The organism is Halomonas sp. TA22, assembly GCF_013009075.1.
In the GTDB taxonomy this organism is placed as follows: Bacteria; Pseudomonadota; Gammaproteobacteria; order Pseudomonadales; family Halomonadaceae; genus TA22.
On record NZ_CP053108.1, the window covers coordinates 2,109,744 to 2,166,414 of the forward strand.

Annotated in this window: 55 protein-coding genes and 1 pseudogene (2 of these 56 only partly in view); 35 read left to right on the forward strand and 21 right to left on the reverse strand. The window is 61.4% G+C overall.

All coding sequences use genetic code 11. The features are described from left to right. On the reverse strand, positions 1-361 hold the start of the coding sequence (locus HJD22_RS09830) for an oxaloacetate decarboxylase (protein WP_208655411.1). 506 nt of this gene lie to the left of the window's left edge; the window shows 361 of its 867 coding nt (coding positions 1-361); its start codon is at positions 359-361; its stop codon lies off the left edge, out of view. A 23-nt stretch (positions 362-384) separates the two neighbouring features. Next, positions 385-1,170 (reverse strand): GntR family transcriptional regulator, encoded by a 786-nt coding sequence (locus tag HJD22_RS09835; RefSeq protein WP_208655410.1) that lies wholly within the window; start codon positions 1,168-1,170, stop codon positions 385-387. A 187-nt stretch (positions 1,171-1,357) separates the two neighbouring features. Between HJD22_RS09835 and HJD22_RS09840 the strand changes: the two genes are divergently transcribed. The 6 genes from HJD22_RS09840 (at position 1,358) to HJD22_RS18100 (ending at position 7,900) form a co-directional block, all read left to right on the forward strand. Continuing rightward, positions 1,358-2,383, forward strand: a complete 1,026-nt coding sequence (locus HJD22_RS09840) for a tripartite tricarboxylate transporter substrate binding protein (protein WP_208655409.1) — start codon at positions 1,358-1,360, stop codon at positions 2,381-2,383. Positions 2,384-2,447: 64 nt separating this feature from the next. Continuing rightward, positions 2,448-2,918: a tripartite tricarboxylate transporter TctB family protein gene (locus tag HJD22_RS09845; protein WP_208655408.1), complete on the forward strand. Its 471-nt coding sequence runs from the start codon at positions 2,448-2,450 to the stop codon at positions 2,916-2,918. A gap of 37 nt (positions 2,919-2,955) precedes the next feature. Continuing rightward, positions 2,956-4,458 carry a tripartite tricarboxylate transporter permease gene (locus tag HJD22_RS09850; protein WP_208655407.1) on the forward strand — a complete coding sequence of 501 codons (1,503 nt, stop codon included), beginning with the start codon at positions 2,956-2,958 and terminating at the stop codon, positions 4,456-4,458. Between the two features lie 25 nt (positions 4,459-4,483). After that, entirely contained in the window at positions 4,484-5,872 is a 1,389-nt protein-coding gene (gene leuC, locus HJD22_RS09855) for a 3-isopropylmalate dehydratase large subunit (RefSeq protein ID WP_208655406.1), read from the forward strand. Beyond that, complete coding sequence (gene leuD, locus HJD22_RS09860) at positions 5,869-6,507, forward strand: 3-isopropylmalate dehydratase small subunit (protein WP_208655405.1); 639 nt, start codon at positions 5,869-5,871, stop codon at positions 6,505-6,507. Before leuC ends, leuD begins: the two co-directional genes overlap by 4 nt. Before the next feature lie 1,126 nt (positions 6,508-7,633). Further along, positions 7,634-7,900 (forward strand): hypothetical protein, encoded by a 267-nt coding sequence (locus HJD22_RS18100; protein WP_340163041.1) that lies wholly within the window; start codon positions 7,634-7,636, stop codon positions 7,898-7,900. Between the two features lie 166 nt (positions 7,901-8,066). Here the strand turns inward: HJD22_RS18100 and HJD22_RS09870 are convergent, their stop codons facing one another. Genes HJD22_RS09870 through HJD22_RS09895 form a run of 6 tightly spaced genes read right to left on the reverse strand, consistent with a single transcriptional unit; the run spans position 8,067 to position 14,417 of the window. Then, positions 8,067-8,408: a hypothetical protein gene (locus HJD22_RS09870; RefSeq protein WP_208655404.1), complete on the reverse strand. Its 342-nt coding sequence runs from the start codon at positions 8,406-8,408 to the stop codon at positions 8,067-8,069. Continuing rightward, positions 8,405-9,781, reverse strand: coding sequence for an acyclic terpene utilization AtuA family protein (locus HJD22_RS09875; protein WP_208655403.1), 1,377 nt, complete (start codon positions 9,779-9,781; stop codon positions 8,405-8,407). The genes HJD22_RS09870 and HJD22_RS09875 overlap by 4 nt, the downstream gene beginning before the upstream one ends. After that, a complete protein-coding gene (locus HJD22_RS09880) occupies positions 9,778-10,623 on the reverse strand; it encodes a 3-keto-5-aminohexanoate cleavage protein (protein WP_208655402.1) in 846 nt (281 codons plus the stop codon). The genes HJD22_RS09875 and HJD22_RS09880 overlap by 4 nt, the downstream gene beginning before the upstream one ends. Next, positions 10,620-11,552, reverse strand: a complete 933-nt coding sequence (locus HJD22_RS09885; RefSeq protein ID WP_217267747.1) for a 3-hydroxyacyl-CoA dehydrogenase NAD-binding domain-containing protein — start codon at positions 11,550-11,552, stop codon at positions 10,620-10,622. Before HJD22_RS09885 ends, HJD22_RS09880 begins: the two co-directional genes overlap by 4 nt. Beyond that, positions 11,549-13,426, reverse strand: a complete 1,878-nt coding sequence (locus tag HJD22_RS09890) for a TRAP transporter fused permease subunit (RefSeq protein WP_208655401.1) — start codon at positions 13,424-13,426, stop codon at positions 11,549-11,551. The genes HJD22_RS09885 and HJD22_RS09890 overlap by 4 nt, the downstream gene beginning before the upstream one ends. Before the next feature lie 19 nt (positions 13,427-13,445). Continuing rightward, positions 13,446-14,417 carry a TAXI family TRAP transporter solute-binding subunit gene (locus HJD22_RS09895; protein ID WP_208655400.1) on the reverse strand — a complete coding sequence of 324 codons (972 nt, stop codon included), beginning with the start codon at positions 14,415-14,417 and terminating at the stop codon, positions 13,446-13,448. A gap of 126 nt (positions 14,418-14,543) precedes the next feature. Here HJD22_RS09895 and HJD22_RS09900 point away from each other — a divergent pair, with 126 nt between their 5' ends. Beyond that, positions 14,544-15,446 (forward strand): LysR family transcriptional regulator, encoded by a 903-nt coding sequence (locus HJD22_RS09900; RefSeq protein ID WP_208655399.1) that lies wholly within the window; start codon positions 14,544-14,546, stop codon positions 15,444-15,446. A gap of 423 nt (positions 15,447-15,869) precedes the next feature. Here HJD22_RS09900 and HJD22_RS09905 read toward each other — a convergent pair whose 3' ends face one another. After that, positions 15,870-16,769, reverse strand: a complete 900-nt coding sequence (locus tag HJD22_RS09905; protein ID WP_302051030.1) for an alcohol dehydrogenase catalytic domain-containing protein — start codon at positions 16,767-16,769, stop codon at positions 15,870-15,872. A 133-nt stretch (positions 16,770-16,902) separates the two neighbouring features. Between HJD22_RS09905 and HJD22_RS09910 the strand changes: the two genes are divergently transcribed. The 11 genes and pseudogenes from HJD22_RS09910 (at position 16,903) to HJD22_RS09960 (ending at position 26,439) form a co-directional block, all read left to right on the forward strand. Further along, positions 16,903-17,733, forward strand: a complete 831-nt coding sequence (locus HJD22_RS09910; protein WP_208655398.1) for an inositol monophosphatase — start codon at positions 16,903-16,905, stop codon at positions 17,731-17,733. A 271-nt stretch (positions 17,734-18,004) separates the two neighbouring features. After that, positions 18,005-18,997: an ABC transporter substrate-binding protein gene (locus HJD22_RS09915; RefSeq protein ID WP_208655397.1), complete on the forward strand. Its 993-nt coding sequence runs from the start codon at positions 18,005-18,007 to the stop codon at positions 18,995-18,997. Positions 18,998-19,020: 23 nt separating this feature from the next. Beyond that, on the forward strand, positions 19,021-19,770 hold the full coding sequence (locus tag HJD22_RS09920) for an ABC transporter permease (RefSeq protein WP_208655396.1): 750 nt from the start codon (positions 19,021-19,023) through the stop codon (positions 19,768-19,770). A gap of 27 nt (positions 19,771-19,797) precedes the next feature. Then, entirely contained in the window at positions 19,798-20,589 is a 792-nt protein-coding gene (locus tag HJD22_RS09925) for an ABC transporter ATP-binding protein (RefSeq protein ID WP_208655395.1), read from the forward strand. Continuing rightward, positions 20,589-21,311 (forward strand): ABC transporter permease, encoded by a 723-nt coding sequence (locus tag HJD22_RS09930; RefSeq protein ID WP_208655394.1) that lies wholly within the window; start codon positions 20,589-20,591, stop codon positions 21,309-21,311. The genes HJD22_RS09925 and HJD22_RS09930 overlap by 1 nt, the downstream gene beginning before the upstream one ends. 87 nt (positions 21,312-21,398) lie before the next feature. Then, on the forward strand, positions 21,399-22,592 hold the full coding sequence (locus tag HJD22_RS09935) for an FAD-dependent monooxygenase (protein WP_217267749.1): 1,194 nt from the start codon (positions 21,399-21,401) through the stop codon (positions 22,590-22,592). Between the two features lie 9 nt (positions 22,593-22,601). Further along, positions 22,602-22,760, forward strand: a pseudogene (locus tag HJD22_RS17835) (Asp/Glu racemase); the annotation flags it as partial. A 27-nt stretch (positions 22,761-22,787) separates the two neighbouring features. Beyond that, the gene (locus HJD22_RS09945) at positions 22,788-23,597 is read left to right on the forward strand and encodes an alpha/beta fold hydrolase (protein WP_208655393.1); all 810 of its coding nucleotides are present in this window, start codon (positions 22,788-22,790) and stop codon (positions 23,595-23,597) included. Positions 23,598-23,655: 58 nt separating this feature from the next. Then, a complete protein-coding gene (locus HJD22_RS09950) occupies positions 23,656-24,687 on the forward strand; it encodes a leucyl aminopeptidase (protein WP_208655392.1) in 1,032 nt (343 codons plus the stop codon). Between the two features lie 61 nt (positions 24,688-24,748). Beyond that, positions 24,749-25,414, forward strand: a complete 666-nt coding sequence (locus tag HJD22_RS09955) for an isochorismatase family protein (RefSeq protein WP_208655391.1) — start codon at positions 24,749-24,751, stop codon at positions 25,412-25,414. Positions 25,415-25,755: 341 nt separating this feature from the next. After that, positions 25,756-26,439 carry a TetR/AcrR family transcriptional regulator gene (locus HJD22_RS09960; RefSeq protein ID WP_217267750.1) on the forward strand — a complete coding sequence of 228 codons (684 nt, stop codon included), beginning with the start codon at positions 25,756-25,758 and terminating at the stop codon, positions 26,437-26,439. A gap of 125 nt (positions 26,440-26,564) precedes the next feature. Here the strand turns inward: HJD22_RS09960 and HJD22_RS17985 are convergent, their stop codons facing one another. Together HJD22_RS17985 and HJD22_RS09965 are read right to left on the reverse strand one after the other, a co-directional pair. After that, positions 26,565-26,690, reverse strand: a complete 126-nt coding sequence (locus HJD22_RS17985; protein WP_283101627.1) for a hypothetical protein — start codon at positions 26,688-26,690, stop codon at positions 26,565-26,567. Continuing rightward, positions 26,687-27,895: an MFS transporter gene (locus tag HJD22_RS09965; RefSeq protein WP_208655390.1), complete on the reverse strand. Its 1,209-nt coding sequence runs from the start codon at positions 27,893-27,895 to the stop codon at positions 26,687-26,689. Before HJD22_RS09965 ends, HJD22_RS17985 begins: the two co-directional genes overlap by 4 nt. 181 nt (positions 27,896-28,076) lie before the next feature. On the opposite strand from HJD22_RS09965, the gene HJD22_RS09970 reads away from it, so the two are divergent. From HJD22_RS09970 to HJD22_RS09995, 6 genes are all read left to right on the forward strand, one after another. Continuing rightward, positions 28,077-29,300, forward strand: coding sequence for an MFS transporter (locus HJD22_RS09970; protein ID WP_208655389.1), 1,224 nt, complete (start codon positions 28,077-28,079; stop codon positions 29,298-29,300). A 129-nt stretch (positions 29,301-29,429) separates the two neighbouring features. Then, positions 29,430-30,062, forward strand: a complete 633-nt coding sequence (gene gmk, locus HJD22_RS09975; protein ID WP_208655388.1) for a guanylate kinase — start codon at positions 29,430-29,432, stop codon at positions 30,060-30,062. A gap of 85 nt (positions 30,063-30,147) precedes the next feature. After that, complete coding sequence (gene rpoZ / locus HJD22_RS09980; protein ID WP_208655387.1) at positions 30,148-30,399, forward strand: DNA-directed RNA polymerase subunit omega; 252 nt, start codon at positions 30,148-30,150, stop codon at positions 30,397-30,399. Between the two features lie 68 nt (positions 30,400-30,467). Then, on the forward strand, positions 30,468-32,597 hold the full coding sequence (locus tag HJD22_RS09985) for a bifunctional (p)ppGpp synthetase/guanosine-3',5'-bis(diphosphate) 3'-pyrophosphohydrolase (RefSeq protein ID WP_208655386.1): 2,130 nt from the start codon (positions 30,468-30,470) through the stop codon (positions 32,595-32,597). A 73-nt stretch (positions 32,598-32,670) separates the two neighbouring features. Then, positions 32,671-33,060: a RidA family protein gene (locus HJD22_RS09990; RefSeq protein WP_208655385.1), complete on the forward strand. Its 390-nt coding sequence runs from the start codon at positions 32,671-32,673 to the stop codon at positions 33,058-33,060. Positions 33,061-33,159: 99 nt separating this feature from the next. Then, complete coding sequence (locus tag HJD22_RS09995) at positions 33,160-33,675, forward strand: acyloxyacyl hydrolase (RefSeq protein ID WP_208655384.1); 516 nt, start codon at positions 33,160-33,162, stop codon at positions 33,673-33,675. On the opposite strand, the gene HJD22_RS10000 is transcribed toward HJD22_RS09995, so the two are convergent. Then, complete coding sequence (locus tag HJD22_RS10000) at positions 33,676-34,551, reverse strand: NAD-dependent epimerase/dehydratase family protein (RefSeq protein ID WP_208655383.1); 876 nt, start codon at positions 34,549-34,551, stop codon at positions 33,676-33,678. An 80-nt stretch (positions 34,552-34,631) separates the two neighbouring features. Between HJD22_RS10000 and HJD22_RS10005 the strand changes: the two genes are divergently transcribed. Together HJD22_RS10005 and recG are read left to right on the forward strand one after the other, a co-directional pair. Then, the gene (locus HJD22_RS10005) at positions 34,632-35,552 is read left to right on the forward strand and encodes a hydrogen peroxide-inducible genes activator (protein ID WP_208655382.1); all 921 of its coding nucleotides are present in this window, start codon (positions 34,632-34,634) and stop codon (positions 35,550-35,552) included. Then, the gene (gene recG / locus HJD22_RS10010; protein ID WP_248730225.1) at positions 35,522-37,630 is read left to right on the forward strand and encodes an ATP-dependent DNA helicase RecG; all 2,109 of its coding nucleotides are present in this window, start codon (positions 35,522-35,524) and stop codon (positions 37,628-37,630) included. Before HJD22_RS10005 ends, recG begins: the two co-directional genes overlap by 31 nt. Here the strand turns inward: recG and yccS are convergent. Continuing rightward, positions 37,627-39,861: a YccS family putative transporter gene (gene yccS, locus HJD22_RS10015; protein ID WP_208655380.1), complete on the reverse strand. Its 2,235-nt coding sequence runs from the start codon at positions 39,859-39,861 to the stop codon at positions 37,627-37,629. The two genes, recG and yccS, sit on opposite strands and share 4 nt — an antisense overlap. 253 nt (positions 39,862-40,114) lie before the next feature. On the opposite strand from yccS, the gene HJD22_RS10020 reads away from it, so the two are divergent. The 5 genes from HJD22_RS10020 to HJD22_RS10040 all read left to right on the forward strand — a co-directional run bounded on the left by HJD22_RS10020 (position 40,115) and on the right by HJD22_RS10040 (position 45,119). Next, the gene (locus HJD22_RS10020; protein WP_208655379.1) at positions 40,115-40,936 is read left to right on the forward strand and encodes a DUF3100 domain-containing protein; all 822 of its coding nucleotides are present in this window, start codon (positions 40,115-40,117) and stop codon (positions 40,934-40,936) included. Beyond that, positions 40,923-41,420, forward strand: a complete 498-nt coding sequence (locus HJD22_RS10025; RefSeq protein WP_208655378.1) for a hypothetical protein — start codon at positions 40,923-40,925, stop codon at positions 41,418-41,420. Before HJD22_RS10020 ends, HJD22_RS10025 begins: the two co-directional genes overlap by 14 nt. 9 nt (positions 41,421-41,429) lie before the next feature. Continuing rightward, positions 41,430-42,587, forward strand: a complete 1,158-nt coding sequence (locus HJD22_RS10030; protein ID WP_208655377.1) for a M20 aminoacylase family protein — start codon at positions 41,430-41,432, stop codon at positions 42,585-42,587. A 106-nt stretch (positions 42,588-42,693) separates the two neighbouring features. Continuing rightward, positions 42,694-43,572 carry an NAD(P)-dependent oxidoreductase gene (locus HJD22_RS10035; protein ID WP_208655376.1) on the forward strand — a complete coding sequence of 293 codons (879 nt, stop codon included), beginning with the start codon at positions 42,694-42,696 and terminating at the stop codon, positions 43,570-43,572. Beyond that, positions 43,569-45,119 (forward strand): aldehyde dehydrogenase, encoded by a 1,551-nt coding sequence (locus tag HJD22_RS10040; protein WP_208655375.1) that lies wholly within the window; start codon positions 43,569-43,571, stop codon positions 45,117-45,119. Before HJD22_RS10035 ends, HJD22_RS10040 begins: the two co-directional genes overlap by 4 nt. Here HJD22_RS10040 and HJD22_RS10045 read toward each other — a convergent pair. The 4 genes from HJD22_RS10045 to HJD22_RS10060 all read right to left on the reverse strand — a co-directional run bounded on the left by HJD22_RS10045 (position 45,098) and on the right by HJD22_RS10060 (position 48,131). Further along, positions 45,098-46,063, reverse strand: a complete 966-nt coding sequence (locus HJD22_RS10045) for a LysR family transcriptional regulator (RefSeq protein WP_208655374.1) — start codon at positions 46,061-46,063, stop codon at positions 45,098-45,100. The two genes, HJD22_RS10040 and HJD22_RS10045, sit on opposite strands and share 22 nt — an antisense overlap. A gap of 48 nt (positions 46,064-46,111) precedes the next feature. Next, positions 46,112-46,468 carry a hypothetical protein gene (locus tag HJD22_RS10050; protein WP_208655373.1) on the reverse strand — a complete coding sequence of 119 codons (357 nt, stop codon included), beginning with the start codon at positions 46,466-46,468 and terminating at the stop codon, positions 46,112-46,114. Between the two features lie 97 nt (positions 46,469-46,565). Continuing rightward, the gene (locus tag HJD22_RS10055; RefSeq protein ID WP_208655372.1) at positions 46,566-46,862 is read right to left on the reverse strand and encodes an HU family DNA-binding protein; all 297 of its coding nucleotides are present in this window, start codon (positions 46,860-46,862) and stop codon (positions 46,566-46,568) included. Between the two features lie 96 nt (positions 46,863-46,958). After that, positions 46,959-48,131 carry an FAD-dependent oxidoreductase gene (locus HJD22_RS10060; protein ID WP_208655371.1) on the reverse strand — a complete coding sequence of 391 codons (1,173 nt, stop codon included), beginning with the start codon at positions 48,129-48,131 and terminating at the stop codon, positions 46,959-46,961. A gap of 390 nt (positions 48,132-48,521) precedes the next feature. On the opposite strand from HJD22_RS10060, the gene ubiA reads away from it, so the two are divergent. The 3 genes from ubiA to phoR all read left to right on the forward strand — a co-directional run bounded on the left by ubiA (position 48,522) and on the right by phoR (position 51,528). Beyond that, positions 48,522-49,421 (forward strand): 4-hydroxybenzoate octaprenyltransferase, encoded by a 900-nt coding sequence (gene ubiA, locus HJD22_RS10065; protein WP_208655370.1) that lies wholly within the window; start codon positions 48,522-48,524, stop codon positions 49,419-49,421. 99 nt (positions 49,422-49,520) lie between these two features. Beyond that, the gene (gene phoB / locus HJD22_RS10070) at positions 49,521-50,210 is read left to right on the forward strand and encodes a phosphate regulon transcriptional regulator PhoB (RefSeq protein ID WP_208655369.1); all 690 of its coding nucleotides are present in this window, start codon (positions 49,521-49,523) and stop codon (positions 50,208-50,210) included. A gap of 1 nt (position 50,211) precedes the next feature. Next, complete coding sequence (phoR, locus tag HJD22_RS10075; RefSeq protein ID WP_208655368.1) at positions 50,212-51,528, forward strand: phosphate regulon sensor histidine kinase PhoR; 1,317 nt, start codon at positions 50,212-50,214, stop codon at positions 51,526-51,528. Positions 51,529-51,569: 41 nt separating this feature from the next. Here the strand turns inward: phoR and HJD22_RS10080 are convergent, their stop codons facing one another. The 4 genes from HJD22_RS10080 to HJD22_RS10095 all read right to left on the reverse strand — a co-directional run bounded on the left by HJD22_RS10080 (position 51,570) and on the right by HJD22_RS10095 (position 55,289). Beyond that, on the reverse strand, positions 51,570-52,589 hold the full coding sequence (locus HJD22_RS10080; protein ID WP_208655367.1) for an isopenicillin N synthase family oxygenase: 1,020 nt from the start codon (positions 52,587-52,589) through the stop codon (positions 51,570-51,572). A 104-nt stretch (positions 52,590-52,693) separates the two neighbouring features. Beyond that, positions 52,694-53,482, reverse strand: coding sequence for an ABC transporter permease (locus HJD22_RS10085; protein WP_208655366.1), 789 nt, complete (start codon positions 53,480-53,482; stop codon positions 52,694-52,696). Between the two features lie 11 nt (positions 53,483-53,493). After that, a complete protein-coding gene (locus HJD22_RS10090) occupies positions 53,494-54,342 on the reverse strand; it encodes an ABC transporter ATP-binding protein (protein WP_208655365.1) in 849 nt (282 codons plus the stop codon). Continuing rightward, positions 54,339-55,289 (reverse strand): ABC transporter substrate-binding protein, encoded by a 951-nt coding sequence (locus HJD22_RS10095; protein WP_254280820.1) that lies wholly within the window; start codon positions 55,287-55,289, stop codon positions 54,339-54,341. The genes HJD22_RS10090 and HJD22_RS10095 overlap by 4 nt, the downstream gene beginning before the upstream one ends. Before the next feature lie 668 nt (positions 55,290-55,957). Between HJD22_RS10095 and HJD22_RS10100 the strand changes: the two genes are divergently transcribed. Then, positions 55,958-56,671 carry the 5' portion of an amidohydrolase family protein gene (locus HJD22_RS10100; protein ID WP_208655363.1) on the forward strand. It continues 642 nt past the right edge of the window, so the window shows 714 of its 1,356 coding nt (coding positions 1-714); the start codon lies at positions 55,958-55,960; its stop codon lies off the right edge, out of view.

A 56,671-nucleotide genomic window follows, 5' to 3' on the forward strand; every position in this document is an offset into this window, starting at 1 on the left:
TAAGGTGACCGCAACGCTTGGGAAATGTCTGATCCTCAAGCTGGATCCCAGAAGCACCGCTGCGCTCGAATATACGTACAGTACGCTGCACGTTAAGTGCATTGCCATAGCCAGTATCGGCGTCAACAATCAAGGCAATATCGACGCGGTCGCGAATCGCCGCGATGCTGTCGGCAACCTCGGTCATGGTCACTAGACCCAAGTCAGGACGGCCCAGTTGGGTGTAGGCCAGACTGGCCCCAGATAGATATAGGCACTCGAAGCCAGCCTGCGCCGCTAGGTTGGCCGTAAAGGGGTCATAGACACCTGGAGCGACCACTGCACCTTGAGTTTGTTGGATCAAGTCGATTAGCGGAATCATGGCATTACCCTCAAAGATAGAGATTACGCGTCCCAGACGCGTTTGTTGTTAGAGGTCTTGCGCCCGAGCGACATCTGATGCTCATAGGTGTCGGGACAATAAAACCCTTCAATGTATTCCACGGGCCGGCCGTCTTCATCAAATACCGTGCGGCGGATGCATAGCAGTGCATCACCCGGTTCCATATTGAGTAAGTTGGCTTGGTTGGGTGTTGCTAACTTGGCAGTAATTGCTTGCTCAGCGTGAGTCACCTTGGCCCCGGCACGCTCAAGCAATAACAATAGTGGCTGGGTAGCCATGTCATCCCCAGTGAAGGCGCGGCCTATCGTTTCTGGCACATAGGTGGTCAGCAGCGAGAACGGCGCACCGCGGTGGCTACGAACACGGATAGCTTTCTGCACCAGCGCTCCCGGCGCCACTTCAAGCGCAAGTGCAACCTCAGCAGAGGCAGCGACATAGCCGAAATCGTGCACCTTGACCTCAGTTTTAAGGCCCATGGCTATCAGGTTCTCTATGACACCTGAAATACTTGCCTGCACAGGCGAATGCTCGTTAGAGGCTATGGGGAAGGTGCCCCTGCCACGATAGCGCACCACCAAACCTTCTCGATCCAAGCGTTCCATCGCCTTGCGAATAGTAATTCGCGAGACCTGAAACTGCTCAGTCAGCAGAATTTCGTTAGGGAGGGGTTGTTCGGGGGTATAGCGCCCTTCAAGAATTTCCTGGCGCAAGACCAAATAGACACGATGATGCTTCGGCCATGGGTCACTTGAGTCCCCGTTGGGCTGACGTTTTAAGAGGTCTGTCACTGCGCCTCCTACCTTACTCGGTAGCTTGTTAGGCGAACGGTGAGCTCGCGATTACTGGACTTTATGTCCTATTGACATAACAAAGATACCATGTATCAATGAATGTTGCCAAGGATCAAATTCGTCATTAAGTGCCAGCTGCTTCGTCGAGTTTGATTTCTATAACAACGACAGTCGGAGACGCCATATGAAATACCAACAACAAGTCAGTTTCCTTGCCTCCTCGATCAAGCCCGGCTTGCCCAGGCTTGTCACCGGCATATCGTGCCTGGTGCTTAGCATCGGCCTGGTCGGAGCCGCTCAGGCAGACTGGCCAGAGGACCCCATTGAAATCGTCGTGCCCTTCGATGCCGGCGGAAGCGCAGACCGCATGGCGCGCGGCCTCGCTGAGCACATGTCGCCTCGACTTGGCGTGCCGATAAGCATCATTAACCGCCCTGGTGGTGCCGGGGCACTTGGTGCTACCTATTTTCAACAGCAGGCCGCTAATGGCCAGACACTGCTTGTGATACAGGCTTCCCCCTACCTGGCTAGTGCTATTGAGATCGGGGGCGCACCGGTGAAATGGGATGACTTCGAACTGCTCAGTGCCCAGTGGAACGACTACGGAATCGTTGCGGTACATAACGAAAGCCCTTATCAAGACCTCGAATCACTGGTCGAGGCGATGCGCGATCCTGGTGAGGTCAGTTCCGGCATTATTGTTGGAAATGGCGGTCATCTGCAGACATTAGTAATGATGGATGCCCTCGACATTGAGCACGATAACGTGCGCTTCGTTACTTACAGCGGTGGCGCCCCGCTACGAGCGGCGCTGGCAGGTAATCAAGTCGACTTTGAGATCCTCGCTGCCGAGGCAGCGCTGAGCATCAGCGATGAAATACGGGCCCTAGCGGTGGTCAATGACCAACCCAGCGACAACTGGGACGCTCCACTATTCAACGACGTAATGACGAGCCTAGGCGTTGATCCTTTGCCGCTGATCGGCGGCAACGTCACCGGGCTAATCGCCCACGCCTCGCTGCAGGAAGAGTATCCGGAGCGCTACCAGCGGCTAATACAAGCCTATCAGGACACCCTCGAAAGTGACGAATTCCAAGTCTGGTCCACCAAAGCAGGTATCGGGGCCGACTGGGTCTCACCGGAAGAGAGCCAGGCACTGGTCGACGAGGCCTACCGCGCCATCCAGCAGTATGCCCCACTCTTGCAGTAAACGCGGCGAACGGATCCCACCCTTAGACCATCGTTCATCGAATTGACATCGCGGGAGGCACGGCATGGAAACCTCAACACGGCGGCACAGCTTTCCCTTGGGAAACGTGCTGTTCTCACTGAGCCTGGCGGTCGTGTTCGGCTACTACGCTCATGGCGTCCATGCCGCAGCCCGAGGTGTCACCGACTGGCTCCTGATACTGCCAGCAGCAGGAATCGGTATCACTGCACTATTGGTGATTACCGGTGCCAAAGTAATCGACTGGTACCGCCAGGTGGGCGCAGCCAGCTCTAGCGCCTCCGACGACTCGACAAGACCCGCATTGCTGTTCATGGGGTTGCTGGCCCTCTATGTGTCCGCGATATCGATTATAGGATTCGATCTGGGCAGCTTTTTGTTCTTATGCCTAGCCCTTTACCTGCAGGGTGAGAGACGCTGGTGGGTAATTCTCGGTTTTGGACTAGTGGTCTCCGTTCCCATTGTGGTGCTGTTTATCGAGCTGCTGGGCATCCGCCTGCCCACTCTGCTGCTCTAATTTCTACCGTCACTCTAGCTAGGAGGCACCATACGTCATGATCAATGTCGAGGCCTTCCACGCCGCTCTGAGTCTGCTGGGCAATACTCCAGCCGCCTGGTTGGTAGTTCCCCCAGGACTGGTCATTGGGCTTTTCTTTGGCTCGATTCCGGGACTCTCCATCTCCATTGCCATGGCGGTATTCCTGCCTGCGACTATGTACATGGACTTTCTGCCGGCCATTCTATTTCTTACCGCCATTTTTACCGGTGGAGGCTTCGGTGGAGCGATCCCTGCCATCATGATGAATATCCCAGGCACGTCCTCCTCCGTAGCTACTGCGTTTGACGGCTACCCCATGGCGCGACGCGGCGAGCACGCCCAGGCGCTGGGGATCGGCCTGGTAGCCTCGGTGCTAGGTACGTTGATTGGTTATCTACTGCTGCTGTTCACCGTGCAGTCAATCTCCCAATGGGTCCTACGCCTGGGCCCCACCGAGATGTTGGTTGTGGCCATATGGGGTGTCACTTTGATCGCGGTGCTCAATGATGCCAGCATCTCTAAAGGCATCGCCGCCGGTATATTAGGTATTCTTATCAGCACTATCGGCTACAGCGACGCGGGGCAGATGCGCGGCACCTTCGGCAGTATGTATTTGCTAGATGGTATACCGGTGATCCCCGCACTGATCGGTTTCTTCGCCGCCTCGGAGCTTTTTAATTTAGTTGGCAAGCGCTATATCGTTGATAATAGCGCTCTGCGCGTGGTCCACTTCCGCAATATTCTTATGGGGATGAGGGAAGCACTCAGCAAGCCTTTTCAGCTATTACGAGGCGGCAGCATGGGGGCTGTTATTGGCGCCATTCCAGGTGTTGGCGCCAGCATTGCCAACCTCGCAGCCTACGCCACCGCCAAGCAGCGATCGAAGGACCCGGACTCATTTGGTAAAGGCAATCCATCAGGCCTCATCGCTGCCGAGTCGGCCAATAGTAGCTCCGAAGGCGGCTCAATGATCACTTTGCTCGCGCTCGGGCTGCCTGGCGGTGCCGGAACCGCAGTGCTGCTCGGTGCCTTTGCCATGCATAACGTTACTGGCGGGCCACGATTCATTAGAGAAAATCCCGATATCGTTTATGCCCTGATCATTGGCAACATGGCCCAGGCGGTACTGCTTCTGCTAGTGGGGCTCGGCTTCATCTTCCTCGCTGGCTATATCGTCAAATTATCTCTCAAGTTAATGATTCCTATTGTGATGGTTCTCTCAGTGGTCGGCTCATACGCTATTACCGGCAACATGGTTGGGCCCATTACAGTAGTGGCTACTGGCATTATTGGTTGGCTAATGCGCCGCTATGGCTATCCGGTTGCAGCTACCGTAGTTGGCCTGCTGGTTGGTGGCATGGCCGAGGGCGAACTGGTACGCAGCATGCAGATCAGCGGTGGAAATCTCGGGTTTATCGCCGACCGTCCCATTACCTTGGTGCTGCTTGCCCTACTACTGCTCTCGGTACTACCACGCGTGATTGGTAGCGTGATCAAGCGTCGCCACGCAATTTCTTGACACTGAAAATCACTGGGAAGCCCTCATGACTCAGCCTTCTCTCACCCTATTTGAGAAAATATGGCATCAGCACGTAGTCGCCAGCGAAGGGGAATTCGACCTGCTTTGGGTCGACCGCCATTTCGTTCATGAGGGCTCATTTCATGCCTTCGATAAGCTCGACAGCAGTGGTCGGCCACTGGCTTACCCCGAGCTAACTTTCGGCATTGCCGACCACTACGTGCCGTCAGATCTAACACGCCTCGAGGATGATCCTGAAGTGGCCGGCATGATTCGCCTGCTGGAAGATAATACAACCAAACATCAGCTTACCTATATGGGACTCGGTCATGGCGACCGCGGCATTGTCCACGTCGCAGCACCTGAACTGGGCCTAACCCTACCTGGGCTAATCATCGTCTGTGGTGACTCCCATACCACCACGCATGGCGCCTTCGGCGCGCTGGCCATGGGCATAGGCGCGACTGAAGTCGCCCATGTGCTCGCTACACAAACATTGTGGCAACGCCGCCCCAGAACCATGCGTATTCATGTCAAGGGTGAGCTCGCGCAAGGCGTCACTGCCAAGGACCTCGCGCTGCATATCATTCACCAGATCGGTACAGGCGGCGCCACCGGCCACGCCGTTGAGTACACAGGCTCGGCAGTCAGTGCACTTTCCATGGATGCTCGCATGACACTATGCAATATGACCATCGAGGCTGGCGCTCGAGTAGGTATGGTCGCACCGGATGAAACCACCTTTACCTGGCTACGCCATGCGCCCCAGGCACCGCAAGGCAGCATCTTCGAACAGGCCGAGTGCCAATGGCGTGAACTCTACAGCGACCCCGATGCCACTTATGATAAGGACATACTAATAGAGGCCGGTGAAGTGGCTCCGCGCGTCACATGGGGCACCAGCCCAGAGCAGTCCATAGCAGTGGATGAGCCTTTCTCTCCAGCCGACAGCGAGGCCAACCGTACGTCGTTAGCGTACATGGGGCTGAGAAGGGGTGAACCAGTTCTTGGTCTGCCTATCGACCAGGTATTTATCGGCTCGTGCACCAACTCACGGCTGAGCGATCTGCGCGCCGCCGCCGCTGTGATGGTCAACGGCATGGTCAAGGTACCAACACTGATCGTCGCCGGCTCCAACCGCGTCAAGGTTCAAGCCGAGGCTGAAGGACTCGCAGATATCTTCCGCAAGGCGGGCGCTAGCTGGGGTGAAAGCGGTTGTTCAATGTGCGTGGCCATGAACGGTGATAGCGTCGGTCCAGGTCAACGCTGCGCCTCCACCAGCAACCGCAATTTTCCCGGTAGGCAAGGCCCCGGCGCACGCACCCATTTGATGAGTCCAGCCATGGCCGCCGCCGCCGCGCTCAACGGCAAGATCGTCGATGTCCGTCAATCCCCTACAGGAGCCAGCGCATGAAGCCCGTCACTCAGGTGGAAAGCCCAGCCCTGCTCCTACTTGACAATAATATCGACACCGACCAGATCATTCCTGCTCGCTTCCTGCGCAAGCCACGGAGCAGCGGTTATCATCACTATCTTCTATATGATGCCCGCTACGATATGCACGGCCAACCGCTGCCAGAATCACCGATTCCTGAGCCTACAACAGAGGGAGAGCCTGGCTCTGCGAAAATCGTTCTTGCCGGTCATAACATCGGTTGTGGCTCATCACGGGAAGGCGCCGTCTACGCCTTCGTCGACTACGGCATTCAGGTCATCATCTCGACTAAAATCGCCGACATTTTCCGTAACAATGCCATCCGTAACGGCTTGCTGCCGATCATGCTCGACCAGGCACCTTTCGATGAGCTCGTCGCCCACTGCCAGACCAACCCGCAAGCTTCCTTAGTAGTGGATCTGGACATCTGCACAATACGCTGGGGAAATGATCGAGGCCTGTCCTTCGAGATCGATGCAGGAAGTCGCGAACGCCTACTTAAAGGGATTGATGATATTCAGGCCACTCTGTCCCGAGAACAGCAAATCAGATACTTCGCCACGCGTTTACTGAAAGAGAGGCCTTGGACGATCCCTGCTAAGCCAATGCAATAACGAAGCCGATACGGCAGGTTTAAAAGAGGCTCCAACATCTTTTATCGGTCTCACGGTGGCTGCCGAGGACTGCGCATGCTAAATGAGCTGTGTGATTTGCACAGAATTTTTTCGTCTGCTGCCTGCTCTATCTAAAAGCAAGCACGCCCTCACATGGCAAAATACAATATTATCGCCGCTATCAACGGCCGCTGCGCGATTACCTAATCGGCGGACTTGAATTCATGATCCCGGCCTTGGTGAGGATGGCCCCTCTACAATGGCCTGCTGTGCAGCTGTCTGAGCGGTCGCTTAATGGAAAGGGGTTGGGCATGGCCGATGGCCCACTAATCTCACGTGCGAATCTTAGAAAAACAGCCTCGCGCTTGGGACCTGGCAGAGGTCACTCCGGTCTCGTTGGGACGGCTAACCGAACGTCAGAAGGCCAAGAGCGTTATCATTGTGCAGGACGCCTTCACAAGTTACTTCAACTCGGAAAAAAGTATAAGGATTTTCATGGCAGCAGTAATCCAATGGCGTCAGCTGGTGCCCTTTCTAACTCTGATGATCCTAGTGGCGCTCAACCTTCGACCCGCCCTGTCCTCCGTGGCCCCCATGCTTGTCCGTATTCAACAGGACATCGGCCTATCAGCCATGGCCACAGGCGCGCTCACAACACTGCCGGTTTTATGTTTGGGGCTATTTGCCCCCTTGCCCCGTGGCTGACCAAGCGGCTCGGTGCCGAGCGCACTCTTGGTTTGTCACTCCTAATACTGGGGAGTGCTTTAGTACTACGCGCCCCATTATGCTCTACATTGGCACGTTATTGGTCGGCGCTTCAATTGGTATCGCCGGTACACTGCTGCCCGCCCTGGTCAAGCGATAACTCCCGCAAGGGGCCGATATAGTCACCGGCGTCTATACGATGGCCTTATGCTTGGGTGGTTCGCTAGGTGCTGGTCTTAGCGTTCCCTTGGCAGCTCTCGGCGCGCCCTGGCTGGCACGATTAGGACAAGATCAACGCCCCACTATCCTTTTGCTTCTCAGCTGTACCGCCGTTGGTATTCTGGTATTGCTACAGGGGCCGCTTTCGTGGCGCTGGCCTGGCGTAATCCTGCTTGGGCTTGGCCAAGGTGGTTGTTTCAGCATGGCACTTCCACTGATTGTGCTGCGTAGTGCCAACTCGCAACTGGCAGGTCAACTCTCCAGCATGGCTCAAGGTATCGGATACAGCCTCGCTGCAACAGGGCCACTCTTGGTAGGTATCCTGCTTGAGTACACGAGCGGCTTAACAGTCCTGACCAGTGTACTGCTTGCTTTCGTTGCCGTCGCGATGGCCTGCGCCTTGCTGGCGGGTCGTCGATGTCAGTTAGATATTGATGGGCAGGGCCAACTGATCACAACAGAGTTCTGAGGCTCCCCGTCCTAAGCACTTGCGCGTAAGGTCAGAGGTACTCCGGCAGCACGGGCCATGGACATCTAGACCGTTAATTAGAAAGCCGGCACGGTTTAGACTGCTTTTCGCCGTGCTTTGAAGCTTCTATATGCTTAGCGTATGGTCCTCGCCTTGTAAGTATTGCTCACCACACTTTTGCGTTTGGTGGCTGGACCGGTAAGTTGAGGAGCAAGGACGAAAGTGTTTTCCCATGACCATCGAGGTTCAACGCGCCATTCACCCCGCCCTGCAGTGCATCGTCAATGACTAAGTTCACACCACCAAGCAGTGGCAAAGGGTAACGCTTTACTCGCAGGTCGCCACGGTGTGCGAATAGCTCGGCCACCTTGGCTTCGGTAACTTGGTCCAGCAACCAGTTATAATGGTGTGGTTCGTAGGCAAAAACACATAGACTCAGTCTGTCTCCCTTATCACCAGCTCTGGCATGAGCGTAACCATGAAGTCTTTGGTGGTTGGTGGCGCTCATATTCTACCCTCCTGGTACAACGTGATCGATGGTATGACTTGATGTCGCGGCACCAGGAAAGAAGCCGTCTTTAGACGGCGAGTATGATGCCGGCGTACCCCGCCACCGCCCGCAGGACCGCAGCAGTACAAGGCCAACAGCTCTTGGGTCGCGAGCTCCACCACCTCAGCCCGGACATGCTCGACGGCTAGACGCAGCCGGACATCCTCACATAAGGCATTTAACGGTGGCTTATAATTCTGGCAGTCTCCACTAAACACGCTTGACACGCCGATCAGATCGAAACGTGAGCGAAGCCCATCAGGGCAACGCAAGGCCAGTCGTTCTCGCAGAGTATCCCGTGCCAAAGTGGCACGCGCTACGGCATTGGGCCCTGCATAGGAGATTTCAGCTTCTCCCTGATAGCCATCGAGAAAGCTAATGGTGGTTTTCAGATGCTCAGGTGCTGGTTTGCCACGAACGCCACTCACCGCTACCCGATCATGCCCTACCTGGCGCACCTCGACATGAGTCAGATCAAGCACGACATCCGGGGTCACATACGCGCTGGGGTCGTGGATTTCGTACAGCAACTGCTCTTTGACCGTTTGCTCTGTCACTAGTCCGCCCGTACCTGGGGGTTTAGTTACCACCAGGCCCCCATCTCGCTCTACCTCGACGATGGGATAGCCTAGCTGTGCCATGCCGGCTACATCCTTGACACCGGGATCGGCGAAGTAGCCGCCAGTGACCTGCGCCCCACACTCTATCAGGTGGCCTGCTAGGGTTCCTGCGGCCAGCCTATCCCAGTCATCTTCAGCCCAACCGTGATGATATCGAAGCGGTGCCAATGCTAGGGCTGGATCAGCCACTCGCCCGGTAATCACTACTTGAGCACGCTGGGCGAGGGCCTCCACGAGAGCATCAGAGCCCAGATAGACATTCGCGGCGACTACTTCATCTCGATTCGGTAACTCTCGTCTCTCTCCCTCCCAAGGCTGCCAGTCAAGAACGTGTATCTGTTCTCGAACATCATCTCCAAGAATTACCGCGATACGCGCATCGGAAATTCCTCCCCCTCCCCGGTTGACCAACTGAGATATGCGGCGTCGAGCAGCATCAGGATTTGCCGCGCCAAAATTACCCAGCACAGTTACGCCATGACGCAAGCATTCGCCAAGAATAGGTGAAAGGAATGCATCCAGCAGCGGCTCATCGCCGCTCTCTGGATCTCGCAAACGGGCCAGCTGGGCCGCGGCTAGCGTGCGCTCTCCAAGGGTCTCGAACATAAGCGCACGAGGCGCATCATAGCCTAGCAGCGCCTCCACCAAAGGCACGGCGGCATCGGTACGGTCACCGGAAAATCCAGCGCCACAGCCTACTACAACTGTCATGACGCATGCTCCCCGGTTGGAGGTGTCAGTCCCAAAAACGCCCTTGCCTGTGCGGCATCCATGAGAGGACGGCGACTTTCGACCTCAATCCTAGAGCGTGCCAGTTGCACCAGTTCCGCATTGTTCTCCACCCGCGTGCCATCCGGTCGCCACAAGTTATTCTCGAAGCCCACCCGAGCATGCCCGCCAAGACGAGCCGTCAATCCCATGCACTCCGTCTCCGTCGGGCCGAAGGCACATACCGCCCAGCGATCACTTGGGCTCAGTTGCTGCATAAATTCTGGTAAACGTTCAGGATTCGCCACCGGGGGAGTCTCGTAACGTCCCAGCACGAACAACAGGAAGGCACTCTCCAACGGCAGCACACCGTTATCACGGAGTCGATTAAAATCCACTAGATCCTCGGGAGAATATAAGATGTATTGAATGCTACAGCCGCTCGCCTGGAGGTGCCTGCAGAGCTCACCACTAGCCGCGATCTCTTTCGTTTCACCAAACAACTCGCGCAATGCAAGAGAGACGGCTTCCGGTTGAAGCTCTGCCATCATTTGCCGCTGGGCTTCGGGGCCATAACGCCCCGCGGCCTCGCTAGTCACCTGAAGCACCAACTCCTCACCTACAGACTCTTGGATCGCGGACAGCGCCTCCCGATACACTCCTACATCAAGCAGATGGCGCCCATCGGGCTCTCGGACGTGCAAATGCATCATTGCCGCACCGGCATCTCGACAGGCCACCGCATCCTTAGCCAAAGCCTCTGGCGTTAAAGGGATGGCAGGATGATCAGCATGGATTCGGCGTGCCCCGTTTGGAGCCACCGCAAGCAAGCAAGGGGTTGTCATGCTTTCACCTCTCGGGTGCCAGTGGCGACGCCCATCGACTGCTGCAGTATTACCAGCTGTGAATCCCGATTCGCAAAGAGCTCTGCTAATGACTGACCTTGGGTCGCCTGATCCACCCCATCCACTATTCTGGTTTTAAGCGCTTCATCCATGACAGGAACACCTAGGCTCGACCACCGATATTGTTGGCTGGGCCCGAGATGCTCCAAGTAGTGCTTTATGCCGCCTTGACCTCCGCCTAGATGATAAGTCAAGAAGGGCCCTTGGATTGCCCAGCGCATGCCTGGCCCCGCTGTCACTGCCTTGTCGATGTCTTCCACACTTGCCACCCCCTCCTGAAGCAAATACAGGGCTTCTCGCCAGAGCGCAGAGGACAGTCTATTGGCAATATGTCCCACCATTTCCTTGCGCATCACCACGGGTTGCTTGCCTATCCCGCGATAAAAGGCAATCAGATTTTCCACTACATCGGGGTCAGTGCCATATAGCTCCACCAGTGGTACTAGGTGGGGCGGGTTGAAAGGATGAGCGATGGCGATTCTCGAGGAAGCTGGCGCCCCAAGTGCGATATCGGAATGCTTAAGTGAGGAGGTGCTACTCACCACTAAGGCCGAGTCAGGTGCAAGGCGCTGTATCTCAGCAAGCAGCTCTCGCTTGAGTTCAGCAGACTCCGGGGCATTCTCCACCACTAGCTCAGCCTGTTCGACTGTATCAGCCAGAGTTTCACACACCTGAGGTTGACGCGGGTCTACGCCCAATGTGGCCATATCGGCCGCGACTAGATCCGAGAACGACGCCCGGACAGTTTCGTCCGGATCGAATGCACTGACCTTAAGTCCATGAGATAGAAAATAGGCGGCCCAGCTAATGCCAATAGTTCCGCAACCAATAACTGCGATATGCGTCATCGATACTTCCTGATATGTCATGTTGAAGCTCCCTGCAGCAGAGTTCGACGAGAGGCCTGCCAAGCCCAGGCATAGAGAGCGAATAACCCGATGACACCCGCCAGGCCCGGTACGGCCCCCGGCATTACTGCCAAAATACCGACGACAGACAGCATCGATGCATCTAACCAACGACGGCCAAACAGCCTGGCTCCCCCCAACACGCCGGCAAATGCCAGGACAAAGGCGAGCGCACGCAGTGCCGCCACCGTGATGTCCCAGATACCACCCATACCAATCAGCGCCGGGTAGGCAAGAATGAGGAAAGGAATGATGTAGGTCGTCGCCCCAAGCCGGACTGCATGACCTGCAACTTGCAGCCAGCCCGCTTGGGCAATGCCGGCAGCAACGAAAACGGCGATGCAAACCGGTGGAGTAATCACGGAGATCGTGGCGAAATAGAAAACAAACAGGTGTGCCACCAACGGCTCTACCCCCATGCGGGTCAGTGCCGGCGCCAAGACAGCAGCGACCAACACATAAGCCGCTGTGGTAGGGATCCCCATCCCCATGATCAAGCAGATCGCAGCGACGATAAGAGCCACCAGGAATAACTGCTCGCCAGCAACACTTACCACCAGCGTTGAAAGCGTCACCCCGATGCCCGTCAGGTTAAGCATGGCCACTAGAATCTGAGCACCTGCGAGAAGCACGCCAATGATCACCATTCCCTTTCCGGCATCCTCAAGGCCGGTCATCAGCATACGAAGCATTCGCTTGGGCGACATTCGGTCTAGGATGCCGAATGCCACGTAGCAGAGGAGCAGCAGTGAGATGCCTAGAAACGCGGCGTACTGAATCGAATATCCGTTGAGCACCCCACCAAACAAACCACCGAGGGCAGCGACAATAGGCACAATTCGCTTAAATTGAAGCACATCAGACCAACTCGGCAGTTCAGCTTCAGGCACCAGCGGTAGAGATCTGCGAAGGGCTACCAAATGTATGGTAAAGAACACCGCGATGTAGAACAGCACAGCGGGCAGCAGCGCGGCGAGAGCGATGGTCACATAGCTGATACCAAGTATCTCAGCCATGATAAAGGCGGCAGCCCCAAGTATCGGAGGGGCGATCTGGCCGCCTGTTGACGCCACCGACTCAACCCCGCCGGCGAAGGCCGGGGGATACTTCAGCCGCTTCATCATGGGAATAGTGAAGTTGCCCGTCGTGGCGACGTTGGCTACGGCACTGCCACTGACCATAGCGAACAGACTGGAGGCCACCGTAGCGATCTTGGCGGCGCCGCCCTGGCTGCGTCCTCCAATGCGCATGGAAAGATCAATGAAAGTCTGGCCACCCCCCGTGTGTAAAAGCAAGGAACCGAATAGGACGAAAGCCGCAATCGTTGTTGCCGCCACACCGAGCAGCATTCCCCAGATTCCTAAGTCGCCTAGGAATAAAGTCTCCGTGACGAACGCTGTATCAAACCCTCGGTGGCTCAGCGGCCCCGTTAGTCGATCACCAAACAGGGCATAGGCGATCCCCAGAGCTACCATCACCGGAAAAACCCAGCCAATCGCACGACGTGCAATTTCAAGAATGGTCACTACGAGAAAGCCGGCAAGCAGCATGTCCTGGGTCGTGGCCCAAGGCAGTGTGGTGAGGATGGCTTCAGCGTTGAAGGTGATATACAGACAGGCACCAATGGCGCCAGCTGCCAGCACCATATCAATGAAGATTCCGACAGGGCGCCAACGCTTGCCGGAACCGAGCGGGAAGCTGAAAAGGCCCAGCCCGATCACCAGCGCAAGAAACACGCTTCGATGAACCAAGCTATCGAACGGCCCTATTGCCGAAGTATAGAAGATGAAGCCTCCTAAGATCAGGGCGACCAGCATCAGGCATGTTTTGCGCATGGGACCGGGCTCCTTGCCGTTATTCCACCGGTTTCAGATGGTCGGGAATCTCGTAGCCCTGCTCTTCGAAGTAGCGAGCAGCTCCCGGGTGGAACGGCACGGTACCGCTTTGCAATGTCAGCTCGGCCAAGTCCACGTCAGCCATGTTGGCCAGTGCACTAATCTGCGGCTCGGGGTTCTCCATTACCGCCTTGACTATCGAATAGGCAGTTTCCTCGTCTAGATTGGGCGAAGAGTGCATGGCAAGTCCGAAACTCCAGGTTGTGTAGGCCGGGATGCCCTCGGCTGCCCCCGCAGGAATCTCCACTACTGAGATGTCCGGCATCTGCTCGCGAAGCTGGTCTGCCTGCTCATCGGTCAGTGACAGCACTTCGATCGGAGTAAATGTAGAGATATCAAGCGAAGAGCCATCGAGCTTATTGCCAACGCCGGACTTCACGTAGCCCCCCATGCGATTGTCTTTGACTCCGGCGATCACGTCCGTGGTAGAGCCACGTACATAGTTCGGGGTGATACCCAGAGTTTCCATCACAGAAATAGTGGTCGCCTCAGTGGCCGAGCCAGTAATACCGGGGTTGAGCCGCACTCCTTCTAGTTCAGCCATGGACGACACATTAGCATCCTGGCGCATCACCACATTCTGTGGTGCGGCCGAGTAGACCCACAGCAGACGGTTATCGACTGGCCGACCATCAAATTCATCATCACCTGCATAGGCGTGGTACCCCACGTTTGTAGTGACAAGGCCCATATCGACTTGGCCACGCAGGATGCGGCGCAGGTTATCAACGGTTGCGCCCGTCTCGACTATGGACGCGCGGACTCCATCGACCTTTTGATTGATAATTTGGCCGACTGCGACGAAATAGCCGTATTGGCTGGAAGAAGTGGAAGTAGAACCGATCAGTAGTTGCTCTTCAGCCTGGGCAGAACCGACCATCAGGCTGGCACTGAGCATAGCGGCCAGCAGCGGCGTCTTGAATGAAGGCATGGCGTTGCTCTCTCTGGTTTTATAATTGGCGTTCTTAATACGAGTATCGAATGACACTACCCAGCATGGGAAAGCCTGCTAGTATTTGTCTAATATAATTATACGAACGAGACTTTTGCTTTTCTTATGCAACCTACCATCCGCCAGCTGAAGGCTTTCGTGGCTATTATTGAATACGGAAGTTTCGTCGAGGCATCTGAGCGCCTTCACCTTTCCCAGCCTGCCCTGAGCATTGCCATTCGCAAACTCGAGGAGTCGGTCGGTGGCGTGCTGTTAAACCGCTCACCTAGGGGAGTGCAGCTGACATCGGAGGGACGCTTCTTTCTACCCATGGCGAGGCGATTGATTGGTGACTGGGAGGAAGCGCTTGGAGACTTGGGAGAGCTGTTCAATAAGCAGCGCGGTAAGGTTACTCTGGCCGCCTTGCCGACTCTGGCAGCTGGCTTCCTACCTGCCGTACTGGCTGATTACCGATACCGGTACCCGAACATAGCAATCAGCGTGCATGACGTATTGGCCAGTCAAGTGGATGAGCTGGTCAGCGACCGGCGAGCAGACATTGGCTTTTCGGTCCGCCCATCGAGAACGGAAGCTACTACTTTCGAGCCCCTAGTCGACGATCTTTTTGTCGCCGTGTGTCCTCATGACCACCCTCTGCTGGCGGCAGAGACAGTCCGGTGGGAAGATCTACTTACATATCCAATCATTGCCGTAAGCCGACTATCGAGTACGCGGCAGGCAATTGAAGAAGTCCTTCAAAATCTGAATAAAGAGATGAATCTGATGTGTGAGGTCAGCCAGATCGGCACGGCTGGGAGAATGGTCGCAGCCGGGCTTGGCGTTGCCGCCCTGCCCTCGCTGAGCTTCAGACAAATTTCATCAGAAGGAATAGATTGGCGGCCTCTGTCAGACCCGCACGTACCACGCACTCTTGGTATCATCACACCGGCACGAACGCCCCTATCCGCAGCAGCTACGGCTATGCTGGAAGTTGTCCGTGAACATGCCTCATCAATGGGTCCTTTGTAAGTCAACACCTATCTTCTGCTGGCCACAGTGGCCAAACCTACCTCGGAACGGGTAATCTTAACAACACCCTGATCATCGCCGGCTCCAACCGCGTTAAAGTCCAAGCCGAGGCCGAAGGCCTCGCAGAGATATTCCGCAAGGCGGGCGCTAGCTGGGGTAAAGCAGTTGTTCAATGTGTGTGGCCATGAACGGTGATAGCGTCGGCCCAAGTAAGCGCTACGCCTCCAGCAACCTCAACTTCCCGACCTAGTTAGAATTGCCAAAGTGCAGGTGCGTATAGCGTCCACTTTGAAGCCCAAGATTTATACGACCCGATTTTCTTCGGCTCAGTCAAAAAGAATGATCTGACGTACGGCCTTTCCAGCAGCCAGTTTCTCAAAGCCATCATTTATTTGGTCCAGAGTGAGGGTATCACTAAGCAATTTATCCACAGGAAGTCTTCCCTGACGGAACAGGGCGATGTAGCGGGAGACATCGCGAATGGGCAAGCAGCTGTCCTTCAGGGTGCGTTTCTTCCGCCACCAGATTAACCTGCTGGATAGCCACTTTCTTGTCGGGATGCGGCAAGCCACCGGTCACCGTGATCCCACCCCGGCGGGTAACCAGATAGGCAAGCTCGAGCGCTTTTTCGGAGCCGGCCATCTCGATGGCGCAATCGACACCGCCGTTGGTGGCTGCCTTGATCTTGTCGACGCAGCCCTCTTCGCCGCTACTGAAGACATGGGTGGCACCCAGTTTCTTGGCCAGCGCCAGCTTGTCGTCGTCCAGGTCGATGGCGAGCACTTCCGTTGCTCCTGCCACTAGGGCCCCGAGCATGCTGTTAAGCCCAACACCTCCCAGGCCGACGACAGCGACCGTCTGACCAGCCTTGATATCTGCCGAGTTGATCGCTGCACCGACTCCGGTCAGCACCGCGCAGCCGAACAGGGCGGCATGGTGTAGAGGGAGTTCGGCATCGACCTTGACTAGGGAGTTGCGTGACAGCACGGCATACTCGGCAAAGGCGGAGACACCGATATGGTAGTGCACGTCCGTCCCGTCCTGCCGGTGCAGTCGGCGTGCGCCGCTGATCAGAGTGCCGGCGTTGTTGGCTACGGCGGCGGGCTCGCACAGTGCCGGCCGTCCCTCGGCGCAAGGGGCACAATGGCCACAGCTGGGAACGAAGACGGTAACCACGTGATCGCCTTCCTCAAGGTCGTGTACACCTTCGCCTACCGCTTTCACGATGCCGGCAGCTTCGTGGCCCAACACCATGGGAGTGGGCCGAGGTAGGTTGCCATCCATGACGGAGAGGTCGGAATGGCACAGGCCGGCCGCCTTTATTTTATCGCTTAAAGTGAAATAGCTCTCTTTGTTATTTTAACTTCTGGCCATCTTCCAGCTCTGTATCTCCTTTCGTAGCCGTCGTCATTGCAGCTATGGTGATTTGGCAGTCCTAACACCACGGAGATACACCATGACCTTCGACCAGGCCACCGCCGACGAACTCATCGACATTGTACGCCGCGCGGCGAAGGCCGAGATCCTGCCGCGCTTTCGCAATCTCGATGCCGATACCATTGAGACCAAGAGCGGGCCGCAGGACCTGGTGACGATCGCCGACAAGGGCGCTGAGGCGATGATCCAGCGCGAGGTCCTTGAGCGCTTTCCCGAGGCGACGGTGATTGGCGAGGAGGCGGTGGCCGACAATCCGGCGCTATTGACGAGAATTGCCGAGGCGGAGATGGCAGTGATCGTCGACCCGGTGGATGGCACTTGGAACTTCGCCCGCAATCTTACCCAGTTCGGGGTGATCCTGGCCGCCGCCAGTCGCGGCGAAACCGTTTTCGGGCTGCTGTACGATCCGGTGATGGACGACTGGATCGTCGCCCGGCGCGGGTGTGGTGCCTTCTACATGCGCCCGGATGGCACCGAGCGACGCCTTGAGGTTTCCGCGACCCGCCCGCTGGACGAGATGACAGGATTTACCTCGCTGCGTCATTTCCCCCGCGAGCTGCAGTCCCCACTTGCCGCCACCTTCCCGGGCTTCTCGCGCATGATGACCATCGGCTGTGCCTGCCACGAGTACCGCACGCTGGCGAGCGGCTTCGCCGACTTCACGCTGGCCGGCGCCGTGATGCCCTGGGACCATGCCGCGGGCGTGCTGGTGCATCAGGAGGCCGGAGGTCACGCGGCGCTGCTCAATGGACGCGCCTACCGCCCCACGATCCACCAGGGTCCGCTGCTGGTTGCAAGCAGCGAGGAGAGTTGGGAGCGGCTTTGCGAGCGATTCGCTTTTTTGCTCTGAGCACCGCATTTAGCCGACCCTTTATGGTGCACGACTCCCTCAATGCGCGATAACGAGGCGTACACGCTACTTTTAGGCCTCGTGATTGACATGGCGCTGGAATACTAAGTGGTTGAATGGGAAATTAATTCCAAAAAATAAAAATTCTTAGGCATGACTATTGCCTGTATAGATCTCCGTTAGACAAGTTGGCACCGAATAATTATTAATACGTACAATTAATTATAAACCCCTAAGAAAAACAAAGCCTTGAAAAGGAGACAACGACATCATGACCATGACTGACAAGGTGTTCTGCGGTTTATCCATGCTCGCTCTGAGCACCACGGTGGCCAGCGCCGAGGAGGTCACCATTCAGGCCATCAGCGGCAGCCTAGGCGGCGTGCCGCTGATGATCATGGAGAGCGAGGGGCTGGATGAGAAGCACGGCTTCCAAGGCAACTTCGAATTCCTGCCATCTAGCGGCGCCTTCCAGGCCTTTCTGCTCGGCGAGGCGGACATCTCCATGGACGAGGACATCCTCGGTGTCGCCATCGCCCGCAGCGAGGGCTTCAATGTCTCCGCCTTCTACCCGGTGGGCAACCTCTATCTGGGCATCGTGGTGCCCGGCGACTCTCCCCACCGGACGCCTGAGGACCTGCGCGGGGCGCGGGTCGGCCACTTCGGCGCCGACTCCGGTACCACCACCTTCATTCGTATGATCGTGCAGGAAATCTACGGCTTCGACGTGATGGACGAGTACGACTTCACTCAGGTCGGCCCGGCGGCTCTGGTGCGTCTTCTGGAGGCCGGCGACGTGGACGCCATCTTCAACTTCGAGTCCTACGTCAGCGAGGCAATCCACGCCACCGACGGTCGCTATCTGTTGCAGGCCCATCAGGACTACAGCGGGCACACCGGCGGTTTCGCGCCCTGGATTACCAACATGGTGGCCCACACCGATTGGCTGCAAGAGAACGCCGAGCTGGCCTACGCCATCCGCAACGCCTACGAGGAAGCGGTGCAGCTGATGGAAGAGTCCGACTACGAGATCCTGCGCAAGGATTACGTCCGCGCGGGGCTCGGCATTACCAGCGACGAGGTGCTCGACGTGCTGATCGACAACGCCCGCAACTACGGCTACTTCACCACCGACTGGTCGGCGGAGAAGATCGAAGCCGCCTACGACTTCCTCGACACCCTCGCCGAGGACGGCACTCTGATCAGCGAGGTGCCCGACGGCGTGATGATCACCTTGGAAGACGACATCGCCCCGCGCCCCTGAGCCACACCTGAGGAGTCAGAGTCATGCAATCGCGCACTCATCTGGGCTGGTCGCTCACGGCCGTGGCACTGCTGTTCCCGGCCTGGTGGATCGCCGCCGGCTCGGCGAACTTCATCGAGAGCCCCCTCACCGTGCTCCAGGCACTGCCCGGCTTTCTGGCCAGTGGCCACACCTGGTCCAACATCGGCATTACTCTTTACCGGGTGGCGGTCGGGCTCGGCTGCGGGGTGCTGCTCGGCATCCTAGCAGCGCTGGCCATGAACCATAACCGTCTGGCCGAGGAGGTGATCGGCGTCTACGTCACGGTGGCGCTGCGCACCCCCAGCGCCATCGTCGCCATCATCGCCTTGGCGATCTTCAAGCGCAGCGAGCTGGGCTATATCTTCGTGGTCGCCACGGTCACCTTCCCGTTCATGGCGCTGGGCCTGCGCGAGGGTCTGAAGAGCGCCGACCGAGACCTGATCGAGTTGTCGAAGATCTACCGCTTCGGCGTGCAGCGGCACGTGCGCCACGTGCTGCTGCCCTTCATCGCCCCGTTCATCTTCAGCGCCCTGCGCAACGCCCACGCCCTGGCCTGGAAGGTGATCGTCGTCGCCGAGATCTACGGCGCCGCCCGCCATGGCTTCGGCGCCCAATTCGACCACGCCTGGGACTACATGATCATGATCGAGGTGCACCTGTGGCTGTTGGTGTTCATGGCCCTGGTGCTGCTGGTGGAGTACGGCGTGCTACGCCGCCTCGAACGCGCCGTCTTCAAGTGGCGCAACGCCTGAGCCTAGACCTATAGGGAGAACCGAACCATGCAGCGCACCGCAAAACCCGTGCTCAAGGTGGCGAAACTTTCCGTCGCCTACAACGGCAGCCCGGCCATCTCGCGGCTCGACTTCGAGATCCACAAGGGCGAGTTCGTCGCCATCCTCGGCCCCTCGGGCTGCGGCAAGTCGAGCATGCTCAACGTCATCAGCGGCCTGCTAGAACCCAGCGGTGGCGAGGTGATGGTGGACGACCTGCCGCTCTACGATCCCGGCCGCCGCGCGCCCAAGCTGGGCTATGTGTTCCAGTCTCACCGCCTGCTGCCATGGCGCACGGTGAAGCAGAACCTGGAGCTGGCGCTGTCAGCCTCCGACGTGCCCCGGGAGCGCTGGGAGCGCAACATCGACGAGATGCTCGACATCCTGCACATCCGCCAGTTCAAGGATGCCTGGCCGCTCAATCTCTCCGGTGGCCAGCGCCAGCGGGTGTCGATTGCCCGGGCGATCTTGGTGGAGCCCTCCTATATCCTGATGGACGAGCCGCTCTCCACCCTCGACGAGGTAACCGCACGTAGCCTGCGCCAGGAGCTCGCCGGCATCTCGGCACGTACCGGCACCACCATCGTCTTCGTCACTCACTCGATCCGCGAGGCGGTCTATCTCGCCGACCGCATCATCATCCTCACCCGCGGCCCCTCCACGGTGTTCGAGGACTACCGCGTGCCTTTGGCGCGCCCCCGGGCCTACGACGATCCACGCATCGGCGAGGTGGAGCGCGACATCATTGACCGGGTGCAGGCACCTTGGGGGATGCAGTCGCCCGCCGGGGAGGTGGCCTGATGCTCAGCGCCACGCAAAAGCTCGCAAGTCATGGCACGCTCATGCAGCGCCTGGGGCGCCAGCGCGGGCGGCTGAGCCGCCTGGCCGGCATTTTCATCGCCGCGGCCAGCCTGCTGATCCTGTGGCAGTGGCTCTCCATCGCCATCCGCCCCTGGGTGCCGAGCCCGCTGGCGACCTGGGGCGCGATGCTCGGCAACTTGCAATCGCCGCGCTTCTACGACCACCTGTGGCTGACCCTGGGTCGGGTGTTGGCGGCCTTCGCCGCAGCGACGCTGATCGGCTCGGCGCTGGGCATCCTGATCGGCCTCAACCGCAAGGCGGAGGCGTTCTTCCAACCGCTGCTGGCGCTGGCCCTGGCGGTGCCGGACCCGGTCTACATTATCTTCGCCAGCGTGCAGGCCCGCGACACCGGCCTGGACGAGATGGTGAAGATCTACCGCATCCCGCCACGCAGGGCCTTTTGGGAGAGCCTGATACCGCAACTGGTGCCGGCGCTGCTCACCGCCGCGCGCTTCTCCTTCGCCCTCTCCTGGAAACTGGTGGTAGTGGTAGAGTCCATCGGACAGCCCAACGGCATCGGTGCGGCGGTGTTCAATGCCTTCCGTCTGCTGCAGATGCGCGAGGTACTGGCCATCGCCATCCTGTTCATTCTGCTGATGCAGTTGATCGAACATGGCGTACTCAAACAGGTCGAGAAGCGGCTGCTGCGCTGGCGGCGTTGAGCGGATGGACACCCGAGCCTTGCCTGGCAATAATTAAATTTACGTATAATTAATTAACAGCGAAAAGAGAACAACGGAGATACCACAGTGCGCCCATTGAAAATCGGCATCATCGGCGGCGGCATCGGCGGAGCGGCCCTGGCCACCAGCCTGCGCCGCAACGGCTTCGAAGTGGCGCTGTTCGAGCGCGCCCCCGCCTTCGGCGAGGTCGGCGCCGGGGTCCAGATGACTCCCAACGCCGTCAAGGTGATCAAGGCCCTCGGCCTGCTCGACGAGATGCTCAAGGTCGGCTTCCTGCCCGAGGCGGTGGTGGGCCGCAACTGGAAGAGCGCCCGGGAGAACTTCCGCATTCCGCTCAAGGGAGAGTTCGAGGCGTTCTATCAGTCGCCCTTCGTGCACATCCATCGCGCCGATCTGCTGGCACTGTTCACCGACACCCTGCCGGAGGGCATCACCCACTTCGACAAGCAGTGCACGGCGGTGCGCCACACCGGGAGCGGCGCGGTGGCGGAGTTCGCCGACGGCACCACCTTCGAGGCGGACCTGATCGTCGGCGCCGACGGCGTGCGCTCGGTGGTGCGCGGCGAGCTGTTCGGCCCGGAAGATCCTTCCTACACCGGTCACATGTGCTACCGCTCCACCGTGCCGGTGGCGGGCGTGGTGGACTACGTCGCCCCGGAATCCTCCTTCTGGCTCGGCCCCAACAGTCATGTGGTCACCTACTACGTGAAGGGCGGCAAGCAGGTGAACATCGTCGCCGTCTGCGAATCCGAGGCCTGGGTGGAGGAGAGCTGGAACGCGCGCAGCTCGCGAGAGGAGCTGCTCGCCTCCTTCGAGGGCTGGCACCCCAACATCCGCAAGCTCTTCTCCCAGGTGGGCGAGGTCTACCGCTGGGGCCTGTTCGACCGTGACCCGATGGCGCAATGGTCGAAAGGCCATGTCACCCTGCTTGGCGACGCCGCCCACCCCATGCTGCCGTTTCTCTCCCAGGGCGCGGCCATGGCCATCGAGGATGGCTACGTACTGGCCGCCGCCCTCAAGCAACATGCCCAGGACATCCCCGCCGCCCTGGCCGCCTACGAGCAGGAGCGCCGCCCGCGCACCAGCCGGGTGCAACTGGAGGCCCGCGAGCGCGGCCGCACCTATCACCTGCCCTCGCAGCTGGCGCAGCTAAGACGCGACTTGGAGTACAAGCTGCGCAGCATCTTCCGGCCCCGCACCACCGGCATCAAGGCGGACTGGGTCTACGAATACGACGCACGCAAGTTCGCCGGACAGTGAGGCCAGACCATGACACGAAACAACAGACCCTATCGCATCGGTCAGATCGTACCTAGTTCCAACGTTACCATGGAGACCGAGATCCCGACGCTACTGCGGGCTCGCGAAAGCGTGGGCGAGGAACGCTTCACCTTTCACTCTTCGCGCATGCGCATGCAGCACGTCACGCTATCAGGTGCTTACTGAGGACAGATCATGACGGCAGACAATAAGGACAATCAGGTCCGCGGATACAATGTCCACGCCAACGGTATCCGACAGCACCTGATCCACCATCCCGGCCCAGGTCCGCAGATGCTGCTCATTCCCGGGATTACATCGCCTGCCATCACTTGGGGCTTCGTCGCCGAACGGCTGGCCGAGCACTTCGACGTGCACGTGCTCGACGTGCGCGGCCGGGGTCTGAGCGAAGCAGGCGATCTGGACTATTCGCTCGATACGATGGCCGCCGACGCGCTGATGGTGATTGCAGCGGCCGGACTCGAATTGCCGATCGTGCTCGGGCATTCGATGGGCGCACGCACGGCGATCCGGGCGGCGCAGATAAATTCCGCACCGATCGGGCAGCTGGTGCTGGTCGACCCACCAGTATCGGGGCCGGGACGGCGCGCTTATCCTTCGCCCTGGAGTTGGTACGAAGACTCGATCCGGCTGGCCGAGAGGGGCTGTTCGGGTGAGGAAATGCGCAAGTTCTGCCCGACTTGGAGCGACGAACAGAACGCCCTGCGTGCCGAGTGGCTGCATACCTGTCAACTTGATGCGATCCGTACCGCCTACGATGGCTTCCACAGCGACGACATCCATGCCGACCTGCCCAAGATCACGCTACCGATCCGCCTAGTCGTTGCCGGTGGCGCTCCGGTGATTGAGCCCAAGGACGTAGCGGAAATCCAGACGCTGGCACCGCAAACCGAGATTCGGACCGTCGAAGGGGCCGGTCACATGATCCCATGGGACGACCTCGAAGGCTTCCTCGACGCAGTCATGGACCTGGAGCCCCATTGAACCCTGGCTTTGCAGACAAGCCTAGCGGCACTTGACCAAAAACAATGAGGAACTACCAATGGATCAAGCAAGCTTTACCGAGATCTGCCTGCATCAATTGAAAATGTCCGGCGTACATGAGAGTGAGAAGCTCGTCGTGCTAACGCAGGGCAACGAGAGGCTCGATTACGCCGACGCCTTCATGGCGGCGGGCCAACGCCTGGGCGCCAACATGTACCACATGCGGCTGCCAGCGCCGCTACCCAGCGGCGGTTGGAAAGTCGGCGTCACCGGACTGGCGGCGTTGCCCGAGGCGGTCGAGGCGCTGAAGCAATGTGACATGCTTATCGACTGTATCTTCCTGCTGTTCTCGCCGGAGCAGTTCGCGATTCAGGAAGCGGGCACGCGGATTCTCACCGCGGTCGAACCGCCCGAACTGCTGGCACGCATGCTGCCTTACCCCGAACTGCGCGAGAAGGTCGAGATCGGCGCTGAACTCCTGTCGCAGGCCAAGACTATGCGGATCACTTCACCGCACGGCACGGACGTGACCTATAAGCTCAATACCTATCCCACCATCGCCGAATACGCCTGTACTGACACGCCCGGGCGCTGGGACCACTGGCCCTCGGGCTTCGTCTTTACTGGCGGCGACGATGACGGCGTGGACGGCCAGATCGTTGTAGCACCGGGCGATATTCTGCTGCCCCAGAACATGTACGTGCGCGAGCCGATCACCTACACCATCGAAAAAGGCTGGATCACTGACATTCGCGGTGGTCTCGATTCGGAGCTGGTGAAATCTTATATGGACGCCTTCAACGATGAACGTGGCAAGGGCATGAGCCATGTCGGCTGGGGCATGAATCCGCAGGCCAAGTGGCACGGCATGACGCCCGGCGCCTTTCCCGGCGGCATGGGCATGGAGCCGCGCAGTTTCTACGGCAATGTGATGTTCTCGACCGGTCCCAATAACGAGCTGGGCGGGTCGAACGATACCCCTTGCCATCTCGATATTCCAATGCGTAATTGCTCACTTTTCCTCGATGATGAGCCGATCGTGATCGATGGCGATATCGTCGTCAAAGAGATGCAGATGGCACGGGCCTAATTCCCTGGGGCCGATCCGCTCGTTTCTCTTGGATCGCCCGTCTTTTTTTAAGGGGTATCAGATGTCGCAAGAAAAGATCTATAGCGCCGCAGGTTTCGGCTCCCCAGTCCCGCGCGGGAGCCGACCGGCGATCATTGTGGTGGATTTTACCTATGGGTTCACCGACACGCAGTACCCGACTGCCACTAATATGCATGCTCAGATCACCGCGACGCGTATGCTGAGTGATGCGGCGCGTGCGAAGGGTTTTCCAGTGATCTATACCACCATCTCTTATCATCCCGATGAGCTGGACAAACTGCCCTGGCTGAAAAAGGCTACCGGCATGGCCGCGCTAGTCGAGGGCATGCGTCTGGTCGAGGTGGATGCGTCCACCGGTATTCAGCCTGAAGATATGATCGTGACAAAAAAAGGCGCTTCGGCTTTTTTTGGAACCTCACTCGCCGCGTTGCTGACCGGAGCCAAGGTCGATACATTGATCGTGACCGGCGCCACCACCTCGGGCTGCGTACGCGCTACCGTGGTCGACGCGGTCCAATCCGGCTTCAACGTTCTGGTGCCGCACGACTGCTGCGCCGATCGGGCCACGCCACCGCACGAGGCCAATCTCTACGACATGCATCAGAAATACGCCGACGTGACAGATGCCGATGATCTTCTCGCTTGGCTACGTTCGCTCGTGGACCAATCCGCTCCAGTCGAGCACAGCGGAGAGACTTCGGCATGAGCCATTTTCCCAAATGGCCGCACGTTTGCGCGGTAACGGTGTTATCCGATCTGCAGTGGTCCTCGAGCGACTGTACCAATGGAAATCCACTACCTGGTGGCGATATTGGGCTCAACCATCCTTGGTCCACTGATGATGCGTTTCGACCCAACTCTAGAGATCCTGTGCCACCTGGCTGACCGAGAAGCGGGTCGGCCGGTAGAATACTGGTGGCTGGTCGCGTGACCAGCGGCTATGTACACGCCAGCGTAGTTGATGCCATGCCTTATGGCTTCTATAAGATCTTATTATCAGAAAGCGCCTGACAGCCGACCATTTAACTTCTAACACAGAGTATTCACGTGCCTACTACAGCCAAGAAAAAACGGCCAGGACGGCCAGCGGGGCAGACTCAACTTCGCGAACAGATCCTCGACGCAGCGGAGGTGCTGTTTGCCGAACAAGGTTATGCCGGTGCTTCCTTGCGTCATGTTGCACAAGCAGTCGACGCCACAACCGCACTAATTACTTATTATTTTAATTCTAAGGAAAACCTTTTTCGCGAAGTTTTCATGCGCAAGGGCTGCGAAGTTGCCGATGCACGAATGGAAGCTCTCAAGCTTCTTCAGGCATCTAGCCGCATCCCCACCGTCGATGAGCTAGTCAGAGCTTTTCTGTCTCCGTCGATTCAACTGAGGAAAACCAATCAAGGTCGTGCCTTTCTTCGTCTGCATTCTCGGTTGCACATGGAACCGGAACAATTTTCTTTCGAACTTCGACGTCAGGTCTACGACAAATCTACCCATGCTTATGCAAAAGCATTCCAACAAGCTTTGCCGGAATTAGATGAAATCATTGTTATGAAGAGAATGTCTTTTATTATCGGAGCGTATCTCTATGCGTTTTCTGATACGAATCGAATGGATGAGTTGATCCCCAATATCAGCAAATCCAAGAGTATCGATATCGAATTAAATGAAATAGTCCAATTTGCAACAGCAGGTATGCTTGGGGCAACCCGCTTAGGCTCTGAAGGGGATGAGTAGAGTTAACCTTAATTGCATATGTAACGAGGCATACCATCCATGCTTCGTTATAGCCGACAATGGCCCGGCAATGAAAAAGCGTGAAGAAGCCAAGCCCAAGCGAGCCTCACGGGTGGCAACAGCACTCAACACAGCCGCATGCCCAGCAGCAACATGCCGGCATCCGCCATCTGCCACCCCCACCACGCCAGCGCCAATGCACCGGCAGTGAGCGTGGCGGCGGCCAGCCGAACGAGACGCGCCTGGCTCATGCCTGCACCTCAGTGGGCGTGGGGCGCGTGACCGGCGTTTCGCGGATGTACCAGTGCAACGCGGCGGCCACCAGCGAGAGCAGGATGGCGATCTTCCACACCACATCGTAGTTGCCGGTCAGGTCGTAGAGCCAGCCGCCCATCCACACCCCCATGAACGAGCCGAGCTGGTGGAACAGGAACACGATGCCGCCCAGCATCGACAGGTGACGCACGCCGAATACCACCGCCACAATGCCGTTGGTGAGCGGCACGGTGGAGAGCCACAGCAGCCCCATGGCGATGCCGAACATATAGGCACTGGTCGGGCTCAGCGGTACCACGAGAAAGGCGGTGATCACCACCCCGCGGATCAGATAGAGCCAGCTCAACAAGCGCGGCTTGGAGTAGAGCCCGCCTAACCAGCCCGCGGTGTAGGTGCCGAAGATGTTGAACAGCCCCACCAGCGCCAGCACGGTGCTGCCCACTTGAAGGGCAAGGCCATTGTCGACGAGATAGCCCGGCAGGTGCACGCCGATGAACACCACCTGGAAACCGCACACGAAGAACCCCAGGCAGAGCAGCCAGAAGCCGCGGTGGCCGGCGGCCTCGTTCAACGCCGCCGAAAGTGAAAGGTCGCTACCCAAGCGCGGCGAGGGACGGTCGCGCAGCAGCATGCCAAGCGGCAAAATCAAGGCAGCAAGCGCCCCCATCGCCAGCAGTGCGCCCGCCCACCCAAGCCACCCCATCAGGCCCAGGGTGCCAGGCAGCATGGCAAATTGGCCAAAGGAGCCCGCGGCACTGACGATGCCCATCGCCAGGCTGCGTTTCTCGGGAGTCACGGCGCGCCCCACGGCGCCAAGGATCACCGAAAAGGTGGTGCCCGAGAGCCCCAGGCCGATCAGCAACCCTGCGCTCAGTGACATGCCCAGCGCCGTTTCCGAAAGTCCCATGAAGCAGAGTCCCAGGGCGTAGAGCAGCCCGCCGACCACCACCACCCGAGCCGCCCCCAGGCGGTCGGCGAGTGCCCCGGTAAACGGCTGGGCAAGCCCCCAGATCAGGTTCTGCAGAGCCAGAGCGAAGGCGAACACCCCGCGCCCCCAGCCAAGCTCGCTGCTCATGGGCTCCATGAACAGCCCGAACCCGTGCCGTAGCCCCATGGCCAGCGAGATGACGAGGCTGCCGACGATGACCAGCAGCAGCGAGTGGCGACGAAGGGCGTCCATGAAGGGGGGACCTATGGGTAGAGGAGTCGATCAATGTCGCATGCTGCGTGGCAATTGCCTATCCCCCGCAACGCCTGCCGGCCGCTAAAGGCCGGCAAGGTTCTTTATACTTTCGTCGCAGCCTGCGATCATGCGCATTCGACAAGCGGCCGAACGTTCAGGCCGCGCCAGGAGAGCCAGCATGCAGGTCACCCAACACCCCCCTCGCGGCGCCGTTGCCCGCCACCCTCGCCTGGCCGAGTTCGCCCTGGCGCTGGGCGGCTTCGGCATCGGTACCAGCGAATTCGTCATCATGGGGCTGATGAACCGTGTCGCCACCGACCTTGCCGTCAGCGTGCCCCAGGTCGGCTACGCGATCAGCAGCTACGCGCTGGGCGTGGTGGTCGGCGCACCGCTGATCTCAGCGCTGGCCGCCCGAGTGCCCAAGCGCCTGCTGTTGATCGTGCTGATGCTGGTATTTGCCGTGGGCAACATCGCCAGTGCCATGGCGCCCGGCTTCTGGTCCTTCGTCGGCCTGCGCTTTCTGGCCGGTCTGCCGCATGGCGCCTACTTCGGCGTCGCCGCACTTGCCGCCGCCGGGGCGGTGCCCATCACCGAACGTGCCCGGGCGGTGGCCAGGGTGATGATGGGCCTCACCGTGGCGATCTTGATCGGCGCGCCGCTGGGTACCTGGGCCGGCAACCTGCTGGGCTGGCAGGTCGCCTTCGGCGGGGTGGGCGGTATCGCCCTGGTCACCGCGCTGCTGATCCGGCTATGGGTGCCGATCCAGCCGTTCGACCCGCTGGCGAGCCCCTTGCGGGAGCTGTCGGCGCTGGTCAAGCAGCGCGTGCTGATCACCGCGGCGATCGCCTGCGTCGGTTGCGGTGGCATGTTCGCGATCTTCAGCTACGTGATGCCGACCCTGACCCAGCAGGCCGGCATGAGCGAGGCGCTGGGTCCGCTGGTACTGGTGATCTTCGGTATCGGCTCGATCATCGGCAACCTGGCCGGGGCGCGGCTGGCCGACAGGAACCTGATGCGCGCGATCCCGACGATTCTGCTGTGGTGCGTGGTCATTCAGGGCGCGTTCTACTTCGCCGCCAACAACGTCTGGTCGGGACTGCTGTTCGTCGGTCTGGTGGGCACCAGCATGGCCCTGGCGCCCTCCCTGCAGACCCGGCTGATGGATGTCGCGGAAGACGCCCAGACCATGGCCGCCTCGCTCAATCATGCCGCCTTCAACGGTGCCAATGCGCTGGGTGCCTGGCTTGCGGGTCTTGCCGTTCAGTTCGGCTTCGTGTGGTCGACGACCGGGCTGGTGGGAGCCGCACTTGGGGTGTGCGGCCTGGTGATCTTCGCCGCGGGACGCTGGCTTGAGCGCCGCGACGAGGCGCGCACGCACGCCACCTGCTCCCAGCAAGGCTGAACGACGCTCGGCAACGTCGCATGACGTCCGGCGGGCCGCTATACTGCCTCGCTTTCCCTGCATCCTGCGCGCGGCGTTTCGCGCACGGCCCGTCCATCGACGACGGGCAGATGCGACCCGGAGTTCGACATGACCCAAGGCACCCTTTTCATCGTTTCCGCCCCCTCCGGCGCTGGCAAGACCAGCCTGGTGCGGGCGCTGCTCGAACGCCTCGACGGCATCCAGGTATCGGTATCGCACACCACGCGGCCGATGCGCCCCGGCGAGGTCGACGGCACCAACTACCACTTCGTCGATGTGGCCCAGTTCGAGGCGATGATCGAACGTGGCGACTTCTTCGAGCATGCGCGGGTCTTCGACAACCACTACGGCACCTCGCGGCCGGCCGTGCAGGCGCTGCTGGCCGCCGGCCAGGACGTGATCCTCGAAATCGACTGGCAGGGCGCACGCCAGGTGCGCGAACAGGTCCCAGAAGCGGTCTCGGTGTTCATCCTACCGCCATCGCTCAAGACGCTGCGCGAACGACTCTCGGGACGCGGCACCGATGCCAACGAAGTGATCGAGCGGCGCATGCACGAAGCGGTCAACGAGATGTCCCACTACGACGAGTATGATCACGTCGTCATCAATGACGACTTTCAGACCGCCCTGATCGACCTGGAGAGTCTGGTTCGTGCCAGCCGCAACCGGCTGTCGCGCATGAGGCAAGGGCACGCCGTCCTGCTGGAGTCGCTCTTGTCAGGCAACGAGCCGGTCGAGTAGACTCTTCTGTCCCCTGCAGCATCGAACTGGCCACCAAGGCCCGTTCTTCGCCATTTCGCTCCATCTCATATTCAGGTATTCGCTCATGGCACGAGTTACCGTCGAAGATTGTCTTGAAAACGTCGAGAATCGTTTCAAGCTGGTGATGATCTCCACCCAGCGTGCCCGTCAGCTGGCTCGCGGCTCCCGCGACGCTCAACTGCCTTGGGAAAACGATAAGCCCACCGTCATGGCGCTGCGCGAAATCGCCGCCGGCAAGGTCGACGAGAGCGTCCTCGACGAGCCGATCGAAGCACCGGTGCGCATTCGTCGCGAGCCCGAGATGAGCGACGAGTAACACCGCTGCAGGTGCTAGGCGTGATCTCACATCGCTCTCGTTCGTCGTAATGGGTATAGGCGCACTACATGTTCACCATTGATGACCTGGCCGACCGCCTCGGTGGCTATCTTCCCGCGGATGAGATCCAGCAGGTCAAGCGCGCCTTCTACTACGCCGAACAGGCCCACGACGGCCAGCGCCGTCGCTCGGGCGAACCCTATGTGACCCACCCGCTGGCGGTGGCCAATATCCTCGCCAACATGCACATGGACCATCAGAGCCTGATGGCCGCCATGCTGCACGACGTGATCGAGGATACCGGCGTCTCCAAGGAGGCGCTGACCGCGCAGTTCGGCGACGCCGTGGCGGAGCTGGTCGATGGGGTCTCCAAGCTGACCCAGATCACCTTCGAGGACAAGGCGGTCGCCCAGGCCGAGAACTTCCAGAAGATGGTGCTGGCGATGTCCCGCGACATCCGCGTGATCATCGTCAAGCTCGCCGACCGCCTGCACAACATGCGCACCTTGGGTGCGCTGCGCCCGGAGAAGAAACGCCGCATCGCCCGCGAGACGTTGGAGATCTACGCGCGTATCGCCAGCCGCCTGGGCATCAACACCATCCGTATCGAGCTCGAGGACCTCTCCTTCCAGGCGATTCACCCGATGCGCGCCGAGCGCATCAAGCACGCCGTCTCCAAGGCGCGGGGCCACCGCCGCTCGACGATCCGCCAGCTGCAGAGCAGCCTGCAGCGGTGTCTGGATGACGACGGCCTGCCGGGCACGGTGATCGGCCGCCAGAAGCACTTACTGTCGATCTATCGCAAGATGCGCGACCAGCGCAAGCCCTTCGCCGAGATCATGGACGTGTTCGGCTTTCGCATCATCACCGACGACGTCGACAGCTGCTATCGCATCCTCGGCGCGGTGCACAATCTCTACAAGCCGGTGCCGGGGCGCTTCAAGGATTATATCGCCATCCCCAAGGCCAACGGCTACCAGAGTCTGCATACCACGCTGTTCGGCACCGGCGGCATGCCTATCGAGGTGCAGATCCGCACCCGCGAGATGGAGGCGATGGCCAACAACGGTATCGCTGCCCACTGGCTCTACAAGGCGGGCCAGACGGCACGGCCGATCGCCGCGGGCAGCCACGCCCGGGCACGGGAGTGGGTACGCGGCCTGCTCGAGATGCAGCGCCATGCCGGCAATCCGCTGGAGTTCATCGAGCACGTCAAGAACGACCTGTTCCCCGACGATATCTACGTATTCACTCCCAAGGGCGACATCATGGAGTTGCCCCAGGGCGCCACGGCGATCGATTTCGCCTACAGCGTGCATACCGATATCGGCAACAACTGCATCGCGTGCCGTATCGACCGCCACCTGGCACCGCTCTCCAGCCGCCTGGAGAGCGGTCAGACGCTGGAGATCATCACCGCGCCAGGGGCGCGTCCCAGTACCACCTGGCTGTCGTTCGTGATCACCGCCAAAGCACGCTCGGCGATACGCCACGCACTCAAGAACCAGAAACACACCGAATCGGTCCAGCTCGGCCGCCGCCTGCTCAACAAGGCGCTGGCCGATTTCGACACCAGCCTCGAGGAGCTGCCCAAGGGCCATCTCGACAAGCTGCTCGAGGAGCTCTCGCTCAAGAGCGACGAGGCGCTGCTGGAGTCGATCGGCCTTGGCACCCGCATGGCCTATGCCATCGCCCGCCGCTTGTTCGACTCCCTGCCGGGGGAGGAGAGCGTCAGCCTGCGCCGCAACACCGACCAGACGGGGCCGATCGTCATCAACGGCGTCGAAGGCATGGTGGTCAACTTCGCACGCTGCTGCCACCCGCTACCCGGCGATCCGGTGATCGGCCACCTCTCCTTCGGCAAGGGCATCGTGGTACACCGCATGGAGTGCGGCAACCTCGATGAGCTCAAGGAGGATCCCGAGAAGCTGTTTGCGCTGGAGTGGTCCGATACTCCCGACGACGACTTCCCGGTAGCGCTGCGCATCCATATGGAGAGCCGCCGCGGCCTGGTCGCCGAGCTTGCAAGCCTGGTCACCGATGCCGATGCCAACATCGAGCGCATCGGCATCGAGGAGCGCGATGCACGGCTGTCGATCATCAACCTGACGCTTGCCGTGCGCGATCGTGTCCACCTGGCGCGCATCATCAAGCGTATCCGCAACCTGCCCCATGTCGGCAAGATCACCCGCGTTTGAACTGATCGCCGCACCCGTCGAAGTAACGAAGACGAGCGTGACTGGCGTTACTGATCACATTCTGGAGATACCCATGAGCAACAAGGCAGTGATCAATACCGATAAAGCCCCTGGCGCCATCGGCCCCTACTCACAAGCCATCAAGGCCGGCAATACCGTCTACCTGTCGGGACAGATTCCGCTGGACCCGAAGACCATGGAGCTCGTCTCCTACGACTTCGAGACCCAGGCACGTCAGGTGTTCACCAACCTCAAGGCGGTGTGCGAGGAGGCCTCGGGCTCGCTTCAGGATATCGTCAAGATCAACCTCTACCTGGTCGATCTCGAGCACTTCCCGGTGGTCAATCAGGTGATGGAGGAGTTCTTCACCGCCCCTTATCCCGCGCGTGCCGCGGTCGGCGTCAAGGCGCTACCCAAGGGCAGCCAGGTCGAAGCCGAAGCCGTGATGGTGCTTGGCGACTGAGCTCGGTGACTGCACTCGGCAGCGAGTCAACCGTTTTCCTGCTAATTTTTCTGTCCTACACTATTTGATAGGAATGATTAATTAGCAGGGAAGAATACAATGGCAATACTCAAGCAAGGCCGCCTGGCAGCCCTTCTCCTGTCGGGCACCATCATTTGCTCGACTCCCACATTGGCACATGCCGACCTCTACTTTGCCGCCGGGGCGACCAGCGAGAACACCGTTGTCGTCAGCATCGAGATCGATCGTGACTACAGCCTGCAGCACTGGCATCCGCAGCTCAGCCTGCGGCTGGCGACGGGTGTGCTACTGCTGCCGGGGGATGAGGGCGATGACAACGCTGCCTGGCGCCTGACACCGGCCTTTCGCTATACCTTCGCCGGGGAGCGCGGGGTCTTCGCCGAGGCAGGAATTGGCGCTGGGGTGTTTCTCAATACCCATCTCGAAGGCCAAGAGCTCTCGACCGCCTTTCAGTTCGAGGATCGCCTGGCGATCGGCATACCCTTCGCCGGTGGCGAGCTGGGGGCCAGCCTGATGCACTACTCAAACGCCGGCATCAAGCGGCCCAACGACGGCTTCGAGACGCTCATGCTGAGCTATCGTACCGCGTTCTGATCACGCCCTCTGGGGCTCGAGGAAGCCACCCTCCTCGAGCACGTGGGCGTAACCCTCGCGATAGGTGGGGTAGCGAAAGCGGTATCCCGTCTTGCACAGGCGAGTATTGTTACAACGCTTGCTGGAACGGCGACGCAGCGGTGACTGGATCGTCTCGGTGGCCTCCACCTTGAGCTTGCCGGCCAGCCAGTTCATCACCTCATGCAAAGGGGCCGATTCGCAATCGGAGGCAAGATAGATATCGTCAATCGACTCGCCCTTGAGGGTCAGCTCGATTAGATGCGCCAGCACGCCGGCACAGTCGTCTCGATGGATGCGGTTGGAGTACATCGGCGGCGTGGCGGCCGCCACGCGACCCTCGCTGACCTGGCGGATCAGGCGATCGCGCCCCGGCCCGTAGATCCCCGAAAAGCGCACCGAGGTACCGGGAAGGGCATGATCGATCAGCGCCTGCTCGGCCTCGCGCATCAGCCCGCCGGAGAATCCCGCCGGCTCCGTCGGACTGGTCTCGTCGACGATTTCGCCCTCGCGCTGGGCGTAGACGCTGGTAGAGGAGACGAAGAAGATACGCTTCGGTGCCTTGCGCCGTTCGCCATATTCGCCAAGCACGGCGCACAGGCCATCCAGGTAGGCGGCACGATAGGCGCCCTCATCGAAATGGTCGGCGCTGATCACGTAGACGACGATATCGGCATCGGGCAGTTCGGCAGTGGCGCCCTCCTCGTTGATGTCCAGCGCAAGCCCCTGGATGCCCGACCCCTTGAGGCTTTCGACATTGCGTCGCACGCCTATTACGCGGTATCCGGCATCGATCAGGCGCGCTCCCAGCGCCATTCCAATGTCGCCACAACCAATTATCAGTGTAGTTTTCTTCACCTTTCTCTCGCCCCTTGATAAAAAGTCCCTATTGGAAAACACATGTCCATCTGCTCGAGAGGATGCCAACTGGCACCACCATGACTCTAACAGAACTGCGCTACATCGTAACCTTGGCTCAGGAGCGTCATTTCGGACGCGCCGCCGAACGCTGCTTCGTCTCCCAGCCGACGCTCTCCGTAGCCGTCAAGAAGCTCGAGGAGGAGCTGGGCGTGGCGCTGTTCGAGCGCACCAAGTCTACGGTCCAGGTCACGCCGCTGGGTGGACAGATCGTCGAACAGGCGCAGCGCGTTCTAGAGCAGAGCAGCGTCATCAAGGAGCTGGCCAACGCCGGCAAGGATCAGCTCGCCACCCCGCTGCGGGTGGGTGCGATCTTCACTATCGGGCCCTATCTGTTTCCGCACCTGGTGCCGGAGCTCTCCCAGATGGCACCGCAGATGCCGCTCTATATCGAGGAGGGCTTCACCGCCTCGCTGCGCCACAAGCTCAGAAGTGGCGAGCTCGATGCGATCATCGTCGCGCTGCCGTTCACCGAGTCCGACGTGCTCACCAAGGCGCTCTACGAAGAGGAGTTCGAGGTGCTGATGCCGGCGGATCACGCCTGGACCAGAAAGGAGTTCATCGACAAGGAGGATCTGTTGACCGAGCGCCTGCTGCTGCTTGGCGAGGGACACTGCTTTCGTGAGCAGATTCTCGAGGCCTGCCCGGCGATCGGCGATCATCTCAGTGGACCCGGTAACAATCTGACGGCGGAGGGTGGCTCGCTGGAGACGATTCGCCACATGGTCGCCTCGGGGCTTGGGGTGACGGTACTGCCCAAGTCGGCCGTCGGCACCAGCCACTACGAGAACGGTATCCTCGCCAGCCGCCCCTTCACGCCAGAGGCACCCTCGCGCACCGTCGCCATCGCCTGGCGGGCGAGCTTTCCGCGGCCCAAGGCGATCGATGCCCTCACCGGCGCCATCGCGCGCTGCCGAAAACTGCAGCTCACCCCGCTATGAATCCACTGGAGCAGCCGGTCACCGCGCTGAGTGGCGTGGGCGAGGCCTTGACGGCCAAGCTGGCCCGGCTGCGAATCGAGGCGGTGGTGGACCTGCTCTTCCATCTGCCGCTGCGCTATCAGGATCGTACGCGTATCACGCCGATCGGCACCCTACGCGCCGGCCAGGAGGCAGTGGTCGACGGCGAAGTGGCCGCGGCCGACGTGGTCAAGGGGCGGCGTCGCAGCCTGCTGGTGCGCCTCAAGGATGGTTCAGGCATCCTCAGCCTGCGCTTCTTTCACTTCTCTCCGGCGCAGCAGCAGCAGTTCTACAAGGGCGCCCACGTGCGCTGTTTCGGCGAAGCCCGCGCCGGCGCCACGGGGCTCGAGATCTATCACCCCGAGTATCGCCTGCTCAAGGTCGACGATGTCCCGGTCGATGAACACCTCACGCCGATCTATCCCACTACCGAAGGGCTCAACCAGCCCCGCCTGAGGACATTGATCCAACAGGTGCTACGCCAGCTCGACCAGACCCCCGAGGCCTTGGAGGAGTGGCTACCCGACAACCTGCGCGAGCGCTTCCGCCTCCCCGCGCTGCATGAGTCGCTGCGCTACCTGCACGAGCCGCCGCCGGACGCCGATGTGGCACGCCTGGTCGAGGGTCACCATCCCGCCCAGCGTCGCCTGGCGCTGGAGGAGCTGCTAGCCCACCAGCTCAGCCTGCGCCAGGTACGCCTGCGCATCCAGGCCGACGGCGCTCCACGCCTGCCCTCCGGGCGCAGCCTGCAGACGCGCTTTCTCACCCAGCTGCCCTTCGCCTTGACCAGCGCCCAGCGCCGGGTACTCGACGAGATCGCCCACGATCTGGAGCAACCCCTGCCGATGCTGCGCCTGGTACAGGGCGACGTGGGCTCGGGCAAGACGGTGGTGGCGGCCATGGCGGCCCTGCAGTCGATCGCCGGCGGTTGCCAGGCCGCGCTGATGGCCCCCACCGAACTGCTCGCCGAGCAGCATTTCCGCAACTTCCGCGACTGGTTCGCGCCGCTGGGCATCGATGTGGCGTGGCTTGCCGGCAAGCTCAAAGGCAAGACGCGGCTCGACACCAAGGCAGCGATCCTCGACGGCCGCGCGCAAATGGTGGTGGGCACCCATGCGCTGTTCCAGGATGACGTGCACTTCAAGTGCCTGGGGCTTGCGATCGTCGACGAGCAACACCGCTTCGGCGTGCACCAGCGCCTGGCGCTGCGCGAGAAGGGCGAGGCCGGGGGACTGACGCCCCATCAGCTGATCATGACCGCCACCCCCATCCCGCGCACCCTGGCGATGAGCGCCTACGCCGACCTCGACCTGTCGGTGATCGACGAGCTGCCGCCGGGGCGCACGCCGGTGCAGACCGTGGCACTCCCCAATGAGCGCCGTCCCGAGGTGGTGACACGCATCCGCAACGCCTGCATGGAGGGGCGCCAGGCCTACTGGGTCTGTACCCTGATCGAGGAGTCCGAGGCGTTGCAGTGCCAGGCCGCCGAGGCGACCCGGGAGGAGCTTGTCGAGGCGCTGCCGGAGCTTGCCGTCGGTCTGGTCCACGGGCGCATGAAAGCGGCCGAGAAGGCCGAGGCGATGGCCGCCTTCAAGTCCGGCGAGCTCGACCTGCTGGTGGCCACCACGGTGATCGAGGTAGGGGTCGACGTGCCCAATGCCAGCCTGATGATCATCGAGAATCCCGAGCGGCTGGGGCTGTCGCAGCTGCACCAGTTGCGGGGGCGGGTGGGCCGCGGTGCGACCGAGAGCTACTGTGTGCTGCTCTACCGCCCACCACTCTCGGCGCACTCGCGCGAGCGCCTGGCGGTGATGCGCGAGACCAGTGATGGCTTTCGCATCGCCGAGAAGGATCTCGAGCTGCGCGGTCCCGGCGAAGTGCTGGGGACCCGCCAGACCGGGCTTGCTCAGCTGAAGATTGCCGACCTGGAGCGTGACCGCGACCTGTTCGACCAGGTCACGCCGCTAGCCCGCGCGCTGCTCGCCGAAGTGCCCGAGGCCAGCGAGCCATTGATCCGGCGCTGGCTGGGCGACCAGGCCGGCCGCTACGGCCAGGTCTAGGCGGCGGCCGCCTCGGCCGGTGCCGCCGCGCTGCCCTGCTTGACCAGCCGGTTGGCCGCCTCGGCGAGCGGCACCAGCTGACGGCAGATCAGCATCAGCTGGGTCTGCATCGTGGGATATGCCACCTCTCCTTCCCCCTCATCCTCTTCCTGGGTTGCCTCTGGCAGCACCTGAGCCAGTATCGCCACCAACTTCTCCTGCTCCTCCTCGAGCGCGGGCCCCGGCTGACGCGCGGCGAGCCGCTCGGCTATCGCGGCAAGGTTCTCGGCAATGCGGCGCGCCACCGGTATCAGCGTGGCATCGAGTTCATCCTCGCCGACCCGATGGCGATGAGCGCCGAGCGCCGAGAGATAGCCCAGCAAGGTGTGCGATAGCACCAGGAAGCGGAAGCCATCGTCGGCATCCTGCTTGCTGTAGTGTCCCGGCTCCTGAAGCATGTTGGAGAGCATGGTCGAGAGCGCGGCATCGGCATTGTGGGCATTGCGCCGGGCCAGGCGATAGGCGAGGTCGTCCTGCTTGCCTGACTCGTACTGATGAATGATCTCCTCGAGGTAGCGGCGGCTGCTGCCCAGCACGTTGGCCGCTTCGCGGTTGACCCGACGTCCCTGCCAGTCCGGCAGGATGGTGAAGACCGCCACCCCGGCGATCAAGGCGCCGATCAGCGTATCCACCAGCCGCGGCCAGATCAGGTCGAAGCCATCCCCCACCTGGTTGAAGCTGCACAGCACCAGCAGCGTGATGGCGGCCGTGGCCACCACGTAGCGCTTCTCGCGATTGGCGAAGAACACCACGCCCGCCGCCACCGCGATCAGGGTCTGCAGCACGGGACTTGGAAACAGAGTGATCGATGCCCAGCCGGCAATCAGCCCAAGCACGGTGCCGATGATGCGCTGACTCAGGAAACGGCGGGTGGCGGCGAAGTTGGGCCGACATACGAACAGTGTGGTGAGCAGGATCCAGAACCCCTGGGTGGGATGGATGAGATGCAGCACACCGTAGCCGATCAGCAGTGCGGTGGGCAGCCGCAGGGCGTGGCGGAAGGTCGGCGAGCGCACGGTCAGGTTGAGGCGTATACGTTCCCAGGCGTCGGCGAGGCTCTTGGGCGAGCGATTGAACAGGCTGTTGTCGCCCTGCGAGTCGGCGGCGTCCGGATTGTGAGCGCTGGCGAGCTGCCCCTCCAGGGTCGCCAGGTTGTGGGCCAGCGCCTTGAGCGAATGGATCAGTCCGCGCCAGGCCGGGTTGCGCATGGCGCGCAGGTGGTCGATCGAGGCGTTGAGATCCTCGAGCGCCTGCTCGCTCTGGGCATGGTCGAAGGGGCGATTGAGCAGCAGTGCCTTGCCGAGGCGCTTGCACGCCTGGCCCTGCTGGTCGAGTAGCCGCTGGCAGCGGAACAGCACGTCATGATGGAAGAATGCCTCGGTCAGCTCGGAGTAGGGGTAGTGAGTCGAGCTGGCCCGCTCGTGGATGTCCTGGGCGATGAAGTAGATGCGCAGGTAGCGATTGAGCTTGCGATTGCCGCGCTGCCCCTCGAGGCGGCGGAAGATCATCTCCTTGGCCTGGTTGAGGGCGCCCACCACCTTGCCGTTCTGGCGTGCCAGCGCCAGGCGCCGCGCCTCCACGTCGAGCCCACGCAACGGCTCGAACAGCAGCGACTTGAGGATCAGGTACTCGCCAAGCTGGCGATAGACGTTGGCCATGCTCTGCTTGACCGGCTGACGCGAGAAGAGCGCGCACCACAGCACCGAGATCAAGCCATACCAGGCCGCCCCCGCCACCAGCAGCAGCGTCAGGTGCCAGACCCCCTCGTCCGGCACGCCGCCATGATGCTCGATGTTGATCATCGAGTAGATCGACAGAATCAGCGTTCCCGAGGCGATGGTGGCGTAGCGCTGCCCCACCGCGCCGAGCATGATCAGCACGAAGGTCGAGATCGCCAGCGCCGCGGCGAACAGCCACGGCCAGGGAAACAGCAGCTGCACGGAGAGCGATGCCGTGGCAAAGCACAGCAGGGTCACCATCAGTGCCTGCAGCCGGCCCTGCCAGCTATCGTCGGTCTCCGACAGGGCGCTGGCGATGATACCCAGGAACAGCGGAATCACCAGCGCGATGTCGCCCAGCGACCAGCTCAAGGCGAGGGCTCCGCTGAAGGCCAGGAAGACCCGGAAACTGTAGGCGAACTTGTCCAGTGTCCAGAGCCGCCGCAACGAGTGCGTGAGTGAAGTGGAGATCATGATGGACCGCATTGTTGTTGGGGAGGGCATGGTGCATGCCTATCATCGAGCATTAGACTTTAGTATAAGCTCGCAAGGCCCGCTATGCTCCCCCCTGCCATTAAACGGTGGCGCTTGAACGAAGCGCTCTCGCACCGCGATAACATGCGCAAGGCATGTTCGAATAATTAGTACATCAAAGCTCTATCTTTGAAACAGTCACCTTTCGATACTCCTAGGTGTCCCAATACCACAACATAACAAGGACAAGCTGATGGAACTCAAGTTGCTGCTCAACTGGCGCCTTCACCTAACGGTGATCCTGGCGTCACTGCTGGCTGAGTGGATCGGTATCCTGCGCCTCCCCCTGGGGCCGGGTATCCTACTGCTGCTGCCGCTCTTCTACGCCTTCATCATCGGCGTGCTGTTCAATCCTCACCTGTTCAGCGCCATGGGCAAGATCATTCCCAAGCCGGTCAGCCAGGCATCAGGCCCCCTCATCCTGATCGCCATCTTGCCCTTCATCGCCAAGTTCGGCTCTACCATCGGACCCGCCATCGAGCAGATCGTCGCCGCCGGACCGGCACTGCTGCTCCAGGAGCTGGGCAACCTCGGCACCATGCTGCTGGCACTGCCCTTCGCCGTGCTGGTGCTGCGCATGGGGCGCGAGGCGATCGGCGCCACCTACTCCATCGCCCGCGAGCCCAACATCGCCGTCATCTCCGATCGCTATGGCCTGCGCAGCCCCGAGGGCATCGGCATCATGGGGGTCTATGTGGTGGGCACCATGTTCGGCACGCTCTATTTCGCCTTGATGGCGGGCTATCTCGCTTCACTGGATATCTTCGACGTGCGTGCACTGGCCATGGCCTGCGGCGTGGGCAGCGGCAGCATGGTGGCGGCCTGCTCCGGCGCCCTGGCCGAGGCAGTCCCCGGCATGCGCGACGAACTGCTGGCCTTCTCCGGTGCCAGCAACCTGCTCACCTACGCCACCGGGCTCTATGTCTCGCTGTTCATCGCCCTGCCGGCGGCGGAGTGGCTCTACAAGCGTCTCGGCGGCGCCGCTAGCAAGGAGACTTCCCATGAAAACGTCTGATACCGTCAATCCTGCAGCCCTCGACAGCGATGCACTCAAGGAGCTGCGCCCCGAGCAGCAGCTCGGCAAGACCGCGATCCTGCTCGGCGCGGTGTGCATCGCCGCCTGGTTCTCCAACATGGTCAACGGCGCACCGCTGCATCAGTCGCTGCCTGGCATGCTGATTCTCTATGCAATGGTGATGATCGGCCTGGTGATCGGGCGCGTCTCGCCCTTCTACCTGCCCAGCGTGGCCTGGGTGTCGCTGGTCAGCATCCTCTTCACGCTGCCCTTCTTTCCGGGCAACGACTGGATCGTCGCGCAGCTGGCCAGCGTCGACTTCCTGGCGGTGGTCACACCGGTACTCGCCTACGCGGGGCTTGCCCTGACCGGGCGTGAGTTCGCCATGTTCCGCCAGACGGGCTGGAAGCTGGTGATCGTCTCGCTGCTGGTGTTCACCGGCACCTTCGTCGCTTCCGCCTTCATCGCTCATCTGCTGCTCTAGGAGACGCTCATGAACGCAAGCTCGTCCCCTTCCCCGGCACTGCTGCGCGAGTGGCGGCACGATTTCCATCGCCATCCGGAAACCGCCTTCGAGGAGCACCGCACCGCCTCGCGCATCGCCGATATCCTGCGCGACGCCGGCCTTGAGATGGTCACCGGCCTCGGTGGTGGCACCGGGGTGGTGGCGACCCTCGATGGCAAGCAGGGCCCGGGGCGCGCGATCGGCCTGCGCGCCGACATCGACGCCCTGGATGTCGAGGAGGCCAACGCCTTCGCCCACGCCTCTTCGATCCCAGGCAAGATGCACGCCTGTGGTCATGACGGCCACACCACCATGCTGCTGGGAGCGGCCTGCGCGCTGGCCGGCGATCCTGATTTCGCCGGGCAGGTGCACTTCATCTTCCAACCGGCGGAGGAGAGCGAGGGGGGTGGCCGCGTGATGGTCGAGGAGGGCCTCTTCGAGCGCTTCCCGATGGAAGCCATCTACGGCCTGCACAACTGGCCGGGCCTGCCGGTCGGCGAGGCGGCGGTACACGACACAGCCGTGATGGCGGCCTTCGACGTCTTCACCCTGACGCTCACCGGACGCGGCTGCCACGCCGCCATGCCTCACCTGGGCAGCGATACCATCCTCGCCGCCTGCCAGCTCGTCAGCCAGCTGCAGGGATTGATCAGCCGCGAGACGCCCCCCCACCAGAGCGCGGTGCTGAGCGTCACCCAGTTCCACGCCGGCGACGCCTTCAACGTGATTCCCGAACGGGTCGAGCTGCGCGGCACGCTGCGCTGCTTCGATGGCGAGCTGCGCGCCTACCTGGAGCGGCGCTTCGGCGAGGCCGTCGAAGCGCTGGCCGGCTTCCATGGGCTGACAGCCGAGCTCGACTACCAGTCGCGCTACCCCGCGACGATCAACACCCCCGCGCATGCGGCGCGCTGCGCCGAGGTGCTCGAGGCATTGCCGGGCATCACACAGGTGCATCGCGACATGGCGCCGAGCATGGCCTCGGAGGATTTCGCCTTCATGCTCAATGAGCGCCCCGGTGCCTATCTCTGGCTCGGCAATGGCGACAGCGCCGCGCTGCACAACCCGCGCTACGACTTCAACGACGCCATCGCCCCGCTCGGCGTGGCCTACTGGCAGGCGCTGGTCAGGCAGTTGCTCGCCGCCTAGCGCCTCGATCTCCATGGATGCGTTTACCCACGACCTGGCATGGCCTGGTTAGGGTAGATGCGTCTTAAAAAATGGCCAATCCACGACAAACACAACGGAAATCGACATGAAGATCACGGTAATCGGCTTAGGCCAGATGGGCGGCAACATGGCACTGACGCTCCAGGCAGCGGGCTTCGAGGTATGCGGCACGGACCTCTTCGAGGGCACCCGCGAACGCCTGGCCGCCCAGGGGCTCGCCGTCGTCGCTCCCGATTCGTTGCCGCCAAGCGACGTCTATCTGCTCTCGCTGCCCACCTCCGACCACGTCCGCGAGGTGATCGAGCGAGCGCCGGGCCTGCTCGTATTGGCCCCCAGGGGCAGCGCGATCGTCGACACCTCGACCAGCGATCCCGTCGTCAGCCGCGAACTTGCCGGCAAGGTGCTCGCCGCCGGCCTCGAGTGGCTCGATGCGCCGGTCAGCGGCGGTCCCAAGGGTGCGGCGAGCGGCGAGCTCGGCATGCTGCTCGGCGGCGAGGCGACCACCATCGCGCGCCTCACGCCGATGCTCGAGGTGATGTCGGCCAAACGCACCCATGTCGGCGGGCCCGGCAGTGGCCACGTGGTCAAGCTCGCCAACAACTACCTGTGCGCGGCACACCTGCTGACCACTGCCGAGGCGGTGGCCATGGCCGCCCGCGCCGGCGTCGACCCGACGGCCTGCCTGGCCGGGCTCAACAGCGGCTCGGGGCGCAGCGCGGTGAGCGAGGTGAACTTCCCCGAGTGGATTCTCTCCGGACGCTTCGACTCCGGCTTCACCTGCGGGCTGATGCGCAAGGACCTGCGCCTGGCCCGCGACGCCGCCGAGCGCCTCGCCATGCCGCCGGGGCTGCTGCAGGCAGTGGTCGAGGCGTGGCACGCCGACCATGAACACCCAAGCGACAGCGATGACTTCAACCGTATCGTCAGTCCCCTCATGGCCGCTGGCGAGGAGCACTCCCAATGAACGCACTCAACCAGCAAGCCCGCGAGCGTCTCGCCAGACTGCTCGACCTCTTCGGCCTCGCCGGCCAGACGCCCCTCACCAACTGGATCGATGGCGCGCTTCAGCCAGGCGAAGGCGAGACGATCACCCTGCTCGACCCGGCCACCGGCGAGACGCTGATCGACTATCACGATGCCGGCGCGGCGGCGATCGAGCTCGCCACCCAGGCCGCGACGCGGGGGCAGCAGGCGTGGATGGCGCTGAGCGCCAGCGAGCGTGGCCGGCGCATGAACGACGCGCTACGCGGCCTCGAGGGGTACGAGGAGCCGCTTGCCCAGCTCGAGAGCGTGGTGGCCGGCAAGCCGATCCGCGACTGCCGCGGTGAGGTGGCCAAGGTGCGCGAGATGTTCGAGTACTACGCCGGCTGGTGCGACAAGCAGCACGGCGAGGTGATCCCGGTGCCGACCACGCACTTGAACTACGTGCGCCACGTGCCCTACGGCGTGGTCGGTCAGATCACGCCGTGGAACGCACCGATGTTCACCTGCGCCTGGCAGCTCGCCCCGGCGATCGCCGCCGGTAATGGCGTGGTGCTCAAGCCCTCCGAGCTCACCCCGTTCACCTCGGTGGCGATCGCCAGGCTGCTGGAGGGGGGCGGGCTGCCCCGCGGGCTGATCAACATCGTCAACGGCCTCGGCCCGACCACCGGCGCGGCGCTGACCGGCCACGAGACGATCGCCAAGCTGGTGTTCGTCGGCTCGCCTCACAGCGGACGGATGATCGCCGAGGCCGGCGCGCGGCGCCTGGTGCCCAGCGTGCTGGAGCTAGGCGGCAAGTCGGCCAATATCGTGTTTGCCGATGCCCGGCTTGACGACGCCGTGGCCGGTGCCCAGGCGGCAATCTTCGCCGCCGCCGGGCAGAGCTGCGTGGCCGGCTCGCGGCTGCTCATCCAGCGTCAGGCGTTCGAAGAGGTCACCGCACGCCTGGCACGGGCCGCCGCCGAGATCGAGGTCGGCCTGCCAAGCGAGGAGGCGACGCGCATGGGGCCGCTGCAGAACGCTCGCCAGTACGCGCATGTGATGCGCATGATCGATGACGCCGTCGCCGCCGGTGCCCGTGTGTTGACCGGCGCCAGCCGCCCCGAGGGACTCCCCGAGGAGGCGCAGGGCTACTTTCTCGCCCCCACCGTGCTGGCCGACGTCACCGCCGAGATGGAGATCGCCCGAGAGGAGGTGTTCGGCCCGGTGCTGGTGGCGATGCCCTTCGACGACGAGGCCGATGCCGTACGCCTGGCCAACGCCACCCGCTTCGGCCTGGCCGGCGCGGTATGGACCCAGGACCCCGCGCGGGCGCACCGTGTCGCCGCGCAGCTGCGCGCCGGCACCGTATGGATCAACAGCTATAAGGCGATCAATGTGATGTCGCCCTTCGGTGGCTTCCGTGACAGTGGTTTCGGGCGCTCCAGCGGCCTTGACGGCCTGCGCGAATACAGCGTGCCCCAGAGCGTCTGGGTGGAGACCGGCAACGAGGCGAGCGTGGCGATGGGCTACGGCAACGGCGTGGGCTGATCCTGGGACGGTCGGCTCTCGTCAGGCGGCGTCCCGACATCACGAAACGCCTGCATCCAGTGCTGCAGGTGACGCAGCAGCAGAACGCTGGCCTTGGGCTGCTGGCGCCCGATGCGAGTCACCATGTGTGCCTGGGAGCGCCGGAACAGCGGGTCGTCCACCGGGCGCGCCACCAAGCTGCCGGCCTCTAGGTCGCGGGCCACGGCGAAGCGCGGCAGTAGGGTGATGCCCATGCCGCTGCGCACGTACTGCGCCAGCACCGCCATGGAGTTGGTATTCATCGCCGCGCGCGGGCGCAGGTGCGCCAGGTGGAAGGCGTGATCGACCATCTGGCGCACACCGTGGCCGAGGTCCCACATCGCCATCGGCTCATCGCTGAGCTGTACCAGGGTCAGTGGTTCGAGCTGAGCGACGAGCCAGTGGTCGGGGGGCAGAATCGCCATCAGCGGTTGTGGGCTCGAGCTCCAGAAGCGCAGCTGGGGGTGGGTACGCTCGTGGAACATCAGTCCGATGTGCGCCTGGTCCTCGACGATCGCCTCGATGATGCCGGTGGTGCCGGCCAGGTGAATGTCGAGCTGGATGCCCTGGTAGCGCTCGGTGAATTCGCGCAGCGGCGTGGCGATCAGATCGCCGACGAAGCCCTCCCCCACCACCAGCGACACGGTACCGGTCTCGAGACGCTGGTAAGCCTCCAGCGAGGCGATGAAGCTCTCGTCCAGGGCACCGCGCCGCGCGCAGTACTCGAGCAACATCTCGCCCACCGGCGTGGGCCGGATGCCGTGGCGCTGCCGTTCGAGCAGGGTCGCGCCCAGTGCCTCCTCGAGCAGCGCGATTTGCCGGCTTACCGCCGAGGGAGCGATATCCAGACGCGCCGCTGCCCGGCGGACCGAGCCCGATTCGATGGCGATGCGAAAATAGACCAGGCGCTGATGAGGGATATCCACGGTCGGCCTCTAGGGGAATGGCACCGGCACATGGCCAGGCGTCACCGGTCAGATATGGCGCAGCAGCTTCTGCAACCGCTGGAGGTCGGCTGCGTCGCCGACCAGGCGTACATTGCCCGCCATCATGCCGTCGAGAAAGGCCTGCTGGGTCGGCTTGCGCAGCACGTGCAGGGCGGTCTCGACATCGGCGAAGCGCAGTTCGAGATCGAGATCCACCGGCAGCCCCTTACCCGTGGCGATGCTGCGGGGCGACATGCGGTAGTAGCGGGCGATGGAGAGATCTTCGGTGGCGATGCCCCAGTCCATGCCGCGCATCTGCTTGAGCGTATCGCGGAAAGCGGGTTTACGACGCTGGGCGCGCTTGAGCAGCAGCCCCAGCAGCCAGAGCATGAGTGTCAGCTTCATGGCGGTTCCTGAAAGATGAGCTGGCCAGAGTCCGGCCCGGCCCTGCAGATCAAGCGAAGCAGGCTGCCGGGGCACTCCAGCCCCGGCACACGACGCGTTACTTGTCGACAGCGTCCTTGAGTGCCTTGCCCGGCTTGAACGCCACGGTCTTGCTGGCCGGGATCTTGAGCGGCTGACCGGTCTGGGGGTTCTTGCCGGTACGAGCGGCTCGCTCGCGCACGGTAAAGGAGCCGAAACCGATCAGGGAAACGTCCTGGCCCTTGGCGACACTACCGGTAATCTCGTCGAGGATGACGTTGAGTACCTGGCTGGCCTTGTCCTTGGAGAGATCGGCACGCTCGGCAATAGCCGAGGCGAGTTCTGGCTTGCGCATACAGCCTCCTGGTTTTGGCATGGCAAGGCGGTAAATACCGCCGTTGTTGTTTTCGATTGAGGGTTGATCGCTTGTGGCGAGAGCGGCAGCGGGCACCAAGGCCCACGAAGCCGCTCACTAGACTAGCAACGCAGGCGCCGCCCGCGCCAGCTCGACTTTCCGCCTCACGCAATTTCCTGTCAACGCGAATCCCACCAGACGGCCATTTTCATCCTCGGCCAGGGCTGACAGGTCATGCCCCTCGCCCTCGATTCGCCAGCGAAATGCCTCCTGCGTGGGCGGCAGGGCGACGCTCGGCAGCAGCGGCGTCTTGACCACAATCGGCCAGGCGCCATACCTCACCTCGCAGGGCTCGCCGCCAAGCGTCGCCGCCAGGGCCTTGGCGGCGCTCTGCAGCGGCTGAACGTACATGGCGTTGATACCGGCAACGCAGGCGACATCGCCGAGCGCATGGATGCCTGGCTCCGAAGTGCGTAACCGCCGGTCGGTGTGGATGCCCGCCGCGCTCACCTCGAGTCCCGCCCGGGCCGCCAGTTCGCTGCGTGGCGCAAGCCCGGTGGCCATCAGCACCAGATCGGCCTTGAGTGTCCGACCGTCGTCGAGCGCCACGGCAAGCCCTGATCCGAGTCCAGCCCCGGCGGGGGCGAGCGCTTCCACGCCTCGCCCCAGCTCGAGCATGATGCCCGCCTCGGCGAAGGCCTCCCCCATGGCCCGGCCCAGCGGCTCGGGCAGCAGTCGCGGCAGCGGCGTGGTTTCCGGTGCGATCAGCGTGACCTGATGCCCGCCGCCGTGAAGATCGTTGGCGAACTCACAGCCCACCAGCCCGGCTCCCATGATCGCCACCCGGGCCGGCCGCCCCAGCGCCATCAAGGCGGCATGAAAGCGTCGATAGTCATCGAGATCGTTGATTGTGAAGACGCGCTCGCCAAGCTCGGGCGCAATGACGAAGGGCAGCCTGGGCTCGGCCCCGGTGGCGATCACCAGCTCGCCATAGCGCAGCCATTCGCGGCCGATCTCGAGGCAGCGGCGGTCGGAATCGATGGCGGTGACGCGGGTATGGGTGCGCACCACCACGCTCAGTTGAGCGGCGATCTCCAGCGCTGAGCGCTGCACCAGACGCGCAGGCGATATGTGCTTGGCAAATCCGGTAGAGAGCAGCGGCTTGGCGTAGTCGTCGCCACTGTCGGCGGTGATCAGAGTAATGGCACGCTCGGGCTCGCGGGCCCGCACCTGGCGGGCCAGGCCAAGGCCGGCCATGCCGGTGCCGAGAATGGTCAAGGGTGCGCTCATGGGGCTCCTGGCCAAGGGTGACGGCTTGAAGAGGAGCGGTCATGTTACACTAAGCGCCTTTTTTGTCCTGGACGCGTTGCGTGACAGATCGCCCCTGGTCTTCCTGATTCTGCTGCCCTTGCTGCGATTTTGCACTGGCAGCCTGTCGCGGTCGCTCGGTCGTCCCCTTGACCCAGCTGCGCGGCCAGCGCCTGCATCGCCTTGCGAGAGCTCGCTCGGCAGTTGGCTGTTTCGGGCATTTCCAAGTGCTGGTACAGGAGTATTTTCTGGTTACCATGGCGCAGGCGCTGGAACTTCCGTCTGGCTAGAGCTTGCCAGCCGGCAGGGGTGGGCGTTCATCAACGGCGCCACGGCACTAGCGCCACATCACTAGCCACTGCGGAGAATTCGATGGGTCAAGGTGTGAATCCACGCGGCATCGGACGTCTGTCCGACTTCCTGCATCTGATGCGACTCGATCGGCCGATCGGCACCTGGCTGTTGATGTGGCCGACCCTATGGGCGCTGTGGATCGCCTCCAACGGCATCCCGGAGCGCAATCTTCTGCTGATCTTCGTCGCCGGCGTCTATGCCATGCGCGCCGCCGGCTGCGTGATCAACGACTATGCCGATCGCCACTTCGACGGTCACGTCAAGCGCACCCGCAACCGACCTCTGGCCACCGGGCGCATCAGCGAGCAGGAGGCCAAGGTACTGTTCTGCACGCTGGTGGCAATCGCCTTCGTGCTGGTGCTGTTCACCAACCTCTTCACCATCCTGCTCTCGATCGGCGGGATCATCCTGGCCTTCATCTACCCCTTCATGAAGCGCTACACTCATTTCCCCCAGGTGTTTCTGGGTGCCGCCTTTTCCTGGGCGATCCCCATGGCCTTCGGCGCCGTGCAGCAGAGCGTGCCGCCGGAGGCGTGGCTGCTGTTTTTCGCCAACATCGCCTGGACGGTGGCCTACGACACCCAGTACGCCATGGTCGACCGCGACGACGACCTGAAGATCGGCATCAAGTCCACTGCAGTGCTGTTCGGGCGCGCCGACAAGCTGGTGATCGGCCTGCTCCAGCTCATCACGCTTGGCCTGCTGGCCTGGGTCGGTGTGCGCCTGGGCTATGCCGATGTCGCCGCGGGGGGCTTCTTCTGGGTGGGCCTTGCAGCCATGGCGGCGATCTTCGTCTATCAGCAATGGTTGATTCGCCATCGCGACCGAGAGCGCTGTTTCCAGGCCTTCCTCAACAATCACTGGGCGGGGCTTGTGCTGTTCGCCGGCCTGGCACTGAGCCTGTGGCCTGTCGTCTGAGGTTCGCTTCGCGCACAAGATGGCAATGTTGTCACGCGACTGTCATATTGAGGCGGTGTAATCCTCATCATTCTGTCACTGCCAGATGAGACCCGCCGGATGACCGCCAAGACCGTGCTGATCGTCGATGATGAAGCCTCCATCCGCGAGATGATCGCCGTCGCCCTGGAGATGGCCGACTACCAGGTACTCGAGGCCGACAATGCCCAGAGCGCTCATGCCATCGTGGTGGACCGCAAGCCCGACCTGCTGCTGCTCGACTGGATGATGCCAGGCACCAGCGGCATCGAGCTTGCCCGGCGCCTGAAACGCGACGAGACCACCGCCGAGATCCCGATCATCCTGCTCACCGCCAAGAGCGAGGAGGACAACAAGATCCAGGGTCTCGAGGCGGGTGCCGACGACTACATCACCAAGCCTTTCTCGCCCCGCGAACTGGTGGCCCGGCTCAAGGCCGTGTTGCGTCGCACCACGCCGAAGGGGGTGGAGGATCCCGTCGAGGTCGAGGGGCTGCTGCTCGACCCTGCCAGCCATCGGGTCAGTTCCCACGGCAGCGCCGTGGATGTCGGCCCCACCGAATATCGCCTGCTGCAGTTCTTCATGACCCATCAGGAGCGCGCCTATACGCGCAGCCAGCTCCTCGATCAGGTATGGGGCGGCAACGTCTATGTCGAGGAGCGCACCGTGGATGTGCATATCCGCCGGCTGCGCAAGGCGCTGGGCGAGACGCACCAGCACTTGATCCAGACCGTCCGCGGCACCGGTTATCGCTTCTCCGCCAAGGTGTGACGTGCGACTCTGGAGCCGCGAAATCTGGCGACTGGCGCTGCTCGCGGCAGGCTTCACACTCGTGGGTGCGCTGCTCTCGAGGCCAGGACTTGGGCTGGCCGCGGGGCTGGCCGCCGGCCTTGGCTATCATCTGGCCAAACTGCGCGCGCTCTACCGCTGGCTGACCCGCCACCCCCATGAGGAGCCTCCGGCCGCCCGCGGCCTGTGGGGCGAGCTGTTCGACCGGCTCTACAAGTACCAGAAGGCCCAACGCCTCACCCAGAACCGGCTGCGCGAGACCCTGCATCGCATTCAGGACTCCTCGGAGGCGATGAGCGACAGCGTGGTGATGCTCGACCGGCGCGGCGATCTGGAGTGGTGGAACAGCGCTGCCAGCCGCATGCTGGGACTCAAGGCGACCCAGGACCGCGGCCAGCACATCACCAACCTGCTGCGCGATCCGCGCTTCATCGAGTACTTCGACGCCCGCGACTATCGCGAGCCGCTGACGCTCCCCTCGCCGCTCTCCGATCGTCTCGTCCTGCAGTTCCAGATCACGCTCTACGGCGACGACGAGCGCCTGTTGATGGCCCGCGACATCACCCGCCTGCACCGCCTGGAGCAGATGCGCCGCGACTTCGTCGCCAACGTCTCCCATGAGTTGCGCACCCCGCTGACGGTGCTGGCCGGCTACCTGGAAACCTACAGCGACTATCGCGACCAGCTGCCGCCGCGCTTCGCACGCGGTCTCGACCAGATGCAGGAGCAAACCGGGCGCATGCAGAACCTGGTCAACGACCTGCTGCTGCTGTCGCGCCTGGAGAACGAACAGCGCACCGCCGACAGTGCACCGGTGGATGTCGCTTCGCTGCTCGACGCAATCCGTCGTGATGGTGAGTCGCTCTCCGGCGGCCATCACCAGATCGGCGTCGAGATCAGCTCGGACTTCCAGCTGCTGGGCAGCGAACAGGAGCTGCGCAGCGCGATCTCCAATTTGCTCTTCAACGCCGTGCGCTACACCCCGCACGGCAGCCATATCACCCTGCGCTGGCGAGAGTGCGACGCGGGGGGGTGCATGGAAGTGCAGGATGACGGCGAAGGCATCGACCCGGTACACATTCCGCGCCTGACCGAACGCTTCTACCGTATCGACAAGGGGCGCAGCACCGCCACCGGCGGCACCGGCCTGGGACTTGCCATCGTCAAGCACGTCCTGTTGCGCCACGAGGCACGCCTGGTGATCGAGTCCCACCCCAGCCAAGGCGCGCTGTTTCGGTGTGTCTTTCCCCTCTCGCGGCTGAGCGTGGCGAACGATGATAGGCAGGCCCAGAGGCTCTGAACGCCATCGCTGGCGAATGCTGGCTATGGCGTACGACGGCTTTACTTCTTGCCCGTCCGGCTAGCAGCGAAGTTGGCGTCGATTCGTTGGCGCAGATAGTCCTTGGCGGAAATCGGCGGATACTTTCCTTCCTGCCCCTGGATCATCACATCCTTGTTAGCCTGGCAGAAGAACGCCATGCTGTAGCGCGACCCTTGGGACTCGTCAGGCTTGGGCATGCGGACACGGTGCAGGGTCGATTTCAGTCGGTCGTCGCTCCAGCGCATCAGCATGTCGCCGATGTTGCAAGTAATGACGTCACCCCGCGGAATCACGGTGGACCACGCCTGCCCATCGGCATCGCCCTTGGCGTCACGGCCGGGACATACCTGCAGCCCACCCTGCCCCTCTTGCTGGAAGACCATGGTCAGGCAATCGAAATCGGTGTGGGCGCCGGCACGCCATAGCGAAGGGTCGCGGCCAGCATCTGCCATCATCGGCAGGTAGTGAAGCAGACGCAAGGTGCTCTGGTATTCGGGCGAGCTACGGTCGTGAGCGCGGGTGAAGAAGTCGCGGTCGAACCCCAGCCGCTCGGCAAAACAGGAGAGCACTCGCATGCCGAGCCACCAGGCCTGATACTCGAAGTCGAGCACCAGGCGCTGAAACTCCGCCAGGGTCACTTGGTCCGGCCATAACCCCTGCATGTGCGGTAGCGTCACCTGAAAAGACTCCTTCTGATCGGCAGTACGCGTCGAGGGTCTGACCTGTGACTTGAATTCCCAGCCCGCATTCAGCCCCTCCTTCAGCGGAAACTTCGCCTTGGCCGCTTCGGGCAAATCGAAGAAGTGTTCTGAAATTCTAAAAGCCTGGCGAATATCCTCGGTGGCAATGCCATGGTTGACCAGCTGAAAGAAGCCCACTTCGGTAGCGGCCCGCCACAGCTGTTCGATGATCGCCTCACGGCGGGCATCGAAATCGCTGAGATCGATTATCGGGATCTCGCGTTCGGTTTCACGCCCGATGCCGCCCAGAGTGCTTTCCAGCTGCAACTCCTGAAGGCCGTATTGTGTAGTGTCACTCATTGAAAATTCTCCAATTCAGGGGCGGGGTGATCCGCCGTGCATTGGAGCAATGCCGGGCAGCCAATCTGACTGCCTGCCGCTTCTACTCCGGTGGTGGCTTTAGCCTAGCGCTCGTCGTCGGAGGGCAGGCTCCAGCCGAAAAACAGCCGTTGTGCCAGCTGTACTGACTTGAACAGCACCAGGCTGACCGCAGACAGGAAGAACAGCGCGGCAAAGGCCTGGGGAATCCTGAAATAGGAGGTCGAGAACTGGACGAAATAGCCCAGCCCCTGTTCGGCCGCCACGAATTCGGCGATCACTGCGCCGATGATGGCCAGCGTGATTGCCACTTTGAGGCCGCTGAAGATATGTGGCACCGCGTAGGGCAGACGCACTTGCCACACTTCCCTGACAGGCGAGGCACGAAGCGAACGAGACAGCTCAAGCATCTCTTTCGGCGTTGCCAGCATACCGGTAGTGGTAGCGACCACGATTGGGAAAAACGAGATCAGGCAAGCAATGACCAGGCGCGGCGCCTCACCCGCACCTAAAATCACAATCAGTAGCGGCGCCACGGCCACGATGGGGGTCGACTGGATGACCACCAGACAGGGAAACAGCGTCCGGGTGAGAAATTCTGATCGCACCATGAGGACCGCCAGCGGCAGACTAATCAGGATCGACAATCCAAAGCCCAGTAGTGCTACACGTAGCGTGGCCCACAGGTGCACCATCCAGCGGCTCATGTCGACCGACATGAAGGCTTCGGCAATGACGCTAGGAGCGGGCAAGATGAAGCTGGGCACGTCGAACAGTCGGCATAGCAGCTCCCACAACGGCAACAGGGCCAGCAGCGCAAACGCGGGCAATATTCTGTGGCCTATATCCGAGAATAACACTTTAAGATTGCTCATCTTGCTCTCCTTTACGACACGCGACGGATGGCAAAAGATGCAGCATCACGCTTGCCCTGTTCGCAGGCCAAGTGGGGCGCTGGCGCCTCATTTGGTTGAGGGCCGAAGATATGTCGACGGATGCGCTGGGTGTAGGCGGTGAATGCGGTCAGTTCGATGGTCGCCGCGCTGCGTGGACGTGGGAGATCGATGTCGATGCTATCGGCGACAGTGGCCGGCCGCGGACTCATCACCAGCACCTTGTCGGCGAGCAGCACCGCCTCGGCAATCGAGTGTGTGATGAACAGCACTGTCTTGGGGCGCTCTCCCCAGATACGCAGCAGTTCGAAGCCCATCTGTTCTCGGCTCAGGGCATCGAGTGCCGAGAACGGCTCGTCCATGATCAAAATGTCCGGATCGAGCAACAGTGCTCGGGCAATACCCACGCGTTGCTGCATGCCACCGGAGAGCTCATCCGGGCGCTTATCGACGAATTCGTCCAGCCCGACCATATTCAGTAACTCTCGAGCCCGAACATGATCCTGGCGCCCCACTATGCGCCCCTTGTGACGAAGGGGAAAAAGCACGTTATTAATGACATTCAGCCAGGGCAGCAAGGTGGGCTTCTGAAACACGATACCCACATCGTCACCGGGTTCGCTAACCGGCCGCCCGAAGATACGCACCTCACCCTGGGTCGGCTGCATCAACCCGGACAGCAAGCGCAGCAAGGTTGACTTGCCACAGCCGGAGGGACCCACGACGGCCACAAACTGATGGCGGGCGATTTCGAAATTAACGTTCGTCAATGCCTGCACCTCTGCCTTGCGCCTGCCTCTATAGCAGTGGCCGACCCGATCGAAAGCGACATGCGGTTTCATTGTGTGGCTCCCGGCATGAAGGAACGATCGACGATCGCTTCAGGGTCTAGCATGTCCATATCTGCCTCCTGGGCTCGGGCGGTCCACTCCCAAGTGGTCGCCAAGCGCTCGGCATCGAAGGCTCCCAGGCCATGCGCATCGCTTGCCTCGTTGTAAACCAGCGGACGAATCGAGCGAATGGTGGCCTCCGCCATCTCCACGTCGACTTCCGGCACGACCGCATGCACGGCTTTAGCCGCCTCGTGGGGGTTTTCCCAGGTATATTCGATGGCCTTGGCATAGGCGCTGACGAAGCGGCGCGCCACGTCGGGACGTTCGTTGAGGAAGCGCTCGCTGGCAATCAGAGAAGTGGCGTAGAACTCCAGCCCGGCGTCGTACCAGGGCATGACGTGCAACGTCTTCCCAGCGGAGCGTGCGTTGGTCGCGTAGCGCTCATGGTCGGTAATCCAGCTGATCACCACATCGGTACGTCCGGTCAGCAGCATCGGGGCCAACGTGCCCGGGTCGCTATTAATCAGCTGGATACTCTCCTCGTCCACGCCGTTGATATCCAGCAGTAGAGGCAGGAAGAGATTGGAGGATGTGAAAGGTGAGGTAGCAATCTGCTTGCCCGCCACATCGGCGACCTCTTTGATGCCGGACTCTTCCAGGGTATAGAAGGCATGTGGGGCTTCGCTGAATACCGAATAGACGGCTTTGACGGGCATCTCGCCCTCCGCCCGGGCCATCATCAGCGCGGTAATGTCGGAAAGACCGATATCGGCTTGACGGGTCGCCAGCTTGGTCATGGCATCGTTGGAGCCACGTCCTTGGGAAATACTCACGTCAAGCCCCTCTTCTTCAAAGAAACCCTGTTCCAGTCCGACATAGATCGGCGCCTTATCGCCACCCGGTAGCCAGTCGAGTTGGAACGTCACCTGATCGGCTGCATGGGTTAATCCGGCCATCAGGACCAGCACGGATACTATTGCAAGTCTGGGTATTAAGGGGGCTGTTTTCATTGAAAATCTCCCAAGTCGTCAAAGGGCACGGGGCCGCATGACAGCCGGTTGGCAATGTATTGGCTTGGGTACGCTGGACAGACGGGAAGGGATATGAGGATAGAGGTCCTGCATCGTCACGCCCCGACCTGCCGCGTTACCGCGCCAACCGGCTGCGTGTCTAGCAATGACCCAGGCCCGAAGGCCCTGACCGCTTCTACTCAGACACGAAATTACTGATTCATTTCTACGTAATCTGTCTTGCGCTAGGCGCTCGACATTTAATGTTAGCATCGAACATGCCAGCGAGGGCCTTAGGCTAAAAAACACTGATTTTATAAAAGGTTGCTTGAGCTTGTTGTTTCTCGAGCCAGACCAACATGCACCTCAATGAGACAGCGAGCTTCACTCTCTGCGCCAAAAATGAGCGAGATAATCAAAAAGACAGACCTCACGATAAATTAAAATTCTATGTAAAACGCCGCACAACAACCAAAAGCTGGCCATTGGACAAGAATTTGCTAGAAGTAGCGGTGCAGCTGGCCCTCCGGGGCCTTTCATTATTGCGGAGTAGAAGCGGTCAGGGGCGGCGCCCCGGGACATTGCTCTGAAGGTAACCCACAGGAGCAGATGCTTTGGCCTACCTCATTCGCAACGCAACAGCGATCTTCACTTCTCAAGCTTCTAACGCCACTGATATTCGCATTCGTGACAACCGTATCGTCGAGATCGGCGATGACCTCATGGTGCAGGAGCATGAGCGAATTATCGATGCCCAGGGCTGCGTGATCTGGCCGGGGTTGGTAAATACTCATCACCATCTGGCTCAGTCAATTCTCAAGGGGGTACCCGAAGGCCTCAACCAAGGACTCGGAGACTGGCTAGGCTCGGTGCCCTACCGTTTCTGGCCCAAGATCACACCGGAGCTGATGTATCACGCGGCGCGGCTTGGCCTGTATGAGCTGTTGTGTTCCGGTGCCACCACCTGTGCCGATCACCATTATCTCTACCATCGCAACACCAGCCCGGAAGTCGAAGCCGCCGTGTGGCAGGCTGCCGATGAGCTCGGCATCCGCCTGGTACTTTGCCGAGGGGGGGCCACCGAGGCCGGTAGTCACAAGGGCATGGCGCGCCATGCCATCGAACCAGAATCGGTCGAACAGATCGTCATGCGCCTGGAGAATACCCGGAAGCAGCAGCATCAACCCGCTGCCGATGCCATGCGCCGGCTGGTGGTGGCGCCCACCAGCTTGGTTCACTCAAGTACCCCAGACGCTTTGAAAACACTGGCAGCCTATGCACGCGAGCATGGGCTGCGCCGCCACTCGCATCTGCTCGAGGTAGGCTTC

Bases quoted from the DNA above. Each gene is read 5' to 3' on its own strand.
- HJD22_RS10090 (WP_208655365.1), bottom strand. From the start codon at position 54,342: ATGAAACCGCATGTCGCTTTCGATCGGGTCGGCCACTGCTATAGAGGC.
- HJD22_RS09950 (WP_208655392.1), top strand. From the start codon at position 23,656: ATGGATCAAGCAAGCTTTACCGAGATCTGCCTGCATCAATTGAAAATG.
- HJD22_RS09890 (WP_208655401.1), bottom strand. From the start codon at position 13,426: ATGCGCAAAACATGCCTGATGCTGGTCGCCCTGATCTTAGGAGGCTTC.
- HJD22_RS09990 (WP_208655385.1), top strand. From the start codon at position 32,671: ATGAGCAACAAGGCAGTGATCAATACCGATAAAGCCCCTGGCGCCATC.
- phoB (WP_208655369.1), top strand. From the start codon at position 49,521: ATGACCGCCAAGACCGTGCTGATCGTCGATGATGAAGCCTCCATCCGC.
- HJD22_RS09885 (WP_217267747.1), bottom strand. From the start codon at position 11,552: ATGACATATCAGGAAGTATCGATGACGCATATCGCAGTTATTGGTTGC.
- HJD22_RS09845 (WP_208655408.1), top strand. From the start codon at position 2,448: ATGGAAACCTCAACACGGCGGCACAGCTTTCCCTTGGGAAACGTGCTG.
- HJD22_RS09840 (WP_208655409.1), top strand. From the start codon at position 1,358: ATGAAATACCAACAACAAGTCAGTTTCCTTGCCTCCTCGATCAAGCCC.
- HJD22_RS09870 (WP_208655404.1), bottom strand. From the start codon at position 8,408: ATGAGCGCCACCAACCACCAAAGACTTCATGGTTACGCTCATGCCAGA.
- HJD22_RS10035 (WP_208655376.1), top strand. From the start codon at position 42,694: ATGAAGATCACGGTAATCGGCTTAGGCCAGATGGGCGGCAACATGGCA.
- HJD22_RS10030 (WP_208655377.1), top strand. From the start codon at position 41,430: ATGAACGCAAGCTCGTCCCCTTCCCCGGCACTGCTGCGCGAGTGGCGG.
- ubiA (WP_208655370.1), top strand. From the start codon at position 48,522: ATGGGTCAAGGTGTGAATCCACGCGGCATCGGACGTCTGTCCGACTTC.
- HJD22_RS09880 (WP_208655402.1), bottom strand. From the start codon at position 10,623: ATGACAACCCCTTGCTTGCTTGCGGTGGCTCCAAACGGGGCACGCCGA.
- HJD22_RS10050 (WP_208655373.1), bottom strand. From the start codon at position 46,468: ATGAAGCTGACACTCATGCTCTGGCTGCTGGGGCTGCTGCTCAAGCGC.
- HJD22_RS10020 (WP_208655379.1), top strand. From the start codon at position 40,115: ATGGAACTCAAGTTGCTGCTCAACTGGCGCCTTCACCTAACGGTGATC.
- HJD22_RS09985 (WP_208655386.1), top strand. From the start codon at position 30,468: ATGTTCACCATTGATGACCTGGCCGACCGCCTCGGTGGCTATCTTCCC.
- HJD22_RS10025 (WP_208655378.1), top strand. From the start codon at position 40,923: ATGAAAACGTCTGATACCGTCAATCCTGCAGCCCTCGACAGCGATGCA.
- HJD22_RS09930 (WP_208655394.1), top strand. From the start codon at position 20,589: ATGCTCAGCGCCACGCAAAAGCTCGCAAGTCATGGCACGCTCATGCAG.
- HJD22_RS10085 (WP_208655366.1), bottom strand. From the start codon at position 53,482: ATGAGCAATCTTAAAGTGTTATTCTCGGATATAGGCCACAGAATATTG.
- HJD22_RS09995 (WP_208655384.1), top strand. From the start codon at position 33,160: ATGGCAATACTCAAGCAAGGCCGCCTGGCAGCCCTTCTCCTGTCGGGC.
- HJD22_RS09850 (WP_208655407.1), top strand. From the start codon at position 2,956: ATGATCAATGTCGAGGCCTTCCACGCCGCTCTGAGTCTGCTGGGCAAT.
- HJD22_RS09915 (WP_208655397.1), top strand. From the start codon at position 18,005: ATGACCATGACTGACAAGGTGTTCTGCGGTTTATCCATGCTCGCTCTG.
- HJD22_RS10040 (WP_208655375.1), top strand. From the start codon at position 43,569: ATGAACGCACTCAACCAGCAAGCCCGCGAGCGTCTCGCCAGACTGCTC.
- HJD22_RS18100 (WP_340163041.1), top strand. From the start codon at position 7,634: ATGGCACTTCCACTGATTGTGCTGCGTAGTGCCAACTCGCAACTGGCA.
- HJD22_RS10095 (WP_254280820.1), bottom strand. From the start codon at position 55,289: ATGGCCGGATTAACCCATGCAGCCGATCAGGTGACGTTCCAACTCGAC.
- HJD22_RS10005 (WP_208655382.1), top strand. From the start codon at position 34,632: ATGACTCTAACAGAACTGCGCTACATCGTAACCTTGGCTCAGGAGCGT.
- HJD22_RS09925 (WP_208655395.1), top strand. From the start codon at position 19,798: ATGCAGCGCACCGCAAAACCCGTGCTCAAGGTGGCGAAACTTTCCGTC.
- leuD (WP_208655405.1), top strand. From the start codon at position 5,869: ATGAAGCCCGTCACTCAGGTGGAAAGCCCAGCCCTGCTCCTACTTGAC.
- yccS (WP_208655380.1), bottom strand. From the start codon at position 39,861: ATGATCTCCACTTCACTCACGCACTCGTTGCGGCGGCTCTGGACACTG.
- HJD22_RS09895 (WP_208655400.1), bottom strand. From the start codon at position 14,417: ATGCCTTCATTCAAGACGCCGCTGCTGGCCGCTATGCTCAGTGCCAGC.
- HJD22_RS09920 (WP_208655396.1), top strand. From the start codon at position 19,021: ATGCAATCGCGCACTCATCTGGGCTGGTCGCTCACGGCCGTGGCACTG.
- HJD22_RS09900 (WP_208655399.1), top strand. From the start codon at position 14,544: ATGCAACCTACCATCCGCCAGCTGAAGGCTTTCGTGGCTATTATTGAA.
- HJD22_RS09955 (WP_208655391.1), top strand. From the start codon at position 24,749: ATGTCGCAAGAAAAGATCTATAGCGCCGCAGGTTTCGGCTCCCCAGTC.
- HJD22_RS10055 (WP_208655372.1), bottom strand. From the start codon at position 46,862: ATGCCAAAACCAGGAGGCTGTATGCGCAAGCCAGAACTCGCCTCGGCT.
- HJD22_RS09945 (WP_208655393.1), top strand. From the start codon at position 22,788: ATGACGGCAGACAATAAGGACAATCAGGTCCGCGGATACAATGTCCAC.
- HJD22_RS10060 (WP_208655371.1), bottom strand. From the start codon at position 48,131: ATGAGCGCACCCTTGACCATTCTCGGCACCGGCATGGCCGGCCTTGGC.
- HJD22_RS09875 (WP_208655403.1), bottom strand. From the start codon at position 9,781: ATGACAGTTGTAGTAGGCTGTGGCGCTGGATTTTCCGGTGACCGTACC.
- HJD22_RS09910 (WP_208655398.1), top strand. From the start codon at position 16,903: ATGACCTTCGACCAGGCCACCGCCGACGAACTCATCGACATTGTACGC.
- HJD22_RS09970 (WP_208655389.1), top strand. From the start codon at position 28,077: ATGCAGGTCACCCAACACCCCCCTCGCGGCGCCGTTGCCCGCCACCCT.
- HJD22_RS10080 (WP_208655367.1), bottom strand. From the start codon at position 52,589: ATGAGTGACACTACACAATACGGCCTTCAGGAGTTGCAGCTGGAAAGC.
- rpoZ (WP_208655387.1), top strand. From the start codon at position 30,148: ATGGCACGAGTTACCGTCGAAGATTGTCTTGAAAACGTCGAGAATCGT.
- gmk (WP_208655388.1), top strand. From the start codon at position 29,430: ATGACCCAAGGCACCCTTTTCATCGTTTCCGCCCCCTCCGGCGCTGGC.
- leuC (WP_208655406.1), top strand. From the start codon at position 4,484: ATGACTCAGCCTTCTCTCACCCTATTTGAGAAAATATGGCATCAGCAC.
- HJD22_RS17985 (WP_283101627.1), bottom strand. From the start codon at position 26,690: ATGAGCCAGGCGCGTCTCGTTCGGCTGGCCGCCGCCACGCTCACTGCC.
- HJD22_RS09965 (WP_208655390.1), bottom strand. From the start codon at position 27,895: ATGGACGCCCTTCGTCGCCACTCGCTGCTGCTGGTCATCGTCGGCAGC.